We start from the raw sequence: 57,671 nt of genomic DNA, 5'->3' as shown, positions 1-57,671 counted from the left end.
ACCAAGGTTGGTCATCTGACCTACATTGGTAACGCTAAATTAGGCAAGAATATCAACGTTGGCTGTGGTGTGATCTTCTGTAATTACGATGGTGCTCATAAGCACACCAGTACCGTTGGCGATGACTCATTTATCGGTAGTAACAGTGATCTGATTGCACCGGTTCACTTAGCTGACCATACGTTCATCGCTGCCGGGACTAACGTCACCAAGGACGTCAATCAATACGACATGGCAATTGCCCGTTCCCGCCAGACTAATAAGCCAGGCTACTACAAGAAATTGCCTTACCGTGGATAAAAATAACAATCGACATCAGAAAGGAAATTGTATGAAACCATATTCCGATCCAAAATTAAAACTTTTTGCATTAAACTCTAACCGACCTTTAGCAGAAAAGATTGCTAAAAACATCGGTGTTAAATTAGGCAAAGCCAAGGTTGATCAATTCAGCGATGGCGAAATCCAGGTTGAATTAGGTGAAAGTGTCCGTGGTGACAACGTCTACATTATTCAATCCACTTCAGCACCCGTTAACGATAACTTAATGGAAATCCTGATCATGGTCGACGCTCTTCGTCGTGCCAGTGCCGCAACCATTAACGTTGTTATGCCTTACTACGGTTATGCTCGTCAAGACCGTAAGGCTAAGCCACGTGAACCAATCACCGCTAAGTTAGTTGCCAACATGATCGAAGCCGCTGGTGCTGACCGTGTCGTTACCATGGATCTCCATGCTGCTCAGATTCAAGGCTTCTTTGACATTCCGGTTGATCATTTAATGTGTGCTCCGTTATTCGCTGACTATTACATGCGCAAAGGCTTTAACGGTAACAACGGTAAAGACGTTGTCGTATCACCAGATCACGGTGGTGTTAGCCGTGCCCGTAAGTTAGCTGAATTCTTACACGCACCGATCGCCATTATCGATAAACGTCGTCCTCGTCCAAACGTTGCTCAGATCATGAACGTTATCGGTGACGTTAAGGGCAAGCGCTGCTTAATGGTCGATGATATCGTTGATACTGCCGGTACCATTACTTTAGGTGCTCAGGCCTTGAAAGACGAAGGTGCCACCTCCGTTTACGCTTGTGCTACTCATGGTGTTCTTTCTGGTCCAGCAATTGACCGCATTAGTAACTCACCGATCAAGGAAATGTTACTATCTGATACCATTAACATCCCAAAGGCTAAGTTAGATGGTGCTCCAAACATTAAGCAGATTTCGGTTGCTCCGTTGATCGCCGATGCCATTATTCACATTCATGAAAACAAGCCTTTGAGCCCGTTATTCAAGAAGCGTTTCCATAACAAGTAAAAAATAAATCGTTAGAAAATAAAAAATGACGTGATTTGATTAAAAATCACGTCATTTTTTATTTTGGCTAATTAATTTGGCTTATTTATCTAAAACAAATTTCTTGATGGCGTAAGCAACACCGTTTTCGTTATTGTTCTTAGTTATAAAATCAGCATTTCGTTTAACGTCTTCAATGCCGTTGGCCATACCAACGCCTAAGCCAGCGTATTTCATAAGGGAAACATCGTTACCTTGATCACCCATGGCCATTACGTTTTCTGGCTTAAGGCCAATTTGACTGGCTAACTTGATTAGGGTTTGACCCTTGGAAACACCTTTGTGCATAGCTTCCAAGAAGACCGGTTCAGTCTGAACGATATACATCCGGTCCTTTAATGATTGTGGGATGTGCTTCTTTAGATTAGTGATTTTATCAGGTTCACTGATCCACATCGTCTTGGAGATGCTTAGGTCAGGCTTAATTTCTTCTGGAGTCCGATATTTTAATGGTAAGTGGACCAGACGAGCTTCGTAAACGGTGTATTTACTGATGTCACGGTTTAAAGCGTAAATGGCGTTCGGGGTTTCAATTTGGAAATTAACGCCGAACTTACGGCTGATCATTTCGTTCGTTAAGAAATTATCGTAACTTAAACGGTAATCATCGATAATTTCACCGTCAGTACTCTGAGCGATGGCACCGTTGAAGCCGACGACATAATTGTCACGGCCCGTGATTCCAAGCTGGTTTAAGTATTGTTGAGTACCAGCTAACGGTCGGCCGGTACAGATAACGATCTTGACGCCTTTTCGCATGGCGGCTTTGATTACCTTTTCGGTGACGGGAGTTAGTTGCTTTTTATCGTTAACTAAGGTCCCGTCAATGTCGATCCCAATCATTTTAATGTCCATTTCAGTCATCCTTTAAATAAAATGTTTTCATCGATTATTTTACCAGGTATTATAGAGCTTAAAAACTAGAATTATGTTAAACGTAACTAATCTGATATACAATTAAATTAGTTGATAATATAACAGAGGGGAGGTCATGTTAGTGTTTAACGATGATGTTGCAGCAGGCTCTGCTGAACAGCCCGTTGAGATTCATCTAGCCACCACCATTGAGCAGGCTGGTGATGTTTCAAATTACAACTTTGACGTTGACGGCAAACTATTTCAAATCGGAGACACCATTTACCTTCGCTTTATGGAAGACGATAATCATGATGGTCATGGTGTTCCAGTAACCATTCGTATTAACGCTAATGGCCACGTTAAGTTAACCCGAGCGGGCGAAAATAAACTCCAGCTTGACTTTATTCAGGGTAAACGGGTTGAAGCTCGCTACCAGACACCTTATGGTTTATTACCAATCGAAACGGTAACACCAAACTTAGATATTCAATATCAAAATCAGCCTTTGAGTGGTAACGTTATGGTTGATTATAATTTATACGCCCAGGAACAATTATTAGGCCGTTACCAATTGAGATTGCAATTTACCGTCTAAACGATTAAAATTAAAAAGTAAGATTAGAGAATCATATAGTGTGAAAGGACGTGCGTCGTTTGAAGCTAGGCAAGCTTGATACTGAAAACAAAGATGAATTATCGATGGTTGAAGTTGCCCACGCAATTTTACAAAAACGTGGCGATGTTTTATCTTTCGCTGACTTAACTAACGAAATTCAGAAGTACATGGGTGCTTCCAATGCCAACATTCGAAGCCGAATTGTTCAGTTCTACACGGATTTGAACACTGACGGCAGTTTCATCTCATTAGGTGATAACTTATGGGGCTTACGCACCTGGTATCCATATAATTCCATCAACGAAGCTACGGTTAAGCCCGAAGATGAAGATGCTACGGCACCTAAACAGCCTCGTCGTAAAATTGACGCCTTTTTAGATGACGCTAGTGAAAACGATGACGTTATCGACTACAACGAAAGTTCTGACGACGAAAACTTGAATTCCGAAGAACGTGGTTACCGTGAAGACCTTAAGCATTCAGGTAATGATAACCCGTTGACTGAAGAAGAATTTAACAAGACCCAGAATAAGCGTAAAGATAATTAAGATTTTGACAATTTAATTATTTCCAAGTATGATTTTTATTAGGGCGCCCCATGATTTATCGTGAGGTTACATTAGTTCGAAAAATACTTGATAAAAGCTTCCTGTTCAATGAAATAGGAGGCTTTTATGTTTTTATAAGGCCTTCTGAGATTAAGTAATAAGAGGAGAGACAGAGCATTGACTAAATATATTTTTGTTACCGGCGGTGTGTGTTCGTCTTTAGGTAAAGGTATCGTTTCAGCTTCAATCGGTCGTTTACTGAAAAATCGTGGTCTGAACATTACGATCCAGAAGTGTGATCCGTACATTAACGTTGACCCAGGAACCATGAGTCCGTATCAGCATGGTGAAGTCTTCGTTACGGATGACGGTGCCGAAACCGATTTAGATTTAGGTCATTATGAACGTTTTATTGATAATAATTTGAACAAGTATTCTAATTTGACCACTGGTCAGGTTTATTCCGAAGTTATTAGTAAAGAACGTCACGGTGACTATTTAGGTGCCTGTGTTCAGGTAATTCCTCATATTACCGGGATGATCAAGAGTAAGATCGAACAGGATGCCAAGAAGACTAATGCTGACGTCGTCATCACCGAAATCGGCGGGACCGTTGGTGATATGGAATCCTTACCATTCTTAGAAGCCATTCGTGAAATGAAGAATGATGTGGGTGCCAATAACGTCTGCTACGTTCACGTTACGTTAGTTCCTTATCTTCACGCCGCTAAGGAAATGAAGACTAAACCGACTCAACATAGTGTTCAGAAGTTACAGGCCTACGGAATTCACCCGAACTTTATCGTTACCCGTAACGAAAAACCAATGACACCAACCATGATCAAGAAGATTTCCCTGTTCTGTGACGTCCCAACTAACGCTGTTGTTCAGTCCTTGGATGAACCAACGATTTATGCCGTTCCGTTAATATTACAGAAACAAGGCCTTGATGAAGGTATTTTAAAGCACTTAGGTATCAAAGCACCGAAAGCCAACATGACCGAATGGAAGAAATTAACTTACCGTGTTCTTCACTTAAAGAAGACCCTTAACATCGATTTAGTTGGTAAGTACGTTTCCTTAAAGGATGCATACATTTCAGTTGATGCCGCTTTAAAGCACGCTGGATATCCATTAAATTCTAAAGTTAACATTAACTACATCGATGCTGAAAAGATTACTAATGACAAAGTTGCCGCCAAGATCTTAGGTGGCGCTGACGGAATCTTAATTCCAGGTGGTTTTGGTAGCCGTGGAATTGAAGGCATGATCAGAGCTTGCCGTTACGCTCGAGTTCACAACGTTCCGTACTTAGGGATTTGCTTAGGAATGCAGATTGCTAGTATCGAATTTGCTCGTGACGTCTTAGGTGAAAAGGACGCTAACTCAACTGAATTTGATCCTTATACACCACACAAAGTAATTGATTTAATGGCTGATCAATCTGATATCAACGACATGGGTGGTACCCAACGTCTAGGCTCTTACCCATGTAAGTTAAAGCCTGGTACCGTAACCGCTAAGGCATACGGTGGTAAGAAATTGATTCATGAACGTCATCGTCATCGTTACGAATTCAATAATGCTTACCGTAAACCAATGACTAAGCACGGCTTGGTAATCTCAGGAACTTCACCGGATAATCATTTGGTTGAAGTGGTTGAATTACCAAACAAGAAGTTCTTCGTTGGTTCACAATACCATCCAGAATTCTTATCCAGACCAACCCGACCGGAAGGTTTATTCAAGTCGTTTGTGAAGGCTGCTTTTGGTCAGCACTATTCTAGTAAATCAGCTAAGTAATAAGCTTGCGTTAACTCGGTTCAAGATTTATCATTTACAAGGCATTTAAATTGCCACAATCATTTCTAGTTAACGAAAATTAAGTGAGGAAATAAAAAATGAACGAAATGATAATTCATGGTGGCAACCGGTTATCAGGCGAAGTTACGATTGGTGGAGCTAAAAATAGTACCGTGGCTCTGATTCCGGCAGCTATTCTAGCGGATACACCCGTTAAATTTTTAATGGTCCCTGATATCTTGGATGTTCATAATCTAATGGTGATTTTGGAATCGATGAACGTACCTTCTGAATTTGTTCACCGTAACATTACAATTGACCCAACTCATATTAAGGATAATAAGTTGTCGGGCAAAGCGATTGCTAGTTTGAGAGCATCGTATTACTTCATGGGTGCTTTGTTAGGTAAATTTGGTCATGCAACCGTTAATTTACCCGGTGGTGATAGTTTTGGCCCCAGACCGATTGATCAGCATATCAAGGCTTTCCGTAGTTTAGGTGCAACCGTTACCGAAAATAACGGCTGTATTCATTTAACAACCCACGGGAAAGGTTTACATGGTGCTCGGATTCATCTGGCAATGGTTTCAGTTGGCGCTACCATCAATTCACTTCTGGCGGCGGTTAAAGCCCATGGCACTACCGTAATTGAGAATGCAGCTAAAGAACCCGAAATTATTGATGTTGTGAATTTCTTAAAGGAAATGGGCGCTCACATTTCTGGTGAAGGTACTCATACCATTACGATTCACGGTGTTAAATCTTTGAGAACTACTAAGCCGCACCGGATTATTCCTGATCGAATCGAAGCTGGGACCTATTTATCAATGGCAGCAGCCGTTGGTGACGGGATCCTGATTAAGAACGTAATTCCTGATCACTTACAATCGTTCTTGGACAAGCTTCATGAAATGGAGATCAAATTGAAGATCGGTAAGGATCAGATTTATGTTCCGAAGATCACTCATTGTAAGGGTGTCAAGATTACTACCCATCCATTCCCGGGATTTGCGACTGATCTACAGCAGCCCATCACGCCATTATTATTAAAGGCCGATGGCCAGAGTGTGATTCGTGATACCATTTATCCTCATCGAAATAAACACGTTGCTCAGTTGGCTAAAATGGGCGCTAATATTCACGTTAATAAGCAAGGGTTAATCATTATTAACCACACTGATCATTTAACAGGAGCCCATATTGAAGCTGATGAAATTCGAGCGGGCGCTGCCGACGTAATTGCCGGATTGATGGCTCATGGTACGACCGTAATTTCAAAAGCCGGCAATATTTTACGTGGTTATGATAATATCATCGGTAAGTTAACTAACCTTAACGCGAACGTTGAATTAGTAAGAGAATAATTCAGAGAAAATTGATAAACGGCCCAAATGATGTTATTATTGCAAGGTCGACTAATCGATAATCTCTGATTCAAAGAAAATGATTCAGGGCAAAGGAGCGATATAGTATGAAGAAAGGAATCCATCCAGATTACCACCAAGTCGTATTTAAGGATACAAGTACTGGTTATGCATTTAAGACCGGTTCTACTTGTAAGTCCAATCAGACGATCACTTGGAAAGATGGTAAGAAATACCCATTAATCCTAGTTGAAATTTCGTCAAGTTCTCATCCATTCTACACTGGTCAGGAAAGCATGACTAAGACTGCCGGTGCCGTAGATAAGTTCAATAAGCGTTACGGCTTGGACAAAAAGAGCAATAAGTAATTTGAATTAAATCATTAAAAAAGTCGTTAAGTTATTAACTTAACGGCTTTTTATTTTACTTAATTTTTAGAATGCTTTTGAAAATAACGTAGCCAGACGGGCAACACTTTCACTAAGACGTTATAGGTATAACTAAATTTGTGGGTGTACCAGGGATCCGGAATCTCCTGACCATGATGATCAGGCAAGATGTTTAAACAGAGATGGATCTTAGACCGACAGCCTAACGGAGCGTTAATTTTTAAATCAGCAACGTTCTGAGTATCCATCCCGATAATGTAGTCAGCCCATTTATAATCACGCGGTGTGATTTTACGAGCGTGCAGATAACGCCAGTCGTAACCGTGTTGTGATAGGATTTTCCTAACGTGCGGATTGGGATAGTGGCCCTGTTCTTCATCACTAGTTCCGGCGGAATCAATCTGGTATTGATTCTGAACACCAGCTTGTTTAACTAACCTGCGAAAGATGGCGTTAGCCATTGCTGATCGACAAACGTTACCTAGACAAACGAATAATACTTTAGTTATAATTCACATCCTTGATACAAAATGTAAACGCACTGTAACGGAAAATACCTCGAACCATAGTATAATTAATCACGTGATAAGAAAGCGTGATTTTGCAATGCGGAATAATTTTATTTACGTTAGTACCGATATCGTACGGAGAATGGTCGTTGCAAGAGGAATTGACTCGATCGACTTTGTTCGAGGATTAAAGGAAATTCCGCATAATATTATATTACTTAATGATGATCGCCGTCACGCGAACGGTCTAAACGCCCACACTAAGTTCAGTGTGATTCAAGGACAACAGAACGTTAAGGCGTACTTATTGAACGATCAAATTAATAACAAACGAGTTATTGATTATCACAGTAACGAAGATCTGGATGAACTTCTGGATTATGAAATTGCTGAATTGTTATACCTGAGTCACATGGGCTTCCCAATGCATGACGCGTTTTCTTCAAAGTTACATAATCATTATATCTATCTGATGATGCGGTCGCATTTTACAAAAATTTATTATGAACGGTTACTTACGTTTAACCGGGTTTTAAATAACTCCGTTAAACGACATATGTTACTAACGGCCAAGAATTTCCACAGTCATTTGCATTTTATGCCGCTGGGAAAGTTGAACCGCTTTAGTTTTCACGTCGCCGACGTACCATTGGCAATTCTGAAGCAATTAGTTAACATTACTGAGAATGGCATGATCATTGCGTTCGATGAAACCGATAAGGTTAAGCATCACCGCATTTTTAAAATTCCGTTACTGGTTGAAAAGTTCCCAGACGCTCAATCAACCTGGTACTATAAATCGGATATTTATCAAAATACAAAGAAAATTGGTTGGCTGCTATATAATGAACCTGAGAAAAAGTGGCAGTTCCACGTTAAAAATTACAAAATGCATTAAATATGGTGTTGATTGAAAGAAGCGATTCCAATATATGAGGATGACAGTCGAAGAAGTTGCTCGCGCCGTTTCCGCTAAGAATGACGTCAGCAAGTATAGTGATCAGGTCGTTACGAACGCCGCGTTTGATAGTCGTCGGTTAAAACCGGGGGCTTTATTTGTCCCGTTAACGGGAAAGCGTGATGGTCATAAATATCTACCAAGCGCTCGCAAAAACGGTGCTGTAGCTAGTTTTTGGGCCGCAGATCACCCGAATCCACCGAAGGATTTTCCAATTATCGTGGTTGATAATCCGTTAAAGGCTTTACAGACATTAGCTAATTATTATCGTCAAAAAGTTAATCCGAAGGTCGTTGCGATTACGGGAAGTAACGGTAAAACGACCACTAAAGATTTAACCACCGCCATCTTATCCACTAAGTACCGGGTTACTAAGACCCACGCAAGTTTTAATAACGCGATTGGGGTTCCGGTTACCATTTTATCAATGAACCCTGACACACAGGTCTTAGTCGTTGAAATGGGCATGGATAATTATGGCCAGCTAGATAAGTTGAGCAAAATAGCTGAACCTGACGTTGCGTTGATTACAATGATTGGTGAGGCCCATATCGAAAATCTGGGTAGTCGAGCCGGGATTGCCAACGCTAAGATGGAAATCACCCATGGTTTAAAAGCTGACGGGACGTTTTTATTTAACGGTGACGAACCATTATTACAGGCTCGAGCTAAAAAGGTGAGCCAGAAACAATTAACCTTTGGTGACCAGCATTCTAACGATATCTATCCCACCCAGATTAAGGGCTATGACACTAAGACGTCATTTACGGTTAACCGATATCCAGGGAAACAGTTTACGATCCCGATCATCGGCCATTACAATGTCAACAACGCCTGTGCCGCAATGCTAATCGCCTCTTTATTCAGTGTTTCACCAGAGGACATGCAAAAGGGCTTGATGAACGCTTCTCTGACTCAGAATCGAACTGAATGGATGACGGGTAAAAAGGGCGAACCCGTATTAAGTGATGTTTATAACTCGAACCCTAGTGCAGCCCGTGCCGTTTTGAAGACTTTTTCCGCTACTCATACTGACGGCAAACGAATTGCCGTTTTAGGTGATATGCTTGAATTGGGATCTGATTCAAAGGCAATGCACGCGTCGTTAGCTAAGGATTTGGATCCGAAGAAGATTCAGTCGGTATACTTGGTTGGTACTGATATGGCCGCTTTGAAAGCAGCTTTAGCTGATAAGTATCCTACTAATGCGGTCCACTATTATCAAGCTGACCAGTTACCGCAGTTGACTCATGATCTAGAGCAGGAGTTAACGTCACGTGATGAAGTTATGTTAAAAGCTAGTCACGGTATTCATCTAGAAAAAGTTTTAGCAAAGATTACTAAATAAATAATTAATTAACGTTAAGAACTGACTAAGGGAGCCGTGGCATTTGGCTATGGCGCCCTTTCTCGTTAAATAGTGTGTTAAGATTAATGAGTTATTTAAATAGGAGGAAGTGTTGCGAAATGGCAGTTGGGGTTCATCGAAACGCCCAGGTAATTGTCAATCGAGCCGCTTTATATCATAATATTCATTCAGAATACGAACGATTAGATCACGGAACCCGTTTATTTATGGTGGTTAAAGCCAATGGTTATGGCCACGGTGCCGTCGAAGTTGCGAAAGTCGCTAAAAAGGCCGGTGCATCTGGTTTTTGTGTGGCAATTTTAGATGAAGCTTTAGAGCTCAGAAAAGCTGGCCTTCAGGATCCGATCCTGGTGTTAGGCTTAACTGATTTGAATGCCGTTCCGGTTGCGGCTAAGGAACACGTTTCATTGACCGTTTCTTCAGCTAAATGGTTACAGAAAGCCGCCCAGCTTTTACGGAAGCAGAGCATTAAGGATCCGTTAAGGGTTCACATTGGTTTGGATACCGGAATGGGCCGAATTGGTTTTCAGACTCAGACCGGCTTGAAACAGGCTTTAAAGGCGATTAAACAAGATCATAATCAGCTTGATTTTGAAGGGATCTTCACCCATTTTGCAACGGCTGATTCACCTGATGATAAGTATTTTAAGTTACAGGTTAACCGCTTTAATAAGTTAATGGAAGTTGTCAAGCCACGACCAAAGTTCGTTCACGTTTCAAATTCAGCCACCAGTTTATGGCACCAGAAGTGTAACGGCAACATGATTCGTTATGGTGCCGCTGGTTACGGACTTAATCCATCAGCAGGTGCGTTAAAGCCACCGTTTAAGTTAGAACCAGCCATGACGGTGACGACCGAATTGAGCTACGTTAAATTAGTGAAGCCAGGTCGCTCGATTGGTTATGGTGCTACATATACGACTGGCGATGATCAATGGATCGGGACGGTGCCGATTGGTTACGCTGATGGCTTTCATCGTAATTTGAAGGGCTTTCACGTTTTGATCGACGGTCAGTTCTGTCCAGTAATTGGTCAGGTATGCATGGATCAGTTTATGGTTCGGTTACCTCACCAGATGGAACCTGGGACCAAGGTTACGATTATCGGCAAAGATGGCGATAAGGAAATTAGCTTGCAGGATATGGCTGATTACAGTCACACCATTCATTATGAAATTGCCTGTGGCTTTACCGAGCGATTACCGCGAAAATACATTAATTAATCTTTTTAAAGACGGAAGATGATGCAAAATGCCAAAAATCAAAATTAAGCGTGGCGATATTTTTTATGCAGACCTTTCGCCCGTTGTTGGTTCTGAACAAGGCGGCAGTCGTCCCGTTTTGATTATTCAGAATAACGTTGGTAATCACTACAGTCCAACGGTAATCGTAGCTGCAATTACTGCTCAGAATTCAAAGCCCAAAATGCCGACCCACGTTAAGATCAGTTCGGCGCATTCAAAGATTGCTAAAAATTCGGTGATTTTGTTGGAACAGATCCGAACGATCGATAAGCAACGGCTAAGTGATCGAATTGATCATTTGGATGATGACCTGATGAAACAGGTTGACCAAGCGTTGGCAAAAAGTATCGGCTTGGATTCAAGTTACCAAAGTGACTAACGATAATTAAAAATACATAAAGAGGACGGAATATGATGATATTTCGTCCTTTATTTTTACTTGATTAGAGGTTAAACGCTCTTAGATGTTTCGATTATCGTGTATGATATAATAAAACTGATTATAATCGTTGTACTTGAAAGGGACGTTAAATAGTTATGAAATTAATTGTTGGCTTGGGCAACGTTGGGATGCAATATGAAGCCACTCGGCATAACACCGGTTTTATGGTTGTTAATTCCTTTGCTGACCAGCATCATATCGTATTAGGCAAAGTCAAGATGAATGCCCGTTTTGGATCGGGATTAGTTGACGGTGAAAAAGTCATCTGTGCTGAACCGATTACTGACATGAATTTATCGGGTGGTGCTGTTCAACCGTTAATGCACTTTTTTAAGCTTAGTACCAAAGACATGATCGTAGCTTATGATGACATGGACTTACCCGTTGGTAAGATCAGAATTCGTGACCATGGTTCTGCCGGTGGTCATAACGGAATCAAGAGCATTATTCGTTGCATTGGCACCAACCGCTTTAATCGAATCCGGGTTGGTACTGCGCATCCGAAACGAATGGCCGTTGACGATTATGTCTTAAGCCCGTTTACAGCTGCCCAGAAACCGTATTTTGAAAAGGCCAAATCAGAAGCTGTTGATGCCTTGAACGATTGGGTTAACGGGATGGACATTAAGCGATTAATGAATAAATATAACTGATTAGTTGTGCAGCGAGAGGAAGAATACATTGGAGCTCACACGTTATTTAACTCAGTTACCGCAATATAAAGCCATTGTTAAGAAATTAAAGCCGGCGACTCGACAGTTGATTACTGGGATGTCGGGATCCGCTCAGACGTTATTCCTGGACGCCATGTTTCATGATCTTCAGCGGCCGATGCTACTTGTGGTGGATAACTTGCACCACATGCATCAGGTTACGGATGATTTAGCTAACGTGATCCCCCAGGATGAACTTTACGAATTTCCGGTTGAAGAATTAATTGCCGCAGAAGTCGCAACCAGTTCGCCTCATTATCGAGCCCAACGGGTTCGAGCTTTACATGCGTTACAGACTGGTAAACCCGTTGTGGTCGTCACTTCAGTTTCCGGGATTCGCCGGATGTTACCAGCACCCAGTGAATTTAAACAGGCGCAGATTAACGTTAAACGCGGTGACAACTTTAAGTTGGAACACCTCCGTTTAATGCTTCATCAGATGGGTTATTCACGGAAAAACTTTGTGTCTGGCCCCGGTGAGTTCTCAATTCGTGGCTCGATTGTGGATGTTTATCCGTTAAATGCCGATTACCCAGTTCGAATTGATTTCTTTGATACCGAAGTTGACTCGCTTCGGATTTTTAACGTGTCCGATCAAACCAGTATTAATAAGATCGATAGCTTCAAGATTCTTCCCGCAACTGATTTTGTCTTAACCGACGCTCAGCGCCAATCAGCAGCTAAAAAGGTTAACACCCGTTTACATAATGCGTACAAGACGATTAAAAATAATAAGTTAAAGCGCATGCTGACGGCTAACATTAAACCGATTATTCAGGGTCTACAGAAGGGTGCTACTGATAATCAGTGGCTGCTATATGCCAACGATCTCTACGGCAAAGCCTATTCAATCATGGATTACTTACCGAAGCAGACCGTTCTGATCTTTAATGACTATAGCCGGTTGATTCAATCGAATAAGCAGATCGTTCAGGATGAACTACACTGGACCGAAGGTAAATTAGAAGCAGCCCAAATTATTTCCGGAACTAAATTTAGCTTAGATTTCCGGAAACAGTGTCAACGGGGTAACTTTTCACAGTTATTCTTTGCGTTGTTTAAGAAGACTCTGGGTGGCTTGAAGATCGATCAGATCCAGGATATTCAAGCCCGAACGATGCAGCACTTTTGGGGCAAAATCCCGTTACTTAAGACCGAAGCTAAAGTCTGGGCTAAGGATAAGCAGACTGTTGTGATCATGGTTGCGAATAAAAAGCGGATGCAGAAGATCACCAATGATTTAGACACTCTTGACATGAAGGCCACGCCAACTAACTGGGATCATATTATTCCCCAGAAATTTCAGATCATTCCAGAACGGCTAAATAACGGTTTCATTTTTAAAGACGCTAATCTAGTTGTCGTTACTGAATCGGAACTATTTAACCAGGTTCGACATCACCAACACCGTCGACAGACGTTCGCTAATGCTCAACGAATTAAGAGTTATACCGATATAAAGCCGGGCGATTACGTTGTCCATGTAAACCATGGGATTGGTAAATACTTAGGGATGAAAACCATCAAGATTGATGGTAAACATCGTGATTATCTAAGCATTGCCTACCGAAACAACGCGAAATTATTTGTTCCAGTCACCCAGTTAAATTTAATTCAGAAGTACGTTTCCGCTGAAGATCGTCACCCGCGAATTAATAAATTAGGTGGTAAAAGCTGGGCCAGGACTAAGAAACGGGTTGCCAGCCGAGTTGAAGATATTGCTGGTAGCTTAATTACGTTATATGCCAAACGTTCGCACGAAAAGGGCTACGCCTTTCCACCTGACGATGCTCGGCAGAAGCAGTTTGAAGCTAACTTTCAGTATAAATTGACGCCTGACCAAGCCCGGAGTGTTGATGAAATTAAGGCCGATATGGAAAAACCGCACCCGATGGATCGATTGTTGGTCGGTGACGTTGGCTATGGTAAGACTGAAGTTGCCTTACGAGCTGCATTTAAGGCCGTTGAGGGCCACAAACAGGTGGCTTTACTAGTTCCAACGACCGTCTTAGCACACCAGCATTATGAGACCATGAAGCATCGTTTTAAGGGCTTTCATATTAACGTTGGCGTTCTGTCTCGATTTAGAACCCCGAAACAAATCCGTGAAACGATTAAAGGAATGAAAGACGGTTCCGTTGACGTGGTTGTCGGCACGCATCGTCTATTATCTAAAGACGTTGGCTTTAAAGATCTAGGCTTATTGATCATCGATGAAGAGCAAAGATTTGGTGTTAAGCATAAAAACAAAATTAAGCAGATGAAGTCGTCAATCGATGTTCTGACGTTGACAGCAACCCCAATTCCACGAACCTTAAACATGTCGATGATCGGTCTTCGTGATCTGTCGATTATTGAAACGCCACCGACCAATCGTTTGCCAATCCAGACTTACGTTATGGAAGAAAATGACGGAGCCATTCAAGACGGGATTACCCGTGAACTAGAACGTGGCGGTCAAGTCTTCTTCTTACATAATCGAGTTGGTGATATTGAACGAACCGTTAAAAAACTTCATAAACTAGTTCCAAAAGCTCGGATTGCTTACATTGATGGTCAAATGGACGAAAACGTTATGGAAGACACGTTATTCAAATTCATCCACAAGAAGTTTAACGTTTTGGTCACCACCACCATCATCGGAAATGGTGTGGATATTCCAAATGCCAACACGTTATTCGTGGAAAACGCAGATCACATGGGCTTATCACAGTTATATCAGATCAGAGGACGTGTCGGTCGTAGTAACCGTGTTGCCTATGCCTATCTGATGTATAAACCAAATAAAGTTCTGTCACCGTTAAGTGAAAAGCGTTTAGAAGCCATTCGTGACTTCACTGAATTAGGTTCTGGATTTAAGATTGCAATGCGTGATTTGTCACTCCGTGGAGCTGGTAATCTATTGGGTAAACAGCAGCACGGTTTCATTAATTCCGTTGGATATGACATGTATACCCAGATGCTGAACGATGCCGTTGCTAAGAAACAGGGCAGTACACCGAATAGCAAGGCCAATAGTACCGTCATGATGAACGTTGAAGCTTATCTGCCAACGTCGTACATTGGTGATTCTCAACAGAAGATTGAAATGTACAAGCGTTTACGTGAGATGTCGAGCGACGCTCAGTTTAATCGAATCAAGCGTGATATGGTCGATCGTTTCGGTAAGTACCCAGCACCAGTTCGTCGTCTGTTAGCCATCAGTCATATCAAAATGGCTGCGGATCACGCCTTGGTTGATAATGTTCACCGGCTCAAGAATAAGATTACGGTCATTATGTCCACAGTTGGCACCAACCTATATTCATCAGCTGACTTCTTGAGAGCAATCGCCAGAACGCAATTCAAAGCTTCGATTGACGAGAAACACGGTAAGATGCAGATGATTTTGACTATCCAACCGTTTATGGTCAAGAAAGAAACTTGGCTTGATGATATCTACAAGTTAATTGAATCGCTGTCTAAACGGCGGGATGAATTGGGCAAGTCCAAGTCTAAATCAGCTAAAACTAAGAAACGAAATAAAAAACGAAAATCAAAGCGAGCGGTAAAAGCCACTAAGTAATGTCAATCGAAAGGAGATTAATAAATTATGATGATGCGATTAGATAAATTCTTAAAAGTGTCCCGAATTATTAAACGACGCCCGGTAGCGAAGAAAATTGCTAACCAGGGTCGAATTACAGTTCAGGGCCGAGTTGCGAAATCGTCAACCAAGGTTGAACCCGATGATAAAATCGTCATTAAGTTTGGTAATAAGACCTTAACGATCCGGGTTGACCAGATTTTGGCAACTACGAAGAAAGCTGACGCTAGCCAGATGTATACGGTATTAGGTACGAAATACAACCGAAATTATAAAAAAGAAGCCGAAGCTTTACGAAAAAACAATCTGTAAAGACTATAATTAGACTTATTAATTTTGATGGAGGTACGAAATAATGTGGGATCCAGATGCTTTTGAACGTGATCAGCAGCACGTTAAACACGTGCGACAGATTCTACGGCATCGCCATCATTTACGAGAAATTATTATTATTGTGATCATGATTACAGTGATCTTGGTGTTAGGGCTTCAGTTATTTCATGCTAATCAGCAAAAATCTCAACTGCACCAACAGATTGTTAATGATCGGGTCGAACTTTCACGGGAAAAATCACAGCACCGTAAATTGAAGATGAACGTTAAACAGCTTCATAATAAAGGTTATTTGGAGCAGTTGATTCGACAACGTTATTTTTATCATAAACCTGGCGAGACGGTCTATAGTTTACCCGGCGATGTGGCCCGTGACGTCACACATAAATAATGAATCCACCATTTTGATTAGTGCTTATTCTGAATGGTTTTGTGATATAATTAAAGCACCTTAGCTTTTTAGGAGGATCTTATTTTTTATGGAAATTAAAGTTGGAGCAAAGGTTTCCGGCAAAGTAACTGGGATTACTAGTTTCGGCGCTTTTGTTACGTTAGCTGACGGTAAAACCGGACTAGTTCATATCAGTGAAATTTCTGATAAATTTATTAAAGATATTCATGGTGTCTTAAAAATTGGTGATACGGTTACCGTTAAAGTTCTAAAGATTGGTGACGATGGTAAGATCAGTTTATCAATGAAACGAGCTTTACCAGAAAGTGAACGTAAGGAATACTTTAAGAAGCGTCGTGAACATAATCATGAACGTCATGAACACGGCGAACATGGTGAACATGGTCATGGCCATTTCCATCATGGTCACAATGAACATGGCTATAATTATGGTCACGGCCGTTATCATGGTCACAACAATTATCACCGGAAGCGCAGCTTTAACGACCTTATGTCTAAGTTTCTTAAACAGAGTCAAAGCCGTTTATCCGTAATTCGTAAAAATACTGAAGGTAAACGTGGTGGCCGTGGAGGTCGTCGCAGTTAATTAAGAGGCCTTAAGTTGAATTTAGTTAAGCGGTTAGCTAGTGAAGTCAAACGCAATCGTTGGTGGACCCGAAAGACGCGTGTCGTTATTGGGGTCTCCACCGGAGTTGATTCAATGGTGCTTCTGTATTTACTGGAGCATTTAAAGTACTATCGACCCCAGATTATTGTGGCTCACGTTAATCATGAACTACGAAAAGCTAGTGTGACTGAAGAAAAATACATTCGTAAGTATTGTCATCAACATCATCTGACGTTGGTGGTTGCGCATTGGCGGAAGCAGGATCACCCGAAGACAGGGACTGAAAATGCAGCTCGCGAATTTCGTTACCGATTTTTTAAGCATGTCATGAGAAAACATCACGCTTCAGTGATGTTGACGGCGCATCATTTGAATGATCAAGATGAGACCGTTTTGATGCGTTTAATTCGTGGTGGTGACATTCGTGAGCTAACCGGAATTCATCGATGCCGTAAATTTGCGAACGGTTATCTAATTCGACCACTTTTACAAACGCCGAAACATGATTTACGAAAGTTTGCTGTTCAGCATCACATCAAATGGTACGAAGATCGAACGAACTATTCGTTAAAAATTACTCGAAATCGAATGCGGCATCGTTTATTACCCTGGATGACTCAAGAAGATCCACGGGCAGTATTCCATATCGGGAGTTATGTTCATCAGCTAACGTTATTGGTTCAAGATAACATGCTGTTAAACGCTCGGTTGATTAAACCTTTGAAGACGGATCGAGATAATTGGTGGAAACTTGATCCACTGATGAAATCTTCACGGGTGATTCAATTAGGGATGTTACACGAATTATTTCGTCAATTTGATTCCCAATTAATGATTACGCCACCAATGATGCATGAAGTCATTATTTTACTGAACGATAACGATCGACCACAAGGTCGGATCGCCGTTGGTAATCAGCGACATCTTCAAAAGGATTATCATCAATTTGGTATTGTTAAGGATCAGTCTTTGAGTGGACCTAACGTTAAATCATCGTTTTCAGTTAAACTCAATCAATGGTATCGTTTATTAAATGGTGACGAATTCGGTGTCTTTGGCAAGCCGTTAAGCCAGTTCCATAAACAGTTTAAATTCAACTTATCGAAATTTGATTTTCCACTCAAGGTTCGACAAGGTCAGTCTTCTGATGTTCTTCGGTTGAAGAACGGTGGTCATCAAAAAGTCCGTCGAATTTGGATTGATAAGAAATTGTCGAACCATGATCGTAATTCATCACAGATATTAAAGACTAAAAATGGTTTCAGCTTAGCGTTATTAGGAGTTAAAGCTTCGTTTACAGAAGCTTCTGATAACGCTAAGCCGTATTGGTTAATTGTTAAAAGGGCTCAAAAAAGAGGTTAGGCATCTTATGAATAATGATATTTTAAAAACGCTTTACAGCCAGCAGCAAATTCAAAAACGGTGTCAGCAATTAGGCCACACACTTGATAAAGTGTATCGTGGAAAACGACCGTTGGTGATTGGTGTCTTAAAGGGTGCCGTCATTTTCATGACTGATATTATCCGTAACATGGACACGTACATGCAGATGGACTTTATCGATGTTTCTAGTTACAACGGTGGTACTAAATCATCTGGACACGTTAAGTTGCAAAAAGATATTGATACCAGCGTTAAAGGTCGGAACGTCTTATTCATTGAAGACATTATTGATACCGGTCGGACTCTTGATTTCTTACAGAAGCTCTTAAGAGGCCGTGGTGCTAAATCAATTCGGATTTGTACGTTATTTGATAAGCCCGCTGGTCGTCTAGTCGATGTCAAACCTAATTGGGTCGGTTTTAAAGTTCCAAACGAATTCGTCGTTGGTTACGGTATGGATTATGAAGGTTATTACCGTAATTTACCTTACGTTGGGATTTTGAAGCCTAAGATTTACGAAAATAAATAACGAGTTTTGCTCGCTAAATTTAATAGTGATAATATTATAGCTAGGTCTTGAGACGGATTTTATCAAGTAAAGTCTGTTTGAAGCCTCTAATAGCATAAATTGTGAGGAGGCACGTGATGAAAAATAGGAAAAATGGATTGTTTAGGAGCAGTCTATTTTACATTGTTATCTTCTTAGTCATCATGGGCGCTATCTACTTTATTAGTGATAGTGGAGGTAACAATCAAACCAGAGAAATCCAGTCCAGTCAATTTATGCGTGATTTGCACAAGAACAAAGTTAAGAACTTTTCTGTTCAACCTTCCGGTGGGGTATACAAGATTTCCGGTAAATACCGTAAATCTCAGCTCAACCACAGTGCTAATAACGCTTATTCATTTGCCGGGTTAGGTTCTTCTAAAGGTAATCGTGTAAGTCATTTTAGTACCAGTGTTCTAAAGAATAATGGTACCGTGGCTGAAATCTCGAAAGCTGCTAGAAAAGATAACGTTAAATTAAACGCTAAGCCTGAACAATCAAACGGCTTCTGGCTTAACTTAATTGTCTACATCTTACCGTTAGTAATCTTCATCTTATTCTTCTACATGATGATGAACCAAGCTGGCCGTGGTGGCGGCGGAATTATGAAATTCAGCAAGAGCCACGTCAAGCCAACTGACAGTAAGAAGAACAAAGTTCGTTTCTCAGACGTTGCCGGTGAAGATGCTGAAAAGCAAGAATTAGTTGAAGTAGTTGAATTCTTAAAGAACCCAAAGAAATATACACGTTTGGGTGCCAGGATTCCACATGGTGTCTTGCTTGAAGGTCCCCCTGGTACTGGTAAAACCTTACTAGCCAGAGCGGTTGCCGGTGAAGCGAACGTTCCTTTCTACGCTATTTCGGGTTCTGATTTCGTTCAGATGTTCGTTGGTGTTGGTGCTAGTCGTGTCCGTGATTTATTCAGACAGGCTAAACGTCATGCACCATCCATTATCTTCATTGATGAAATTGATGCCGTTGGTCGTAAACGTGGATCAGGAATCGGCGGTGGCCATGATGAACGTGAACAGACGTTAAACCAGTTACTGGTTGAAATGGATGGTTTCAGTGGTAACGAAGGTGTTATCGTCATTGCCGCTACTAACCGTGCTGATGTCTTGGATCCAGCCTTGACTCGACCAGGTCGTTTTGACCGGAAAGTCTTAGTTGGCCGTCCAGACGTTCGTGGCCGTTACGCAATTCTAAAGGTTCATGCCAAGAACAAGCCATTTTCACCAGATGTTGATTTAAAGGAAATTGCTCGACAGACACCAGGCTTTGTTGGTGCCGATTTAGCTAACTTACTTAATGAAGCGGCATTGTTAGCTGCGCAACGAAATGAGACTCGAATTGAACCTGACGATGTTGATGAAGCCGAAGATCGAGTAATTGCTGGTCCAGCTAAGAAGAACGCGGTTGAGAGTCCACATGAATTGGATGTCGTCGCTGCGCATGAAGCTGGGCATACCATCGTTGGTTTAGTACTAAACGATGCTCGAGTCGTCCATAAGGTTACGATCGTTCCTCGTGGCCGTGCTGGTGGTTATGCAATTATGCTGCCAAAAGAAGACGAAAAGTTATTGTCTAAGCACAACGCCATGGAACAATTAGCTGGACTACTTGGTGGTCGTACTGCTGAAGAAATCATTTTCCACTCTGAATCATCAGGAGCTTCAAATGATTTCCAGCAAGCCACTAATTTAGCTCGAGCTATGGTTACTCAATATGGTATGAGTGATAAATTGGGTGATGTTCAATACATCTCACCAACTGAAAGTCCATATGATCGCCCGCGTTACTCTGAAAAGACTGCTTATGAAATTGATCAAGAAGTTAAACACTTTATTGATCATGCTCATCAGGTCGCTTACAAGATTATTCAGAGTCACCGTAAGCAGCATCGAATTATTGCTCAAGCTCTACTGAAGTACGAAACTTTAGATGCTAAGCAGATTAAGTGCTTATACGATACTGGTCATATGCCAGAAGATCAGCCGAAAGATGAATTTCCAAGTGAAGACAAAGATGAGAACGGTGCATCATTTGAAGAAGCTAAAAAGGCTTTGGAAAAACATGATGAAGAAAAGAAACAAGCTGCTCGTCATAAGAATGACTCCACTAGTGATTCTGATAATCAGCCAAAAGATCCGTCTGACAATAGTCAGAAATAATTATAATTATTATTAATTTTAAAAGACGTGGGCAGTTTAGCCTACGCCTTTTTTGTAATAGATCGTAAGGAGAATAAAACATGAAGGATTATTTATTAAAAGCCATTACTAAGGACGGTTTATTTAGAGCGTACGCAATTAACGCTACAAATACCGTTGCTGAAGCTCAAAAACGGCACCAGACGACCAATGCTTCATCGTCTGCCTTAGGCCGGACCATCGTCGCTAGTTTGATGTTATCCGCTTCAATTTTAGAAGCGGGTCAGTCAATGACGATTAGAATTTATGGTAAAGGTCCCGTTGGCTTGATCTTAGTTGACGCTAACGCTAACGGTGACGTTAAGGGCTTCGTTCAAAATCCTCAGGTTGAATTACCAACCAATGATGCGAATGAAGTTGACGTTGGTAAGGCCGTTGGTAAAGATGGCTTTATGCAGGTCATTAAGAACTTGAGTAGTGATCGTCAGCCATACACCAGTAACGTTCATTTAGCTTCTGGTCAAATTGGTGATGATTTTACGTATTACCTAAAGCAGTCTGAGCAAATCCCATCAGCTTTGGATGTATCCGTTTTAGTTAACGCTAACGACACGATTGGTGCCGCTGGTGGCTACTTAATCCAGAAGATGCCTGGTGCCACTGATAAACAGGTTGCCAAGGTTGAACAGCGAATTAAGAAGGCTCCTAAGATCACCCAATTATTATCCGAAGATGATCAGCCTGAGAAGGTGATCGATTACGTTTTCGGTCGTGAGAACCTAAATTATCTTCAGAAAATGCCGGTTCAGTTTAAATGCAGCTGCTCAAAGAAGAACTTTGGTCGCGACATCGCTGGCTTAAATCCTAAACAGATTAAGACGATGATCGATCAAGATCATGGTGCTAGCGTTGTTTGCTCGTTCTGTGGTAATCGTTACAAGTATAGTGAAGATGATTTGAAGGATTTATTGGTTCTTTCAGAAAATCGAATTAAGAAAAATAATCGATAATGAGGAGTAATGAACATGAAGAGTCAAGCATGGAAGATCGGTAACGTTACGATCCCGAATCGAGTGGTCGTCGCACCGATGGCCGGAGTGACTAACGTTGCCTTTCGAACCATCTGTAAGAAATTTGGTGCTGGATTAGTAACGTGTGAAATGATTTCTGACCGTGGATTAATCCATCACAACCAAAAGACGTTAGGCATGTTAAGTGTTAACCCAAATGAACACCCGATGAGTATTCAGCTTTTTGGGAACAGTAAAGAAACGTTAGTTCCTGCCGCTCAATATTTAGCTGCTCACACCCCGGTCGACATCATTAACATTAATATGGGTTGCCCGGTTCGGAAGGTCGTTAAGACAGGTGCCGGATCCCACTGGTTACTTTATCCAGATAAAATTTATGATCTAGTGTCTGCACTGGTTAAAAACGTTGATAAGCCAATTACCGTTAAGATGCGGACCGGTTGGGATGAAGATCATATTTATGCCATTCAGAATGCGTTATCTGCCCAGGATGCTGGAGCTAGTGCCATTGCGATGCATGGTCGAACCCGTAAACAGTTTTATCGTGGTCACGCTAATTGGGATATTTTACGTGATGTGGCCAGTCATCTATCGATCCCGTTCATTGGTAACGGTGACGTTAGAACGCCACAGGACGCCAAACGAATGCTCGATTATACGGGATGTACTGCCGTGATGATCGCCCGTGGTGTTTTAGGTAACCCGTGGATGTTGAAGCGGACCGTTCATTACCTTGCCACCGGTGAATTATTACCTGAACCAACCGTTGCTCAGAAGATTGCCATTGCGAAGGATCATTTGCATCGTTTGGTCGGTCTTCGTGGTGCTAAGATGGGTCCACGAATCTTTAGAGGCCAGGCCGCTTATTATTTGAAGGGCATGCCGCATGCTGCTAGAACGAAAGTTGCGATTTTTGGAGCTGATACTGAAGATCAAATGGATAAGATCTTAGATCGATTCGTTGAAAAGGCTCAGCGCCGTCAAGCAATTCTTAAAGCTCGTGGCCAGCGAGGCTATTAATAGCGTAGAGATATAATTCTTAGAATATGATATAATAACAGTGCTTAATAGGTACTAATATATCTAATTCGAAACGTTAAATATTAATGATTAAAGATTTAATCAAAGATGGAGGTTTTTAGAGTGCCCATGAAAATGAATGACCAAATGCGTGCTCGATTACAAAAGATGCACAATTTGGAAAGAACGGGTGTTTACCCGTTCGGTCATCGTTTTAAGCGAACTCATTTAGCTAAGCCACTACATGATGAATACGACGGCTTAAGTAAAGACCAGGTTATTAAACTGGATAAGCACGTTGTAATTGGTGGCCGTATGGTTGCTAAAAGAGGTAGCGGTAAAGTTGGCTTTGCTGATATCCAAGATCGAACTGGTAGAATTCAAGTTTATATCCGTCGTGATGTCGTTGGCCGAAACAATTTTGCTTTTTATAAGCACGCCGATTTAGGTGATGATTTCGGTTTTGACGGTGTAATGATGAAGACCGATACCGGTGAATTAACGGTTCGTGTCACTAAGATTCATTTCTTAGATAAAGCATTACGTCCTTTACCTGATAAATACCATGGTTTAAAGAACAAGGCTCAGCGTTACCGTCAACGTTACTTAGACTTGATTTCTAACCGTGATAGCTTTGACCGTTTTGAAAAACGAACCAAGATTATCAAAGCGGTTAAGAGTTACTTAGATAACAAGCTTAATATGACTGAAGTTGAAACACCAATCTTGAATACTGCTCCAAGTGGTGCTAACGCTCGTCCATTCGTTACCCATCATAATGCCATGGACCTGGATATGTACCTACGAATTGCCTTGGAATTACCATTAAAGCGTTTAATCGTTGGTGGTATGGAACGAGTATATGAAATGGGCCGTGTCTTCCGTAACGAAGGGATGGATCCTGACCATAACCCTGAATTTACTGAATTAGAAACTTATGTTCAGTACTATGACATGTACGATGACATGGATGAAATCGAAGGAATCTTTAAAGCCGCTGCGAACGCCGTTACCGATAACGGAATCGTTAATTACCAGGGCCACAAGATTGATATGAACAAACCATTCCGTCGTTTACACATGGTTGATGCTATTAAAGATGTTACCGGTGTTGATTTCTGGCCTAAGATGTCATTAGATCACGCTAAAGCATTAGCTAAGGAACACGGTGTCGAAGTCAAACCATTCTTCGGTGTTGGTAATATCATTAACCAGTTCTTTGAAGATAAGGTTAAGGCTCATATCAAGCAACCAACCTTTATCTATGGACATCCATCCGCCATTTCTCCATTGGCTAAGCGTAATTTAAAGGATCCACGCTTTACCCAGCGTTTCGAATTCTATATCTTAGGTACTGAATACGGTAATGCTTATTCTGAATTGAATAATCCGTTTACCCAGTTAGCAGCCTTTGAAAAGCAGGCCAAAGAAAAAGAAGAGGGTAATGCCGGTGCCGAAAGTATCGATTACGATTATGTAAAGGCATTACAATATGGCTTGCCGCCTACTGGTGGTATTGGTATTGGTATGGATCGTTTAGTAATGTTACTTACCAATGCTAAATCAATCCGAGACGTACTATTATTCCCAACCATGCGTCCAGATGAATAAGTAAATATAATTTACTCGAAAATGATTCAAAAGTGCTGATGATTAAAAATCAGCACTTTTTTGTTATCTTTTTACGAAGAGTCCTTGACAATTTATCCACTAAGGAGTAAATTAATAATTGCTCCGTGAAATGGGCGGCAGATAGTTATCTTAATTAATAAAAGATTTAATTACTGCTTGACAATATTTCACGTGAGTGATATATTAATAATTGTCACGTGAGCGAGAGCTCATGTGGCTAGTAATTGTAGGTCTTTGAAAACTGAACAAGATTTTGACATCACAAGTGCAAGTGGTCTCGTTATTTTATAATGAGATTTTTAACTTTACGTGCGTTTTTAATAAATTCGTTCGTACAACTAAACTAGTAATTTAATCTTAAGAGCTTGTAATTAAGTTCTTATGTTATTTTTAACATGAGAGTTTGATCCTGGCTCAGGATGAACGCTGGCGGTGTGCCTAATACATGCAAGTCGCGCGCACTCCCGTAGATGATTTTGATGCTCTGCATCAAATGATTCTACATTCGAGTGAGCGGCGGATGGGTGAGTAACACGTGGGTAACCTGCCCTTGAGTCTGGGATAGCATCTGGAAACGGATGATAATACCGGATAACAACTGAAACCACATGGTTTCAGTTTGAAAGGCGCGTTTGCGTCGCTCTTGGAGGGACCCGCGGTCCATTAGTTAGTTGGTAAGATAAAGGCCTACCAAGACGATGATGGATAGCCGAACTGAGAGGTTAATCGGCCACATTGGAACTGAGACACGGTCCAGACTCCTACGGGAGGCAGCAGTAGGGAATCTTTCACAATGGGCGAAAGCCTGATGAAGCAACACCGCGTGAATGAAGAAGGGTTTCGGCTCGTAAAATTCTGTTGCTAGAGAAGAACGTACCAAGTAGGAAATGGCTTGGTAGTGACGGTATCTGGTTAGAAAGTCACGGCTAACTACGTGCCAGCAGCCGCGGTAATACGTAGGTGGCAAGCGTTATCCGGATTTATTGGGCGTAAAGCGAGCGCAGGCGGTTGTTTAAGTCCGATGTGAAAGCCTTCGGCTTAACCGAAGAAGTGCATTGGAAACTGAGCGACTTGAGTACAGAAGAGGACAGTAGAACACCATGTGTAGCGGTGAAATGCGTAGATATATGGTAGAATACCAGTGGCGAAAGCGGCTGTCTGGTCTGTCACTGACGCTGAGGCTCGAAAGCATGGGTAGCAAACAGGATTAGATACCCTGGTAGTCCATGCTGTAAACGTTGAGTGCTAGGTGTTAGAGGATTTCCGTCCTTTAGTGCCGAAGTTAACACATTAAGCACTCCGCCTGGGGAGTACGACCGCAAGGTTGAAACTCAAAGGAATTGACGGGGACCCGCACAAGTGGTGGAGCATGTGGTTTAATTCGATGCTACGCGAAGAACCTTACCAGGCCTTGACATACTTCTGTTAGGCTAAGAGATTAGCTGTTCCCTTCGGGGACAGATCTACAGGTGGTGCATGGTCGTCGTCAGCTCGTGTCGTGAGATGTTGGGTCAAGTCCCGCAACGAGCACAACCCTTGTGACTAGTTGCCAGCATTCAGTTGGGCACTCTAGTCAGACTGCCGGTGATAAACCGGAGGAAGGTGAGGATGACGTCTGATCATCATGCCCCTTATGGCCTGGGCTACACACGTGCTACAATGGACAGTACAATGGGTTGCGAAACCGCGAGGTCAAGCTAATCCCATAAAGCTGTTCTCAGTTCGGACTGCAGTCTGCAACTCGACTGCACGAAGCTGGAATCACTAGTAATCGTGGATCAGCATGCCACGGTGAATACGTTCCCGGGTCTTGTACATACCGCCCGTCACACCATGAGAGTCCGTAACACCCAAAGATAGTGCGGCAACCTCTTTTGAGGAGCCAGCTATCTAAGGTGGGACGAATGATTAGGGTGAAGTCGTAACAAGGTAGCCGTAGGAGAACCTGCGGCTGGATCACCTCCTTTCTAAGGATTTACATTCAATCGGAAACTTGTACAGATATCGAAATCTTGTTTAGTTTTGAGAGGCCTACAGGCCTTGCCCGTATGGGTCTGTAGCTCAGTTGGTTAGAGCGCACCCCTGATAAGGGTGAGGTCGACAGTTCGAGTCTGTCCAGACCCATTGCTGTTATGGGGTATTAGCTCAGCAGGGAGAGCACCTGCTTTGCAAGCAGGAGGTCAGCGGTTCGATTCCGCTATACTCCATTGAGCCCGTGAGGGCTCATACATTAGAACTTGGTTCTTTGAAAACTGGATAATATTTATATTTCCTATTGAAATTATTATTTATTTTAAATTTTAATTTCAACCGAGAACACCGCGTTATTTTTGAATTCTAAAATTATTCAAAATGACCAAAACCGTTGTCACGCAAGTGACAAACATTTAGGTTAAGTTATTATGAGCGTATGGTGGATGCCTTGGCACTAGGAGCCGAAGAAGGACGGAACAAACACCGATATGCCTCGGGGAGCTGTAAGTAAGCTTTGATCCGGGGATTTCCGAATGGGGAAACCCAATCACCTCAGTCGGTGATTACTCGCCAGTGAATTGATTAGCTGGCGAGGGGAAGACGCTGTGAACTGAAACATCTAAGTAGCAGCAGGAACAGAAAGAAATTTCGATTCCCTAAGTAGCGGCGAGCGAACGGGGAAGAGCCCAAACCATGGAGCTTGCTTCATGGGGTTGTAGGACTGAACATTTGAGTTACCAAAAGCATTAATAGTCAAAAGATTTGGAAAGATCTGCCAGAGAGGGCGAACGCCCCGTAGGCGAAATTGATGCTTCTCAGTTCAGGATCCTGAGTACGACGGAACACGTGTAACTCCGTCGGAAGCCGGGAGAACCATCTCCCAAGGCTAAATACCACCTAGTGACCGATAGTGAACCAGTACCGTGAGGGAAAGGTGAAAAGCACCCCGGAAGGGGAGTGAAACAGTTCTTGAAACCATATGCTTACAAGCAGTTAGAGCCCGTTAACGGGTGATAGCGTGCCTCTTGCAGAATGAACCGGCGAGTTACAGTTGCATGCGAGGTTAAGGCGAAAAGCCGGAGCCGCAGCGAAAGCGAGTCTCAATCAGGCGTTGAGTATGTTGCCGTAGACCCGAAACCAAGTGAGCTATCCATGTCCAGGATGAAAGTTCGGTAATACGGACCGGAGGTCCGAACCAGTGTAAGTTGAAAATTGCTTGGACGAGATGTGGATAGCGGTGAAATTCCAAACAAACTTGGAGATAGCTGGTTCTCTCCGAAATAACCTTAGGGCTAGCCTCGGATGAAGAATCATGGAGGTAGAGCGACTGTTAGAATGAAGGACTCGTCTTGAGCTACTGATTTCTGATAAACTCCAAATGCCATTGATTTAAATATCCGGGAGTCAGACTGTGAGTAATAAGATCCATGGTCGAAAGGGAAACAGCCCAGACCACCGATTAAGGTCCCTAAATATGTGCTGAGTGGAAAAGGAAGTGAAATTGCATAGACAGCTAGGATGTTGGCTCAGAAGCAGCCATCATTTAAAGAGTGCGTAATAGCTCACTAGCCGAGTGGTTTTGCGCCGAAAATTTACCGGGGCTAAGCACATTACCGAAATCGTGGACACGCACCGTCAGGTGCGCGTGATAGGAGAGCGTTCTAAGGGCACTGAAGCAGGACCGTGAGGACCTGTGGAGCGCTTAGAAGTGAGAATGCCGGTATGAGTAACGAGAAACTAGTGAGAATCTAGTTCACCGGATGACTAAGGTTTCCTGGGGAAGGTTCGTCCGCCCAGGGTTAGTCGGGACCTAAGCCGAGGCCGAAAGGCATAGGCGATGGATAACAGGTTGAGATTCCTGTACCGGTTAATTGCGTTTTAAGCGAAGGAAAGACACAGAAGGCTAAGTAATGCATGCCGCTGGTTGTGCATGTTCAAGCTGCGAGCCAGGGAATGAGTCAAATGCTTGTTCCCGTTCACGTGAGCAGTGACGAGGACTGAAGTTTAGTAAGGAAGTTACTGACGTCACGCTGTCAAGAAAAGTTTCTAGCTAGTGATTAACCGCCCGTACCGCAAACCGACACAGGTAGTCAGGATGAGAATTCTAAAGTGAGCGAGTGAACCTTCGTTAAGGAATTCGGCAAAATTGCCCCGTAACTTCGGAAGAAGGGGCGCTGCACGTCAGTGCAGCCGCAGTGACAAAGCTCAGGCGACTGTTTACTAAAAACACAGGTTTATGCGAAATCGTAAGATGAAGTATATGGGCTGACGCCTGCCCGGTGCTGGAAGGTTAAATGGATGAGTCAGCTTCGGCGAAGCTCTGAAATGAAGCCCCAGTAAACGGCGGCCGTAACTATAACGGTCCTAAGGTAGCGAAATTCCTTGTCGGGTAAATTCCGACCCGCACGAAAGGCGTAACGATCTGAGCACTGTCTCAACGAAGGACTCGGTGAAATTGAAGTACCTGTGAAGAAGCAGGTTTCCCGCGACAGGACGGAAAGACCCCGTGGAGCTTTACTGTAGCTTGACATTGGGTGTTCATATGACTTGTACAGAATAGGTAGGAGCCGTGGAAACCGGAACGCTAGTTTCGGTGGAGGCGTCTTTGGGATACTACCCCTGTTGTACGAACACTCTAACCCATGCCACTGATCGTGGCAGGAGACAGTGTCAGGTTGGCAGTTTGACTGGGGCGGTCGCCTCCTAAAGAGTAGCGGAGGCGCTCAAAGGTTCCCTCAGAATGGTTGGAAATCATTCATCGAGTGTAAAGGCACAAGGGAGCTTGACTGTGAGACCAACGGGTCGAGCAGGGACGAAAGTCGGACTTAGTGATCCGGTGGTTCCGAATGGAAGGGCCATCGCTCAACGGATAAAAGCTACCCCGGGGATAACAGGCTTATCTTCCCCAAGAGTTCATATCGACGGGAAGGTTTGGCACCTCGATGTCGGCTCATCGCATCCTGGAGCTGTAGTTGGTTCCAAGGGTTGGGCTGTTCGCCCATCAAAGCGGTACGCGAGCTGGGTTTAGAACGTCGTGAGACAGTTCGGTCCCTATCCGTCGCGGGCGTAGGAAATCTGAGAGGAGCCGTCTTTAGTACGAGAGGACCGAGATGGACATACCGCTGGTGTATCAGTTGTCCCGCCAGGGGCACTGCTGAGTAGCTATGTATGGATGAGAGAAACGCTGAAAGCATCTAAGTGTGAAACCCACCTCAAGATGAGATTTCCCATTCCCTTCGGGGAAGTAAGACCACTCATAGATGATGAGTTCGATAGGCTGGACGTGGAAGCGCCGCGAGGCGTGAAGCCGACCAGTACTAATCGGTCGAGGACTTAACCCAAAAAGGTATCCTCGGAGAAGTATGGATATTAGCCAGTTTTGAGAGAACGAAGTTCTCTTGAAAATATAGTGTGGTGGCGATAGCCGGAAGGATACACCTGTTCCCATGCCGAACACAGAAGTTAAGCTTCCGCGCGCCGAAAGTAGTTGAGGGATCGCCCTCTGCGAGGATAGGCCGTTGCCACGCGAACAAACATGAGAGAAAAGGTCTTCGATTGATTTCGAAGGCTTTTTTATTTATCCTAATTATATATACCGCCGTCTTAGCTCAATAGGTAGAGCGTTTCCGTGGTAAGGAAAAGATCCTGGGTTCAAACCCCGGAAACGGCTTTAATAAAGAAATAAGGCGCTATTTAATTAAAAATAGCGCCTTATTATTTTAGATTCAGATATAAATATTTCTCATAAAGCAAATTTATTTATTTTTGATTCTGATGATATTTATCCCAAAGTTGGTTGATAATTAACGTATATTGACCAACTTTTTTCATATCACCATCTACGGCAGCTTTGTTTAAATCCAGCTGATACTGCTCCATTTTAGGCTGCCATTTAGGATATTGTTGTTTCTTTTTACGTTCTTCATTAGTCATTGCATATCACCTTCGCTATTAGTAAATGGATATTAATAACACAATATATAATTATAGGGAGATTTAAAAAGCTACGCAATAATGTGAAATATGACCACTTTTTAGTTATTTTATAAAAATAGTATAATAAAAGCGTTAATTGATGGCTAATAAAATTAGTAAATTTAAGATCTAAAAGAAGTTGAGTAAGCACATGAAATGGCATAAATTAAGGTTTAATCAGATGTTTAAGGTTGCCACCGCATTAATTCTGTTATTAAGTGTTGGTTCAATTAGTACCGTTGGTGAAGCTCGACATGTTCAACATGCTCACGTTCGAATTAATCGACAAATTCACCGAAATCCGCAAAAGAAACCTTATAATTCGATTCGATTCCGAAAACGTCATGTGAATAATCGACATGCTCGTAAAGCACAGCAGCCAACGTGGCGACAAATTAATCGTAATCGTCGTGAATTATATTGGAGAACTTTTTATGATACAAATTTAGATCGTATCATTTATCGGCGTCGTCCATTACGAATTAACAGACGCTTAAATATGATTGGACAAATTAGAAGTCGTCAGTTGTCTAGCTATTTCTCACACAATATGCCTTATCGTAACGATGAAGCTCGTTACCTTTTAGGGAAACGTCACATTAAGTATCAATATTATGGTGAAAATATCGCTAGCATTCCATTAGGTACGATTCAAGTTATTGCGGTCGGTTCTTATAATAATCCAACTGATGCTCAACAAAGTACACTAACTTATCATTCAAGAAATGGTTATCAGTTGGCTAATAATATTAATAACGCATCAATGTATCATGACGCCGGAGATGATTGGGGTCATCGAACTAACATCTTGTCCCGTCGTTATAAGCAAATGGGGATTGGTACTTATTACAGTCCCAAAGATCAAACGTATTACATGGCTATAGAATTTATTAATTAAAAACTAGCGCAAAAAATAACCTGATTGAACACAAATTATTCAATCAGGTTATTTTTATTTTAGTTTAATTTATTTAACTATTATCATCTGACAAATCTGAATCAGAATAATTATCGATGTAATTATTACTAATGGTGTCGCTAGTTGAACTTAAGCCTAAACTCTTTCGAATCTTTTTCGATACTTTAATTAATTCAGACTTAGTTGGAACTTCATAGTCAATTCCGTTGATCGTGGCGTTATTTTCCTGTAGACCCTCTGATCTTAGATGATGGGTTGCTACACCGTAACGAGCTCGAATCGACACCATATCGTCAAATTTAATGTCTGTCTTTAAATTATGCTGAAGTGACGACAGAATCTGTTTATATCGAGGTAATGATGTGATCTTCATACCTTTCATCAATAACTTTTCTAAGACCTGACGTTGTCGTTCTTGACGACCGTAATCGCCTAAAGGATCTTGATGTCTCATTCGTGCATAGGCTAAAGCTTCTTTGCCATTCAAATGAATTTTATGGCCTTTAGTCACATTGGCTTGCTCATAGTGGAATGATAACGGCGGATCAACCGTGGCACCGTCAACGGCGTTAACCATTTTTTCTAGGCCACCCATGTTTACGATGGCGTAGAAATCAATCGGCACGTTCAATAGACGCTGAACCGTTGTAACGGCCTTAGCAGGTCCACCTAAAGTGTATGCCGCATTAATCTTTTCGTATGGCTGTGAATCGCCAGGTACGGTAACTTTGGTATCTCTAGGGATACTCGTTAAGAAAATACTCTTCTTTTGTGGATTAATGGTTGCCAAAATGATGGTATCGGTTCGTCCGGTATCATGTCGACCAAGCGCACCCGTATCAGTACCTAATAATAGAACTGAGAACGGTTTATCTTGATTTATAATACTGGAAACATTTCGTTTATCAAAATTACCTTGTTGGTAAGTTTTTTGAAATGTATTTTGAGCATTATTATATGCTGAATGTAACCATACTAATCCAATTCCTAAGATAATTAATATTACGATAATGATTGGCCATACCCAAGGATGTTTACGCTTTCTAAAGTGTAATTCACCAGTCCGAGTAGGGTAGACGGTTTGTCTAGATTTGTTTTGGGATGAATCATTGAAATGATTCGATTGATTATTAAAGTCTTCCATTATTTTTATGCCCCATTTAAAGATTCAAGTAAATTATAGTATAAAGATACTTATAATGACAACGAAGATACCAGATCTTAATTGTTAATATGACTATAAATAAAATTGCGTTACAATAAAAAATGAAACTTTCTACCAATCCGTTAAGAGATGATATATAAGGATGGCCATTTTAGTATTGATTCGACATGGTGAAAGCCAAGCCAATCATGATCATATTTTTACTGGCTGGACTGATTCACCATTGACTCACTTAGGTGTCAAGCAGGCTCATCAAGCTGGTAAGAAATTAGAAAAAACTCACATTAAATTTAGTGATGTCCATACTTCATACCTAATTAGAGCTATTGATACAGCTAATATTGTATTGGATGAAATTGATCAGGCTTACATTCCTGAGCATAAAACGTGGCGATTGAATGAACGTCATTATGGTGCTTTACGTGGTAAAAATAAAATCGTTGTTAAAAAACAAGTTGGTGAAAAGCGATTTAATTCCTGGCATCGAGGATTTAAAGCTGTTCCACCATTATTAAAGACACCCGAAAGCGAGTACAAGTATCTCCGCGTGGGTGTCCATGAGCCGTTGGGTGAGAGCCTTGAAATGACTTATAAACGAATGCTGCCATATTGGATTGACTCCATTGTGCCTCGGTTAATCGATGGTCATAATCAATTAATCGTTGCCCATGGCAGTACATTAAGGGCATTGATTAAATATCTTGACCACATTTCCGATAAAGATGTTGAAAAGCTAGAAGTCCCAAACGGGGTACCAATTGAGTATCAATTTGATTCCCATTTGCGGATCTTATCTAAAAAAATAATAAAATAAGTAAAATGTAACGTAATATGATAGGGAATATTTGGGATTAGAAATTCTAAATGTTCCCTTTTTTAATGTAACAGAACTGTAAAATTATGGTATACTCAATACATAACTCATTGGGAGATGTTTTTAATGAAGAAACAATTGTTAAAGAAACTTGCTAAAGATGCTTCTGTTGCTTTATTAGCCGGTGTTATGGTTTGCGGTGCTAGTTTGAGTGCTAGCGCTAATGCTGCTCCTCAGACTAATAAATCTGCTGCTTATGAAGAAAAGGGCATCAAGAAAGGCCAATACAATAGTCATAAATTAGGTGCTACTGCTCCAAAAGCAACTAAACATGCTAAGGCAACTAAGAAGAACGCTAAGAAAGTTGCCAAAGGTGTTAAGAAGAGTGCTGCTAAAAATGCTAAGAAAGCAGCATCAAAGAAGTCAGCAAAAAAGGCTGCCAACAAAAAAGCCGCTAAAAAGGGTGGTAATAAATTAGCTAAAAAAGCTGCCAAGAAGTCTAACAAGAAGGCTGCTAAGAAAACACCTAAGAAGTTAAACAAAAAGGCCAATAAGAAAGGCAGCAAGAAGTTAGCTAAGAAGTCTAACAAAAAGGCTAGTAATAAGCATGCTAAAAAGGTTTCCGCTAAGAAAGCAGCTGCTGAAAAGGCTGCTATGAGCAAGACTAAGAAGCATATTGAAAAGCCTAATACCAAAAAGACTTACCGTCATTATGTAGCTAAGCATGCTAACTACCGCAAGAGTGCTTACTATCACAAAGTTTGGTCTAACGCCGAAAAGATTAACAAAAAGGCCGAAGCTTTCGATTTAAAGGCTGCTAAATATGACCAGAAAAAAGGTTATAAGAAAGCTGCCAAAAACGCTATGTACTATGCTAAGAAAGCTAACTGGTGGGTTAACCATGACCAGCACATGTTAAACTTAGCTAAGTGATTTATCGTTTAACTTAATTTAAGTTAATAAAAAAGCAGCTGATTAATTTCAGCTGCTTTTTTATATATCTAATTTTAAATATTAAGGTTATGCTAAAGTACCCATTGGGTCCCAAGGCTTTAATAGACTTGGCTTCTGGGCCTGATCCTTTTGCATAGCTTCTGGCATGTATTTCTTGTTAATGACTAACTGGTAAGCGAAACGACGGAACCAAGATTCACTCATTACGAAGTAACCCTTGTTACCAGGTTTCTTGCCCCAGCTGTTTTCAACTTTCCATTTAGTTGGCTTACCGTTGACGATGTCAACACCGGTTAAGACCATGGCATGATCCATGGCACTTTCGCCATAGTTCAAGGCGTCTTCCTTACTCATGGATACTTTGGTGTCGAATAATGAATCTTTATGGTAAAGATCGTCATCCATGACACCTTTCTTACTGTCGGAGTACTGGACAACGTCACTGCCGAACCAAACACTTTCACCGTGCTTTAACTGGGTAACAGCTAACTTTTCGAAGTCGTCCATAGTTAAGTTTAAGTGCTTAACCTGACGGCCACCGACGACGTTACCTAACATGTCAACGGTATAAGTCTTGTTATAAGGCTTGTCTTTAGTTGGTGAATTGATGACGGATACGTAGTTTTCTAAGTTTAAGCCAACGTACTTGTCATAGAATTTCTTAGGGGTTAAGTCCTTATCGATGTGGTAGTTGTTCTTCTTGTCATAGTATTCGAAGTTGAACTTCTTAACCGGTGCACCAAAAGCGTAAACTAAGATGCGGTAAATGTCGTTTAACATGTTACCCTTGGTCTTGTCTAAATCTGACTTAGAAGCACCTTTAGCAACGGCTTTACGAAGAGTAACCGCATCAATGCGTAACTTAGCGTTTAGGGTGCTGTTTAATTCATCAGAATTAACCGTGTTATGGGTACTGCCCATGGCCTGTTTCGGAACGACACCGTACTTTTCGATTAACGCACAGAGCATGTCCCATTGACCACCATCAGATTCTGGTGCACGGTTGATCCACCAAACGTAACGGTTGCTTAACGGTAACTTAGCGGTACGCAAAACGTTAACCAAGTAGAAGTTAGACTTTTCTAACTTATCCCAGAAGTTGATGTAGTTTTCTGAAAGTTCAAAATTATTCTTTAAATTGAGCTTGTTGATCATCCGGTCACGTAGAGTGTTTAATGCCGCAAATAACCAGCAGAAACCGGCTCGTTTCTGGTCAGTTACATCAACTTGATGTAGTTCAACTGAGAAGAACGGACGATCTTTATCATAAGCGTGAAAATCAGTGCTGGCAGCTAAAATACCGTTGTGCTGAACGGCACGAGCGATAACTTTAGCGTCCTTGCGCTGATCAACGTTGTTTTGATATTTCTGAATATCAGTTAATTTGATATCCTTACTCATCAAAATCACTCTTTCTATTAAGGTTAGTTAGATAATTATCTAGCGTTGATAATTTCTGGGCCATCGGGATGACCAACGATCACGGTATTGACGATATCTAAGAATAGGCCATGTTCAACGATTCCCGTCATTTCATCTAATTGTTTAGATAAATGATGCGGATGGTCAATCTGACCTAGGTTTAAATCGATGATGTAATTTCTGGAATGAGTCAGGATATGGCGACCGTGAGACATTCGGAAAGTTGGGTGATAGCCCATCTTCTTAAGTCGCACGAATAGTTGACTACTACCATATGGAATGACTTCCAATGGCAACGGGAATGAACCAAGGTGATTAGTAAGCTTAGTTTCATCCACGATCCAGATGTTCTTTGTCGAATTAATGGCTACAATCTTTTCCCACAGGTGAGCGATTCCGCCACCTTTGATACCTTGATAATTCTTATCAACCTGATCTGCACCATCAATCGTTAGATCAATGTGGTCAATATCATCAATATTTTTAATTGGGATTCCGGCTCGACGGGCTCGTCGTGCCGTTCGATTGGAAGTTGGGATACCAACGATGTGGAGGTTCTTTTCCCTTAATCGCTTTCCAAGGGCCTGGATCATGTACTTAACGGTTGATCCCGTACCTAAGCCAACTACCATATCGTCTTTAACAAATTTAACCGCTTCACGGGCAGCAATTTGTTTAAGTGCATCTTGGTTCATTTCTGCGTACTCCTCTAAAATTAACGAAGAAACTTCTGATATTCCTGATGCTTTTTAACGTAAGCCTTGGCAAATGGGTCCAAAATTCGAACACATTTGGGTGCCTTTGGGACTCGATCAAAAAATTGTTTGATCAGAATTCCTTGGTACCGCTTCATGTTTGATTGAGAACTAGCAAAAAGCTGTTCTAGCAGCCAGCATTTGCTGGATAATAGAAAGTAGGTCAGTTCAGCTACAATTTGATGTCGCTGATTTTTAATCATAATTGCGTTGGGTTTAAAAATAATCACAATTAGGCCCACTCTCTATACTTTCAATTTTATATTTAAAGGCTTTAATTGTCTAATTAAAGTTTTGCGGTTAAATATAAATCTTCTAAAATACGTAATGTATATTAGGTTGGAAATAAATTAATGGAAATTAATGGGATGTGAATAATTTGAAACGTGGATTTCAGATCGTATCAAAATATAAAAATCAAGGAATTAAATTACCAAAACGGGCAACCCAGAATTCAGCAGGTTACGACTTTGCCAGTGCCGTTGACATGACGTTGCCGTCAATTTGGAAGCTAAACTTTCTTAAAGTGTTGTGGGCCATTCATCATCAGGATCAGTTAACTGATGATCAGATTACCGCAGCTAAAAAGGTCTTAAAGCCGTACTTGATTCCAACGGGGATCAAAGCCTATATGCAGCCCAACGAAGTTTTGATTATCGCTAACCGTTCCAGTAACCCACTAAAACGGGGGATGATTTTACCTAACGGGATCGGTGTAATTGACAGTGATTATTACAACAATCCTTCTAACGAAGGTGAAATTTTCGTTCAGATGGTTAATTTTGGCATTCGTGACCGCAAAATTCATAAGGGTGACCGAATTGGCCAGGGCATTTTCATGCCGTATCTAATTGCTGATCATGAAATCAAGCCCAAGGCTAAACGTCAGAGCGGTTTTGGCTCAACAGGTAAGTAAACGATAAGTAAGGAGGGCTTTAGCAATGGCTAAACCCAGAACTCATTTCGTCTGTAAGAATTGTGGATATATATCACCGCGTTATCTAGGTCGGTGCCCTAACTGTGGCAAATGGAACACGTTTCGAGAAGAAGCTGTTGAAAAGCCGACCCATAGCCTCTTTGGTAATAATACCGGTGGAACAACGCAACGGGTAAACTTTAGCAGTTTGCGTTCTAAGCCAACTTTGATTGGTCACGTTAAGTCCCACGGAGCACCACGCTTTAAGACGAAGTCAGAAGAATTTAATCGGGTTTTAGGCGGTGGCATCGTCCCAGGATCTTTAATCTTACTTGGTGGTGATCCCGGGATTGGTAAATCAACGTTATTGATGCAGATTTCTGGACAACTGAGTGATAGTGGCAAAAAGGTTCTTTACGTGTCTGGTGAAGAAAGTGCTAATCAGCTTAAAATCCGTGCTAACCGACTAAGCATCAGTGATAGTCCTAACCTATACATTTATCCAGAAACTGATATGGACGCCATTCGGAGTGCCATTAATGAAATGCAGCCGGATGTTGTAATTATTGATTCCGTTCAGACCGTCCAGGAACCGTCAATTCAATCGGCGATTGGCTCTGTATCACAAGTTCGCGGTGTCACTTCCGATTTAATGGGGACGGCTAAAACTAACGGGATCACCATTTTTCTGGTGGGCCACGTTACCAAAGGTGGATCTATTGCTGGCCCGAAGACCTTGGAACACATGGTTGATACGGTGCTCTTTTTCGAAGGTGATTTGCATCATTCCTACCGAATTCTGCGCTCCGTTAAGAATCGATTTGGATCCACCAATGAATTAGGTGTCTTTGAGATGCGTTATCAGGGTCTTAAAGAAGTTAAGAACCCGTCTAAAATCTTTCTTGAAGAACGATTACGCAACGCAACTGGATCAGCCATCGTAGTTGCGATGGAAGGAACTCGACCGATTTTGGTTGAGATCCAAGCATTAGTTACACCATCGATCTTTGGCTATGCCCAGCGAACCGCGTCGGGATTAAGCCGGAACCGAGTATCAATTTTGATGGCTGTCTTGGAAAAACGGTGTGGCTTGATGCTGCAGAACCAGGATGCCTATCTTAAGGCCGCTGGTGGCATTACCTTGAATGAACCTGCGATTGATTTAGCAATGGCCGTCAGTATCGCCTCGAGTTATCGGAATATCAGTACTAACCCGGAGGAATGCTACATTGGTGAAATCGGCTTAACCGGTGAAATTCGTCGGGTGACCAGAATTGAACAACGAGTGACTGAAGCCCAGAAGTTAGGCTTTAAACGAGTTTTGATTCCGAAGCATAACCTTGAAGGCTGGCAGCCACCAGAAGGAATCGACGTGATTGGTGTAACGACTTTAAATCAGGCGTTGAAGATTGCGTTAGGAAGATAATTGATTCGGAAGTTCTTTATTTTTTAAGCCATTCATTGTAAAATTAATAATAAACGGGTATTCGATAAATTACCCAGTTAGTTTATTTAAAGCGTAAATAATAATCATAAAAAAGGGGAATTAGCTTTGGCTAAGCAAGAAGTCCGCGTTCGTTACGCACCAAGTCCAACAGGACATCTGCACATTGGTAACGCACGTACCGCGATTTTTAATTATCTATTTGCTAGACATAATCATGGTAAGTTCATCATTCGAATCGAAGATACCGACCAGAAACGTGATGTTAAAGGTGGTACCAAGAGTCAATTAGATAACCTGAAATGGTTAGGCTTAGATTGGGATGAAGGTCCCGATATTGGTGGACCTTACGGACCATATCGTCAGACTACCCGTTACAAGGAAAACGTCTACACTCCTTTAATCCAGAAATTGATTAAAGAAGGCCATGCTTACTATTCTTACCGAACCGAAAAGCAGTTAAAAGAAGATCGTGCTGAACAAAAAGCTATCGGTGTTCCACCGCATTACACTAACGAATACGAAGGTATGACTCCTGACCAGAAGAAGAAGTACGTTGCGGACTGTAAAGCTAAAGGTTTAAAGCCCGTTGTTCGTTTCAAAGTTCCGAAAGGTAAGACCTATAGTTGGGACGATATCGTTAAGGGTCACTTAAGTTTTGACTCTGATGATATCGGTGGTGACTTTGTCATTGCTAAACGTAGTGGCATGCCTACCTATAACTTTGCCGTGGTTGTCGATGATCACAAGATGCACATTACCCATGTATTCCGTGGTGATGATCATGTATCCAACACACCTAAGCAACTAATGATCTATGAAGCATTAGGCTGGAAAGCACCAAAGTTTGGTCACATGAGCTTAATCACCAGTGCTAAGACTGGTAAGAAGTTAAGTAAACGTGATGAATCCGTACTACAGTTCATCGAACAGTACCGTGAATTAGGTTACTTACCAGAAGCTATGTTCAACTTCATCGTTCTCTTAGGCTGGTCACCAAAGGGGACTCGTGAATTATACACGAAGAAGCAGTTCATCAAGCTTTACGATGCTTCTCGTTTAAGTAAGTCACCAGCTAAATTCGATAAGAAGAAGTTAGCTTGGATCAATAACCAGTACGTCAAGAAGAGCGACGAAAACGAAGTTATGGACGCCGCACTTTACGAATTAATCAAGGCTGGTAACATTCCAAAAGATCCTGATCCAAAGACTCTTGAATGGGCTCGTCAGTTGATTCGTCTGTACAAGCCACAGATGAGTTACATGGCTCAGATCAATAAAGAAGCATCCGTCTTCTTCACTGAACCAAAGAAGGTTGAAGGTGCTGCTTTAAAGGAAATCAGTAACGATACCGCTCCAAAGGTATTAACTGAATTCTATAAGCGTGCCAAAGCCTTACCGATCTTTGATCAGTACCAGATTTTACACGTTATCAAGTCAATTCAGAAAGATACTGGAATTCGTGGCCGTAAGTTATGGATGCCAATTCGAATTGCCGTTACTCATGAAATGAGTGGTCCTGAATTACCAGAATCGATTGAATTAATCGGTCGTAAGCGTGCTTTAAATCACGTTAGCGAAACTCTGAAGCAGATTACTAAATAAAGAATTTTAATTTTAATTGAGATTAAGTCTGGTGATAAGCCAGGCTTTTTTATTTGGTAACTTAAAACCAAGATTGATTTCGCTAGGTTATGCTATGATAAAACTAGGAATAATTTAAAAAACATGAAAACGAGATCCGGGGTAAGTTCATTGTTAAAAATCTATAATACTCTAACACAGAAAAAAGAACCGTTTAAACCGATCCATCCCGGCGTTGTTGACATGTACGTTTGTGGACCGACCGTTTACAATTACATTCACGTTGGTAACGCCCGAAGTATTATCGCGTTTGATACAGTTCGTCGTTATTTTGAATACTTAGGTTATCACGTTAATTACGTGTCTAACTTTACCGACGTTGACGATAAAATGATTCGTGAAGCTCACCAGGAACACACAACCGTTCCTAAACTAGCTGATAAGTACATCAAGGTCTTTTATCAGGATATTGATGCGTTAAATGTTCAGCGAGCCACCAAGAATCCACGAGCAACCCACAATATTCCAGACATTATTAACTTTATTAAAGTTTTGGTTAAAAAGGGCTTTGCCTATGAATCTAACGGCAGTGTCTACTATCGAGTCAAAAAGTTCCCCACGTACGGAGCTTTGGCTCACGAAAGTTTAGATAGCTTAGAATCCGGTGCTAGTCAACACGTCACGTCAAAAGAATTAGCCCAGAAGGAAAATCCGTTGGACTTTGCTTTATGGAAGAAAGCTAAGCCCGGTGAAATTCACTGGCAGTCACCTTGGGGCCCAGGTCGTCCCGGCTGGCATATCGAATGCTCAGTCATGGCCACTAAGTACCTAGGCGACACGATCGATATTCACGGTGGTGGTGAAGACTTAGCCTTTCCACATCATGAAAACGAACGAGCTCAGAGTGAAGCCAAAACGGGTAAACCGTTCGTTCACTATTGGATGCACAACGGTTTCGTTACCATTGGTAAAGATAACGAAAAGATGAGTAAATCATTACATAACTTTGTGATGGTTCACGATCTAGTTAAGCACGTTGATCCCCAGGTGATTCGGTTCCTGATGTCAACTACTCAGTACCGGCGTCCAATTCAATATTCTGACGACAGTTTAAAGGAAGCTTCCAGTAACTTGAATAAATTACGGGCCGCCTACAATAATCTGAACTATCGTTTGAAAGGTGCTGAACCGGGCTTGGATTCTGACGTTCAACAAAAAGTCGAACAGATTAAGGATCATTTTAAGTCTGCGATGAATGATGACTTTAACGTTCAAAACGGGATTGCCGAAGTTTATAAGTTAGCTAAATTAGGCAACGTCTACGTAAGCCAATCTAAGGTTACTAAAGACACCGTTGAACTGCTCTTACATGAATTAGTAACCTTATCATCAATCTTTGGGATTAAGTATCAAGCGCCAAAGTTAAATGATGATAAGATCAAAGCATTGATCCAGAAGCGTGCTGACGCTAGAAAGCACCGTAACTTTAAACTTAGTGATCAAATTCGGGATGATTTGAAAGCTAAAGGAATCATCCTTGAAGATACTCCACAAGGCACGAGATTTAGAAGGGAATAATAAAGTATATGGATGAAGATGTAGATTATAACCAGATTAACGGAATTGCCCTGGCCTATTTGGGCGATGCCGTTTATGAAACACCGATTCGTCGGCATTTATTAGCTCTTGGCATTACCAAGCCATGGCGTTTACAGAAAAAGGCTACGGATTATGTATCAGCTAAGGCTCAAGCGGGATTAATTGCTTTGATGAAGAAAGATAACTTCTTAAAGCCTGATGAAATTTCCGTTTTCAAGCGGGGTCGAAATGCCAAAAGTCATACGCATGCTAAGCATACTAGTGTTCTTACCTACCGGATCTCGACCGGCTTTGAAGCGGTCTTAGGTTACTTAGAATTAAGCAATCAGCATCAGCGAGTAACGAACTTCTGTGATTGGTGCATTAAACAAGTTGATGTGGGGCGAGTTAAATATGAAAAATAACCAGAGTGATATGATTATCGGCCGGCATCCAGTCGTTGCCGCGTTACAAAATAAAAAGCAGAGTATTAACAAAGTCTTCTTACAAGATAACGTTAAGTACGATGACACCATCAACGAAATCGTTAAATTATCGAAGGAACGGCATCTGGTGATTTCAAAGGTCCCGCGTCAAAAACTGGATTACTTGTCGGATCATCAGAATCACCAGGGTGTTATTTTAGCCATTGCGGCTTATAAATACTTTACGATCGATGACACGTTACATCATGCTCATGAAATGGGAACCGATCCGTTCTTCTTGGTGTTAGACCGGATTGAAGATCCGCATAATTTAGGCTCGATGCTTAGAACGGCTGATGCCACCGGCGTTACCGGAGTCATTATTCCGAAGCGCAGAGCCGTTGGTTTAACGTCAACGGTTGCTAAGGCTTCAGCTGGAGCAATTGAACGAGTTCCAGTTGTCCGGGTCACGAACTTAGTTAAAACCGTTAAGAAATTAAAGAAAATGGGTACCTGGATCTTCGGAACCGATATTCACGGTGTTGATTATCGACGCTGGAACGCTAAGGGCCCGGTTGCCTTGGTGATTGGTAACGAGGGTAAAGGTATTTCACCACTATTAAAGAAACAGATGGATGAAATGCTGACGATCCCGATGTTAGGTAAGATCCAGAGTCTAAACGCCAGTGTTGCGGCTGGATTAGTTATGTACCAAGGCTTTAATTCACGTCATTCATTGTGATTAAATTTTTGATAATTAAATATTAATAAATTAATTTTTAGGAGGTGATTTAAATGAAGAAAACTATTTTAGTAATCGATGCGTATAACGTCATTGGTCAATGGCCTCATTTAAATCGCCTTAAGTTAGCTAATCGATTGGGTGACGCTCGTGATGAATTGCTTCGTGAGCTGTCTGATTACAAAAAATATCGGAATATTCCGATGATCGTCGTCTTTGATGCCATGTACGTTCCAGGATTATCGCAAAAGGATAAACGTTATAATTTGGACGTCGTTTGGACCAGAAAAGATGAAACCGCTGATAGTTATATTGAAGCGTTGGTTCGTAAAAAGCAGTCTCGTTTTGTTCAGATCGTGGTTGTTACCAGTGATGACGCTGAACAGTGGACTGTCTTTTCAGCGGGTGCCTTGCGAATGCCCGATAGTGAATTATGGGACCGTATTAAACAGACTCGATACGAAGTTAATCGCCAGGTTCATAATTACCAAAATCAGGACATGGTCCGTAAGGTTCCGTGGAACAAGAAACAATTGTCGGAATTGTCTAAATTACGGGATCGATTGTCCAGATATTCACATCCACATCATTAAATAATTAATCTTTAATGATTAATTAATTGATAATTCCCCGTTGGCTCAAGTCTTATGGCTTGTTAGAATATTCACTTTCTGATAAATTAATTATTAAATTAATAAGGTATTAACACTTTATTAATTTAATTCATTTAGAAATTGGAGTGCCATGTATATGACAGCCCAGGGCCGACAGGATGACCAAGAATTAATTAATAAGATGACGGATAGCCAAGGTAATATCGTTGATGAAGATTTATTTTCTAAATTATCTGATCGATATTTACCGATAGTTAAATCTTTTAATGGTGAAATTTATCTTCCTTGGATGGAATTCGATGATTGGAAGCAAGAAGCCGACATCGTAATGACTGACGTTATTAGGACTTATGATATTGAGAGACAAGTTAATTTTGGAGCTTATTATAAAAGTTGCGTGAGAAATCGTTTTTATGATGTTGTTCGGAAAGCAAACGCCCAAAAACGAATTCCGAATAACTGTTTAACATCATATAGTGCTAATCAAAGTTATTATGATGATATGATTAGTGATACTAAAGCAACTCATCCTGAACAATTTGTGATAAATAATGAAGATTTAATAAAATTAATGACCCATTGTTCAAAATTTGAGCAGAGAGTACTTATTGATATCGGTATAAAACATAAATCAGAGTCTGATGTTGCTAAAGATAATAATTGTTCAATCAACAAGGTCAAAAATGCTTATGCTCGTTGTAAATTTAAGTATAAAAGAATGCTTGATAACGGGCTAGATTGACTGTTTACCCGTGAAATGATACTATTATTTTGAATTATGGAGGTAATTTAATGGCCAGTAATAAAAGACAAGCTGCTCTAGCTTGTACCGTATGTGGAGCTAGAAATTATACGATTACCGTCAATCCTAATAATCCGAAACGATTAGAATTAAGAAAATTCTGTAAACATTGTGGTAAGTACACATTGCATAAAGAAACTCGTTAATGATTAATGGGAGGATAAAATGAGGTTAATTAAATTCTTAAAATCCGTTTGCAAAGAAATGAAAAAGGTTGTTTGGCCTAATGTACATCAGACTAAACGTGATACGTGCACTGTAATCGGAACGTCAATTTTCTTTGCAATCTTTTTTGCAATTATCGATGGGATTTTACAGTCCCTATTGGGTTTACTGTAAAAATTGTTAAGGATCGATATGATATAATTAATAGCGTTTAATTAGAGTAAAAGGAGCAAAGTTTTGATGGAATCTGCTGAAAAACCTGAAAAACGATGGTATGTCGTTCATACGTACTCTGGGTATGAAAACAGAGTTAAAGCTAACCTTGAATCCAGAGAAAAATCAATGGGAATGACTAACTACATCTTCAGAGTAGTAGTTCCCGCCACACCTGAACGTGTCACTGATAAAAAGGGTAAAAAGACACTAAAGATGGATAAGACGTTCCCAGGATACGTAATCGTTGAAATGATTATGACTGATCAATCCTGGTATATTGTCCGAAACACACCAGGTGTTACTGGGTTCTTAGGATCACACGGTCAAGGCAGTAAGCCAGTACCGTTATTAAACAGTGAAGTTAAGTTAATCTTAGATCGACTTCACGAAAAGAAACCTGAAAACGAAACCAAGTTAAATGCTAAAGTTGGTGATACCGTTACGATCACCGCTGGTGCATTTTCAGGCTTATCTGGCAAGATCACCAACATTAATGCTGATCAAGCTAAATTAAACGTTAATATCAACATGTTTGGTCGAGAAACCAATACTCAATTGAAATTCGGTGAAGTTAAACCCGTTGAATAAATATAGCCATTGTTTTTATGGTTAAATAATGTTATATTTTTCAATGTGTGTTAACTCACTTATGTGGGAGGAGAAATATTAATCTCCTTTATGACCACACACGGACTTAAGGAGGAATGTCTCGTGGCAAAAGAAGTAGCTAACGTAATTAAGTTACAAATTCCAGCAGGTAAAGCAACACCTGCTCCTCCAGTTGGACCTGCATTAGGTCAAGCTGGTATCAACATTATGGGCTTTACTAAACAATTCAATGCCAAAACTGCTAACCAGAAAGGCACTGTTGTCCCCGTTGTTATTAGTGTATATGGAGATCACACATTTTCATTCGTTGTTAAGACTCCACCAGCATCTGACTTATTAAAGAAAGCCGCCGGTGTTAAGTCTGGTTCTGGTACACCTAACACCAAGAAAGTTGGTAGTGTTACCAAGGCTGACGTTAAGAAGATCGCTCAGACTAAGCTGAAGGATCTTAACGCTAGTAGTATTGATTCAGCAATGAAGATGGTTGAAGGTACTGCTCGTAGTATGGGTATTACCGTCAAATAATATAAGCCTGATCTCTGTGCATTACTAATGCATTAGTGGAAGGTTATATTTCCGTTACAACCACAGCAAGGAGGAATTTTCGATGGCTCGTAGAAGAGGTAAAAAGTATCAAGAAGCATTGAAGCAGGTTGACTCAAGTAAAGCATATCCTGTTACCGATGCCATTAATTTAGTTAAAAAGATCGATTACGCTAAGTTTGATGCTACCGTTGAAGTTGCATTCAAATTAAACGTTGATACTAAGCAAGCTGATCAGCAGTTACGTGGTGCTTTAGTATTACCAAACGGTACTGGTAAGAAACAGACCGTTATCGTATTCGCTAAAGGTGATAACGCTAAGGCTGCTAAAGCAGCTGGTGCTGACTACGTTGGTTCTGACGACTTAGCTAAAAAGATCCAAGGCGGCTGGTTAGACTTTGATGTTGCCATTGCAACACCTGATATGATGCCAGTTGTTGGTCGTTTAGGTCGTATCTTAGGGCCTAAAGGTTTAATGCCTAACCCAAAGACTGGAACTGTTACCATGAACGTTGCTAAAGCGGTTAAGGATTCTAAGTCTGGTAAGGTTACTTACCGAACTGACCGTGATGGTAACGTTGCTGCAATCATTGGTAAAGTTTCATTTGATACTAAGAAGTTAGTCCAAAACTTTACTGCACTTGAAAACGTTATCGTTAAAAGTCGTCCAGACTCTGTCAAGGGTGATTACATCCAGAACATTTCTGTATCATCTACCTTTGGCCCTGGCGTTAAAGTTGATTTAAATTCTTTTAACAAGTAATTTTTAACAACGTTTAAAAAATCCTCATTTGAATATCTGATTAGATTATGATATATTTAATCATGTAATTAATTCTACCCAAGACTCAGGCGATCGTTGATCTCAATAATACCTGCCGAGGAATTGAATTCGAATAATCATCGATTTCTCTCTATGTCTGGGTAGGCATGGGGATTTTTTATTACCCGAATAAATTTTAAGATTAATTAATCTTTGAATTAGGAGGTGAACCTGATGAAGAAAGATGTATTAGAAGCTAAAAAGCAAGAAGTTAAAAAGTTTGCTGACTTACTTAAGAACTCTAAGTCAGCTATCGTTGTTAACTATCGTGGATTAAAAGTTGGTCAAATGACTAAGTTACGTAAGGCCTTATACAAAGCTAGCTCTAGTTTCCACGTTGTTAAGAACAATATCTTAGTTCGTGCTGCTAACGAAGTTGGTTACAAAGGCTTTGAAAAGTTCTCTAAAGGACCGACTGCCGTTGCTTTTGCTACCAAGGATCCAATCGAACCATCCAAGATTTTACTCAAGATGAGTAAGGCTACTAAGGGTGTTGTTGAATTCAAAGGTGGCGTAATTGATGGCAAAATGGTTCCTGTTAAGACCATTGAAACTTATGCTTCCTTACCAAGTCGCAAAGAATTACTGTCTACTCTTGCAAACGTATTACAAGATCCAATCAGAAAAGTTGCACTTATTGTTAAGGCTATGGCTGAAAAGAAGTCAAAGGCTGGCAATGATGCCGCTTAATTTAAAAATATCGATTTATTAATAATAGGAGGAAATTAACATGGCTTTTGATAAAGATAATATCATTTCTCAATTAAAAGAAGCTAAAATTACTGATTTAAACGATTTAGTTAAATCAATCGAAAAAGAATTCGGCGTTAAGGCTGCTGTTGCAGCTGCTCCTGCTGCCGGTGGTAACGGTAACGGTGCTGCTGCTAAGAGCGCATTTGACGTTGAATTAACTCAGCCAGGTGCAGCTAAGATCAAAGCTATCAAGGCTGTTCATGATATCACTGGCAAGGGCTTAAAGGATTCTAAAGACCTTGTTGATGGTGCTCCATCCATCTTAAAGAAGGGTGTCAAGAAGGCTGATGCTGCTAAGATGAAGAAGACCTTAGAAGCTGCCGGTTGTACCGTAACCCTTAAGTAAATCATTAACTTTTAAGATTTACACAAAAGACGTGCCGCATTCTTTAGAATGTTGCACGTCTTTTTTGTTATAAGGTATAATGTGATGTGTTCATATCTTATAACTAATTCGTTTGATCGATAGTTACGGAGGATTCCTTTGAGAACGTTATACTATAAGACCGTTAATTTTATTAATAAGCATTTTACGGCAATTAAACTTTTGTTTGCCTTATTTGTTTTAGGCGTTGTCATTTACGTTGGTTCAGGAATTATTTCTGATGTTAGTGGTCCCCAGATGCTTAAAGCATTTAGAACCCAGACACCGACCTCATTATCAATCTTATTAGTCTTAGGCTTCATATCGGTATTACCGATGTTGACCTATGACTTTTCAATGGTTGATCTGCTGCCAAGTAAGTTTAAAACGGGTTACATCGTTAAAAGTGGCTGGATCGTTAATACTTTAACTAATATTGCCGGATTTGGTGGTTTCCTTGGCGCTAGCTTACGAGCTCATTTTTACAGTAAAGGATCTTCCAAGAAGCAGATTATCTATGCGTTATCGAAAGTTGCTTTGTTCCTACTTGCTGGACTATCAACGTACTGTTTAGTTGCCTTAGTAATGATCTTTGGCTTTCACGTTGATCCGCGATTGGAACGTTACTGGTACATTCTACTAGCTGGAGGAATTTACTTCCCTGCTATCTTTATATTTACCAGGGTCAAGAACTTTAGTTTCTTTAAAGATTTAACACTTAATCGTGAACTTAAATTGATATTGGGATCCTGCTGTGAATGGGGTGGCTGTGCCGCTTTATTCATAATTATTGGTGCGTTTATGCACGTTCATGTTGATTTAGTCAGCATTTTTCCGCTGTTTATCATTGCGAACGTTGCCGGAGTTGTCTCAATGATGCCTGGGGGCCTTGGTGGCTTTGATGTTGTCATGGTCGGTGAATTAAAAGCGATGGGCCTTTCAACAAGTGCCGCATTAGTTTGGGATCTTTTGTACCGTGCTTTTTACTATATTGCACCAGTTACCGTAGGTATTATTCTATTGATTCATGATACAGGTCGTCGAATTAATAATTCGTTAGACGGCATTCCAGCGACCATTATTCAACGAACCGCTCAGATCGTGTTAACGATCTTTATGTACTTCTCAGCAATTATGATGCTGTTATTGGCAACTGTTCCTAATTTTGCTTTAGTTAATAAAGTTTATCTATCGTTGGAACCGTATACGTTTTACTTCCTTGATCAACTGACCAACATGATCTTTGCGTTTATCTTCATTGGCTTGGCCCGAGGAATTGGTTCTCGAATTAAGAAAGCGTTCTGGCCGACCGTAATTGTGATGGTAATCGCAATGGCTAATTCACTCTGGAAACAGGAATTTCCAATTAGTATGTGTGTAACCTTTGCCATCATTTTGATTTGCCTATGGTTATCCAAAGGTTGCCTATATCGTGAAAAGTTGACGTATTCATGGGGTCAGAAGATCATGGATACCATCATCTTCACGGTAACCTTTATTATTTATTCCTTTGTCGGAATTTATACACGTTATCGTTACGCATTCCTGCATTTCTCAAATACGTACCTATTTCCGTCGTACCAAGTATGGTTCGCTGGTTTCCTAGGATTATTGGTTGCCATTTTAATCGTCATCATTATTTATCGATTCTTATCTCATAAGAACGTTGCCTGGTTAAACCAGCCGTTTGACGTTAAGACGGCTAAACGAGTTCGGAACGTTATTAATAAATACGGTGGTAACGAAATTAGTCATCTGGCCTTTATGCGTGATAAACAGATTTACTTCTATCGTGAAAATCATCAGGATCAGTTGTTCTTCATGTTCAAACAGAAGGCTAATAAGTTAGTTATCATGGGTGAACCCGTCGGTAACCGAGCCAAAATGGATCCAGCCGTTGACCAATTTATGAACGATGCTGATAAATTAGGCATGTCACTAGTCTTTTATGAAGTTGGTGAACGGTTTACGATGCTGCTTCATGAAAAGGGCTTTGACTTTACGAAGTTCGGTGAAGAAGGCTTTGTTGATCTACAAAACTTTAGTTTAGCTGGTAGTAAACATCGTGGTGACCGAGCTCTAATGCATAAATTTGAGCGAAAGCATTATCAGTTCGAGATTGTTAAACCACCGTTTAAGCCTGAATTTTTGAAGACTTTGCGTCACATTTCTGATGACTGGTTAGACGGTAATCAAGAAAAGGGCTTCTCGTTAGGTTACTTTGATGATTATTACTTAAGTCAGGCCCCAATTGCGATCATGAAGGATCCGAAAGGTAAGATCATTTCATTTGCTAATCTGATGCCCAACGGCAATCATAATGTAACTTCAATTGATTTGATGAGATCACTGAAGAGTGCGCCATCCGGGATAATGGATGGCATCTTCATCACGTTGTTCAAGAAGGCACGTGATGATGGGTACCAAATTTTTAACTTAGGGATGGCTCCGCTATCTAACGTTGGTGAATCCAAGTTTAGTTTCGTTGATGAACGGTTAGCTCATTTGATCTTCAAGTATGGTTATAAATTCTACAGTTTCAAGGGATTACGGGACTATAAGAACAAGTTCGTATCCGATTGGAAACCTAGATATATCGTATATCGAAAGCGCAGCTCGCTGATTTTTACCATGCTTCAGCTCTTATTATTAGTTAACCAGCACGTCAACAAGAAGGATAAACATCCGTCATTGATCCAGATCTTTTCTAATAATAATGAATAATTAAATTAGAAAATTGTAAAATAAAAAGTTCTGAAAATTAATATTTTCAGAACTTTTTTGTTACTTTAAATTATTTAAAATTTAGTTATTTTTATGGTTCTTTTTAGCTTGTTCCTTAGCTCGCTTAGCTTCACGAGTCTTCTGTGGATCCTTGAATAAGTCTTTCTTAGAAACTTTAAGGTCGTTTCCAGTATTCTTATCGTTAGGATAGAAGAACTTACCTAAGTCTTTCTTCGGACGACCAATATCGTAATCACTGTTGTTCATGGCTTCAACTTGGCCTAAACGGTAACCATTACCAACCTGTGAGAAGAAGTCATGGTTAGCGGTAGTCGTTGAAATTCCGTTCATAACGATTGGATCGACATCTTTAGCGGTATCGGGGAATAACGGGTCCTGGCCTAAGTTCATCAAAGCCTTGTTGGCGTTGTAACGAATAAAGGTTAAGACTTTGCCAGTCCAGCCGACTTGATCATAAAGTAAGTGGGTGTACTTAACTTCGTTTTCGTAAAGTGCGTATAAGAAGTCATACATCCAGTCTTTGATACGCTGCTGTTCAGGCTTGTCTAACTGGTTAAAACCAATCTGGAATTTGTAACCAATGTAGGTACCATGGACAGATTCATCACGAAGAATTAACTTGATGATTTCGGCAACGTTAGGTAACTTATTATGACCTAAGTACCAGAGTGGGGTGAAGAAACCAGAGTAGAATAGGAAGGTTTCTAAGAATACACTTGAAATTTTCTTCTTTAACGGGTCTTCATCGTCATGGTAAAGTTCATAAATGCGTTTAGCTTTGTTCTGTAAGAATTCTTCAGTATCACTCCAGTTAAAGATTTCTGCGATTTCATCGGGAGTGTTTAACGTGGAGAAAATGGAAGAATAACTTTTGGCATGGACTGATTCCATAAACTGAATATTGTTAAGAACGGCGGTTTCTTGTTGCGTACGAACGTCTTTACGTAATGCGGCCATCCCATCTTGAGACTGAAGGGTATCCAATAACGTTAATCCACCAAAGACATGGCTGACGACCCAACGGTGGTCATCGTCTAATGAACGCCAGTCTTTTAAATCATTGGATAACGGAATACGGGTATCTAACCAGAATTGTTCAGTTAGCTTTTCCCAAGTGGCTTTATCGATTTCGTCACTGATGTCATTCCAGTTGATCGCTTTGTAGTTATTCATTGAAAATCTCCTTAATTACTAATTATTGTGAAGTAATTGATTAATATACATCTATTATACCTTTTTCGATAGTATCTAGTATATCAAAAAAGTCGTTGTTAATCGACCGTTATCCTTAATGTTAAACGGATTGGACTAACAACGACTTGATTTAAATTTGGTTTGAATTAAATTTCACAACTCTTACATTGATTAGCACCAATTTCTTGCTTATCATCCGTAAAGGTTCGAACATAGTAGATCGACTTAATACCCTTATAGAAAGCGTAGTTTCTGATGATATTAAGATCACGCGTTGTCATCTTCTGCGTCTTATCGTGCTTCTTCCAAGGGTAAAGACCTTTTGGAATGGTGGAACGCATGAACATCGTCATACTCATACTTTGATCAACGTGTTGTTGAGCGGCGGCATAAGTATCGATGACCTTACACATGTTGATGTCATAAGCAGACTGATAGTACGGTAACGTATCGTTTGATAAGTACGGTGCTGGGTAATAAATCTTACCGGTCTTGGATTCATAACGTTCTTCAATCCGGTCAATGATTGGATGGATACTAGCGGTCGTATCGTTAATGTATGAAATAGAACCATTTGGTGCGATGGCCATGCGGTTCTGGTTATATAAACCATACTTCATGACTTCATCACGTAACTGTTTCCAGTCATCCTGATTTGGAATGAAGATGCCCTTAAATAGTTCTTTGGTGCGCTTTAATTGTGGTCCCCAGTACTTAGTTACGTACTTGTCAAAGTAGCTGCCATCGGCATATTTACTCTTCTTAAAGTTATAAAAGGTCTGATGACGTTCCTTAGCGATCTGGCACGATGTCTTTAAGGTCCAGTAGTTCAATAACATGAAGTAAACGCTGGTAAATTCAACGGCAACTTTGGAACCGTAGTAAATGTGGTTCTTAGCTAAGTAACCATGAAGGCCCATGCCACCTAAACCGATGGAATGAGATTTACGGTTACCGTTTTGAACTGGCGGAACCACGCTGATGTTGGAATGATCAGTGACGAACGTTAACGCACGGGTCATAGCTTCAACGGATTTACCAAAGTTAGGTGATGCCATCAAGTTAACGATGTTAGTGGATCCTAAGTTACAGGAAACATCGGTCCCTAACTTAGCAAAGTGCTGTTCGTCATCAACAACAGATGGCTTCATAACCTGCATGATTTCGGAACAAAGGTTACTCATGACAATCTTACCGTCGATCGGATTATCACGGTTAGCGGTATCAATGTTCATGATGTATGGGTAACCGGATTCCTGCTGAAGCATACTGATGTCATCTTCTAATTCTCGAGCTGGCATGTGCTTTTTGTGGATCTTTGGGTTAGCTACCATCTTGTCGTATTCCTTGGTGATGTCAACGTATGAGAACGGAACTCCGTAAACCCGTTGAACGTCGTAAGGACTGAACATGTACATTTCTTTATCTTCACGGCAAAGCTGGTAGAATTTATCAGGAACCGTAATTCCTAATGACAAGGTGTTAACACGAATCTTTTCATCGGCGTTTTCTTTCTTGGCACCTAAGAAAGCTTTGATGTCAGGATGGAAGACGCTTAGGTAAACGACTCCGGCACCTTGACGCTGACCTAATTGGTTGGAGTATGAAAAACTATCTTCTAATAGTTTCATAACCGGGACAACACCACTTGCGGCCCCGCGAATCTTTTTGATCGGGTCACCGGCGGCACGTAAATTGGATAAGTTGATTCCAACACCACCACCGATTTTGGATAACTGTAAGGCCGAGTTAATGGTTCGACCGATCGTGTTCATGTTATCAGTGGTTTGGATTAAGAAGCACGATACGAATTCACCACGACGCTTACGACCAGCATTCAAGAAACTTGGCGTAGCGGGTTGGTAACGTTGATGGATCATTTCCGAAGCGATTTCCATACATAATTTCTGGTTACCGTCAGCGAATAATAATGCGTTGGCAGCAACTCGGTCGATGTAATTTTCTAAATAGTATTCATTGTCGTTGGTCTTAAGCGTATATTGAACGTAGTATTTGTAAGCGGCCATGAATGATTTGAAATGAAAATGCTGAGATTTAAGATAACGGTATAATTTCTTGATGAATGAGAACGGGTATTTTTTAATGAATCCCGATTCGATATAATCATGGGAAATTAAGTAGTCAATTCGATCCTTAAGAGATTTGAAACGAATGGTATTGGGTTCAACGTTTTCTTTTAAGAATGCGTGTAGAGCTTCCTGATCCTTATCTAATTGGATTTTACCGTGTGACGGGATGTTAATTTCGTTATTGAGTTCGAAGTAGGACACGTTGTGTAACTTACTTAATGCCATTAGATAGTCCCCTTTAAGTGAAAAATTGGCAAAATAGGTGGAATCATCTAATGATTCCACCATTTATACGACGATTGAGTTATGATCCGCAAGTTAAAAATGCAGATTTTTAATTTAATTTTGAAACTCGTTTACAATTAAAAGTGTACATCAGATGAATAAAAATTCAATTTGAGCTAATGCCATATTTAGTGTGAAAATGGTATGAAAGCACTAAATATAGTGCAAAAACTCGAATTAAAAATAAATTTGAAAGTTGGCAAACGATGGCTGAATATTATTATTCTAAGAATCCACACGTCCATCATCAGATTCGAAAATGGACCTTTAAATTATTAGGAAATGACCTTCAATTTGAAAGTGATAACGGTGTGTTTTCTAAGTACACCGTGGACTACGGATCACGGGTGATTATTAAATATACCGATGTCAATAAGATGCCACAGGGCGACATTCTTGATCTAGGCTGTGGCTACGGTCCAATTGGGATCGCTTTAGCTAAAGCTAATCCAGATCGAAAATTCTTGTTGACTGACGTAAATAATTTGGCTCTGGATCTGGCCCGTAAAAACGTAAAACTGAATCATTTAAATAACGTTAAAGTCGCTAGTTCCGATATTTATCAGAATATCGACCAAAAGTTTGCGGGGATCGTGACGAACCCACCGATTAGAGCTGGCAAAAAGGTCGTTATGACGATCTTAACGAAGGCTAAAGATCATCTGTTACCAAACGGAACTTTAACTGCTGTCGTTCGCCGTAAGCAGGGTGAACCATCCGCAAAACGAGCCATGACGAAGACTTATGGCAACTGCCAAATCGTTAAACGTGATAAAGGTTATTATATCTTAGAAAGTATTTTTCGAGGGTGAATTCAATGGATCAGAACGTTAAAAAATTTATGAAGCTGGCGTTGCAGCAAGCTGACTATTCGGCATTGATCAACGAAGTGCCGATTGGCGCCGTTGTCGTCCACGATGGTAAAGTAATCGGTACGGGTCATAACTTGCGTGAAATGTCTCAGGATGCCTTAGGTCATGCCGAAATTTATGCCATTCATGAAGCCTGTGATACGTTGCATAGCTGGCGGTTAGACGATTGTGACATCTACGTCACGATTGAACCGTGCATCATGTGTGCTGGGGCAATTGTTAACGCTCGAATGCGTCATCTATATTATGGTGCTCCAGACCCGAAATTTGGTGGTGTTGACAGTTTGTATCATATTCCAACGGACAAACGGTTAAACCATCAGGTGGCCGTTACAAGTGGTATCTATCGTGAACAAGCTGTTAATAAGATGCGAAACTTCTTCCGTCAGCGTCGATAATTGTGACTGGACAAATTTTACAAAATACGCTATTATTAATAATGCCGAAAGGCCCTGAAGCAAAGGTGTCCTTATGAACTGTGTCAGGCCCGAGAGGGAGCAGCACTAAGTAAGACTCACCCTGTGCTTCTCGTTGATTTGAAATTAATTTTTTAATAAAGAGGAAGGCTCTTAGCTATTAAATTAGTTAAGAGCCTTTTGTCATCTCAACTTGAAATTTAGATCTCGATGTAGATTTAAAGCGGCTGAAATAATATAATTTAGAAGTAGTAGGAATTTGGGTTTTATGAAAGGAAATCACCATGAGTTACCGAGCTTTATACCGAGTTTGGCGTCCTCAGCGGTTTGATGAACTGATTGGTCAGCAGGTAATTACGCAGACGCTTAAAAACGCGATTACCACGGGTCAAATCAGTCATGCTTATCTGTTTGCTGGTCCCCGAGGGACCGGTAAGACTTCGGCAGCCAAGATTTTTGCCAAGGCCGTTAACTGTCCTAACCAAAAGGATGGCGAACCTTGCAATCACTGCCCGATCTGTAAAGCAATTACCGCTGGTAAACTGAACGATGTGATTGAAATCGATGCCGCATCCAATAATGGTGTCGATGAAATCCGAAACGTCCGTGATAAAGCTAAATATGCGCCAACCCAGGCTAAATATAAGGTGTACATCATTGATGAAGTCCACATGTTGTCAACCGGAGCCTTTAACGCCTTATTAAAGACCTTAGAAGAACCGCCGGCTCACGTGATTTTTATCATGGCAACGACGGAGCCCCAAAAGATTCCTGCCACTATTATTTCAAGAACGCAGCGGTTTAATTTCCAGCGAATTCAGCCCGCCGATATCCTTTCCAGAATGCAGTACATTCTAAAGCATGAAAAGGTTACCTATGATGACAAGGCCCTTAAGGTAATTGCCCGATCCGCTGAAGGTGGGATGCGTGACGCCTTAAGTATCCTGGACGAAGTAATGTCTTACGGTAAGGATCACGTCAGTTATCATAATGCGTTGGAAGTTACCGGAAGTGTCACTAAAGACTTACTTTATCGATATTTAAAGGAAGTCGCTGATCACGACGTTAAAGATGCCTTAGCAGATGTTCAACAGATTTTAGATTCTGGTAAAGATGCTAATCAATTCGTTGAAGAGTTGATTAACTACTGTCAGGACATCTTACTGTATCAACAGTCGCCGCAAATGGTCCTTAAAAAAGAACTCGGAATTGTTGATGATAATTTTAAAAATTTAGCTAAAAAGATTAACCCCGATTTGATCTATAAGATTATCGGTCGAGTGGATTCCGTTGAAGAGCGAATGCGGTTTACGGTTCATCCGGACGTTTATCTAGAAGTCCTTACGGTTCGAATCGCTACGATTCATAATCAATCTTCGCAGAGTTCACAGGTGAATAGTAAGACGGATGAAGCGATCACTGATTTAGCCCATCAGGTTAATGATTTGAAGACTAAGGTCGAATGGCTGCAAAGTCATCGTACGGCTCCAGCATCTTCAAATTCAGCTCAAGCTAGTCATCAGCAATCTTCAAGTCAGACGACTTCTGAAAGTCCATCATCCAGGTCAGTTAACGTTGACTTGGCTAAGGTATACCCAATCCTGAATAAGGCGACGCGTCCAGATCTTAATCGGATGAAATC

53 protein-coding genes, 3 tRNA genes, 3 rRNA genes, 1 other RNA gene and 1 other annotated feature (2 of these 61 only partly in view) are annotated in these 57,671 nt (G+C 40.9%); of the genes, 51 read left to right on the top strand and 9 right to left on the bottom strand.

Going from position 1 to position 57,671, the window contains the following annotated elements; translation table 11 throughout:
- Positions 1–300, top strand: the 3' portion of a protein-coding gene (gene glmU / locus ELX58_RS07240; protein WP_133442440.1) for a bifunctional UDP-N-acetylglucosamine diphosphorylase/glucosamine-1-phosphate N-acetyltransferase GlmU. It extends 1,080 nt beyond the left edge of the window; 300 of the gene's 1,380 nt are visible here — the last part of the coding sequence; its start codon lies off the left edge, out of view; its stop codon occupies positions 298–300.
- Between the two features lie 31 nt (positions 301–331).
- Positions 332–1,318, top strand: a complete 987-nt coding sequence (locus ELX58_RS07235) for a ribose-phosphate diphosphokinase (RefSeq protein ID WP_133442439.1) — start codon at positions 332–334, stop codon at positions 1,316–1,318.
- Between the two features lie 81 nt (positions 1,319–1,399).
- Here ELX58_RS07235 and yidA read toward each other — a convergent pair whose 3' ends face one another.
- Positions 1,400–2,212 (bottom strand): sugar-phosphatase, encoded by an 813-nt coding sequence (gene yidA, locus ELX58_RS07230; protein ID WP_133442438.1) that lies wholly within the window; start codon positions 2,210–2,212, stop codon positions 1,400–1,402.
- A 142-nt stretch (positions 2,213–2,354) separates the two neighbouring features.
- Here yidA and ELX58_RS07225 point away from each other — a divergent pair, with 142 nt between their 5' ends.
- From ELX58_RS07225 to ELX58_RS07205, 5 genes are all read left to right on the top strand, one after another.
- Positions 2,355–2,810, top strand: a complete 456-nt coding sequence (locus tag ELX58_RS07225) for a YwiB family protein (protein ID WP_236747674.1) — start codon at positions 2,355–2,357, stop codon at positions 2,808–2,810.
- Positions 2,811–2,869: 59 nt separating this feature from the next.
- The gene (rpoE, locus tag ELX58_RS07220) at positions 2,870–3,379 is read left to right on the top strand and encodes a DNA-directed RNA polymerase subunit delta (protein WP_418620897.1); all 510 of its coding nucleotides are present in this window, start codon (positions 2,870–2,872) and stop codon (positions 3,377–3,379) included.
- Between the two features lie 177 nt (positions 3,380–3,556).
- Positions 3,557–5,182 (top strand): CTP synthase, encoded by a 1,626-nt coding sequence (locus tag ELX58_RS07215; protein WP_133442436.1) that lies wholly within the window; start codon positions 3,557–3,559, stop codon positions 5,180–5,182.
- Positions 5,183–5,280: 98 nt separating this feature from the next.
- Positions 5,281–6,546, top strand: a complete 1,266-nt coding sequence (locus tag ELX58_RS07210) for a UDP-N-acetylglucosamine 1-carboxyvinyltransferase (RefSeq protein ID WP_133442435.1) — start codon at positions 5,281–5,283, stop codon at positions 6,544–6,546.
- 107 nt (positions 6,547–6,653) lie between these two features.
- Entirely contained in the window at positions 6,654–6,914 is a 261-nt protein-coding gene (locus ELX58_RS07205; protein ID WP_133442434.1) for a type B 50S ribosomal protein L31, read from the top strand.
- Between the two features lie 59 nt (positions 6,915–6,973).
- Here ELX58_RS07205 and ELX58_RS07200 read toward each other — a convergent pair whose 3' ends face one another.
- Entirely contained in the window at positions 6,974–7,396 is a 423-nt protein-coding gene (locus tag ELX58_RS07200; protein WP_236747673.1) for a low molecular weight protein-tyrosine-phosphatase, read from the bottom strand.
- Between the two features lie 145 nt (positions 7,397–7,541).
- Between ELX58_RS07200 and ELX58_RS07195 the strand changes: the two genes are divergently transcribed.
- The 21 genes from ELX58_RS07195 (at position 7,542) to ELX58_RS07095 (ending at position 30,515) form a co-directional block, all read left to right on the top strand.
- On the top strand, positions 7,542–8,342 hold the full coding sequence (locus ELX58_RS07195) for a hypothetical protein (RefSeq protein WP_133442432.1): 801 nt from the start codon (positions 7,542–7,544) through the stop codon (positions 8,340–8,342).
- Positions 8,343–8,376: 34 nt separating this feature from the next.
- Positions 8,377–9,750, top strand: a complete 1,374-nt coding sequence (locus ELX58_RS07190; protein ID WP_133442431.1) for a UDP-N-acetylmuramoyl-tripeptide--D-alanyl-D-alanine ligase — start codon at positions 8,377–8,379, stop codon at positions 9,748–9,750.
- Between the two features lie 119 nt (positions 9,751–9,869).
- Positions 9,870–10,994, top strand: coding sequence for an alanine racemase (gene alr / locus ELX58_RS07185; RefSeq protein ID WP_133442430.1), 1,125 nt, complete (start codon positions 9,870–9,872; stop codon positions 10,992–10,994).
- 28 nt (positions 10,995–11,022) lie between these two features.
- A complete protein-coding gene (locus ELX58_RS07180) occupies positions 11,023–11,394 on the top strand; it encodes a type II toxin-antitoxin system PemK/MazF family toxin (RefSeq protein ID WP_133442429.1) in 372 nt (123 codons plus the stop codon).
- Between the two features lie 158 nt (positions 11,395–11,552).
- Complete coding sequence (pth, locus tag ELX58_RS07175) at positions 11,553–12,110, top strand: aminoacyl-tRNA hydrolase (RefSeq protein WP_133442428.1); 558 nt, start codon at positions 11,553–11,555, stop codon at positions 12,108–12,110.
- 28 nt (positions 12,111–12,138) lie between these two features.
- Complete coding sequence (gene mfd, locus ELX58_RS07170; protein WP_236747672.1) at positions 12,139–15,735, top strand: transcription-repair coupling factor; 3,597 nt, start codon at positions 12,139–12,141, stop codon at positions 15,733–15,735.
- 33 nt (positions 15,736–15,768) lie between these two features.
- A complete protein-coding gene (locus tag ELX58_RS07165) occupies positions 15,769–16,068 on the top strand; it encodes an RNA-binding S4 domain-containing protein (protein ID WP_133442597.1) in 300 nt (99 codons plus the stop codon).
- Positions 16,069–16,111: 43 nt separating this feature from the next.
- Positions 16,112–16,480 carry an FtsB family cell division protein gene (locus ELX58_RS07160; RefSeq protein ID WP_133442427.1) on the top strand — a complete coding sequence of 123 codons (369 nt, stop codon included), beginning with the start codon at positions 16,112–16,114 and terminating at the stop codon, positions 16,478–16,480.
- 88 nt (positions 16,481–16,568) lie between these two features.
- Positions 16,569–17,087 (top strand): S1 domain-containing RNA-binding protein, encoded by a 519-nt coding sequence (locus tag ELX58_RS07155; RefSeq protein WP_133442426.1) that lies wholly within the window; start codon positions 16,569–16,571, stop codon positions 17,085–17,087.
- A 15-nt stretch (positions 17,088–17,102) separates the two neighbouring features.
- Positions 17,103–18,470, top strand: coding sequence for a tRNA lysidine(34) synthetase TilS (tilS, locus tag ELX58_RS07150; RefSeq protein ID WP_133442425.1), 1,368 nt, complete (start codon positions 17,103–17,105; stop codon positions 18,468–18,470).
- A gap of 7 nt (positions 18,471–18,477) precedes the next feature.
- Positions 18,478–19,020: a hypoxanthine phosphoribosyltransferase gene (gene hpt, locus ELX58_RS07145; RefSeq protein ID WP_133442424.1), complete on the top strand. Its 543-nt coding sequence runs from the start codon at positions 18,478–18,480 to the stop codon at positions 19,018–19,020.
- Positions 19,021–19,136: 116 nt separating this feature from the next.
- Complete coding sequence (gene ftsH, locus ELX58_RS07140) at positions 19,137–21,209, top strand: ATP-dependent zinc metalloprotease FtsH (RefSeq protein WP_133442423.1); 2,073 nt, start codon at positions 19,137–19,139, stop codon at positions 21,207–21,209.
- 80 nt (positions 21,210–21,289) lie between these two features.
- Entirely contained in the window at positions 21,290–22,198 is a 909-nt protein-coding gene (gene hslO / locus ELX58_RS07135; protein WP_133442422.1) for an Hsp33 family molecular chaperone HslO, read from the top strand.
- 15 nt (positions 22,199–22,213) lie between these two features.
- A complete protein-coding gene (gene dusB, locus ELX58_RS07130) occupies positions 22,214–23,239 on the top strand; it encodes a tRNA dihydrouridine synthase DusB (protein WP_133442421.1) in 1,026 nt (341 codons plus the stop codon).
- A 129-nt stretch (positions 23,240–23,368) separates the two neighbouring features.
- The gene (lysS, locus tag ELX58_RS07125; RefSeq protein ID WP_133442596.1) at positions 23,369–24,850 is read left to right on the top strand and encodes a lysine--tRNA ligase; all 1,482 of its coding nucleotides are present in this window, start codon (positions 23,369–23,371) and stop codon (positions 24,848–24,850) included.
- Positions 24,851–25,262: 412 nt separating this feature from the next.
- Positions 25,263–26,838, top strand: a 16S ribosomal RNA gene (locus ELX58_RS07120).
- A gap of 83 nt (positions 26,839–26,921) precedes the next feature.
- Positions 26,922–26,995 (top strand) — tRNA-Ile (locus ELX58_RS07115).
- Between the two features lie 10 nt (positions 26,996–27,005).
- Positions 27,006–27,078: transfer RNA gene (locus ELX58_RS07110), tRNA-Ala, on the top strand.
- Between the two features lie 183 nt (positions 27,079–27,261).
- Positions 27,262–30,186: ribosomal RNA gene (locus tag ELX58_RS07105) — 23S ribosomal RNA — on the top strand.
- Between the two features lie 69 nt (positions 30,187–30,255).
- Positions 30,256–30,372, top strand: a 5S ribosomal RNA gene (gene rrf / locus ELX58_RS07100).
- The 16S, 23S and 5S rRNA genes sit together here with 3 tRNA genes alongside, the layout of an rRNA operon.
- A 70-nt stretch (positions 30,373–30,442) precedes the next feature.
- Positions 30,443–30,515 (top strand) — tRNA-Thr (locus tag ELX58_RS07095).
- A gap of 89 nt (positions 30,516–30,604) precedes the next feature.
- On the opposite strand, the gene ELX58_RS07975 is transcribed toward ELX58_RS07095, so the two are convergent.
- On the bottom strand, positions 30,605–30,778 hold the full coding sequence (locus ELX58_RS07975) for a hypothetical protein (protein ID WP_162614676.1): 174 nt from the start codon (positions 30,776–30,778) through the stop codon (positions 30,605–30,607).
- A 193-nt stretch (positions 30,779–30,971) separates the two neighbouring features.
- Here ELX58_RS07975 and ELX58_RS07090 point away from each other — a divergent pair, with 193 nt between their 5' ends.
- Complete coding sequence (locus ELX58_RS07090; protein WP_133442420.1) at positions 30,972–31,718, top strand: CAP domain-containing protein; 747 nt, start codon at positions 30,972–30,974, stop codon at positions 31,716–31,718.
- Positions 31,719–31,791: 73 nt separating this feature from the next.
- Here the strand turns inward: ELX58_RS07090 and ELX58_RS07085 are convergent, their stop codons facing one another.
- The gene (locus tag ELX58_RS07085) at positions 31,792–32,883 is read right to left on the bottom strand and encodes an LCP family protein (protein ID WP_133442419.1); all 1,092 of its coding nucleotides are present in this window, start codon (positions 32,881–32,883) and stop codon (positions 31,792–31,794) included.
- 163 nt (positions 32,884–33,046) lie between these two features.
- Here ELX58_RS07085 and ELX58_RS07080 point away from each other — a divergent pair, with 163 nt between their 5' ends.
- Together ELX58_RS07080 and ELX58_RS07970 are read left to right on the top strand one after the other, a co-directional pair.
- Entirely contained in the window at positions 33,047–33,718 is a 672-nt protein-coding gene (locus tag ELX58_RS07080; protein ID WP_133442418.1) for a 2,3-bisphosphoglycerate-dependent phosphoglycerate mutase, read from the top strand.
- 126 nt (positions 33,719–33,844) lie between these two features.
- The gene (locus ELX58_RS07970; protein WP_162614675.1) at positions 33,845–34,651 is read left to right on the top strand and encodes a hypothetical protein; all 807 of its coding nucleotides are present in this window, start codon (positions 33,845–33,847) and stop codon (positions 34,649–34,651) included.
- An 87-nt stretch (positions 34,652–34,738) separates the two neighbouring features.
- Here ELX58_RS07970 and ELX58_RS07070 read toward each other — a convergent pair whose 3' ends face one another.
- Genes ELX58_RS07070 through ELX58_RS07060 form a run of 3 tightly spaced genes read right to left on the bottom strand, consistent with a single transcriptional unit; the run spans position 34,739 to position 37,079 of the window.
- Positions 34,739–36,073 (bottom strand): C1 family peptidase, encoded by a 1,335-nt coding sequence (locus ELX58_RS07070; RefSeq protein ID WP_133442417.1) that lies wholly within the window; start codon positions 36,071–36,073, stop codon positions 34,739–34,741.
- Positions 36,074–36,108: 35 nt separating this feature from the next.
- Positions 36,109–36,789: a ribose-5-phosphate isomerase RpiA gene (gene rpiA / locus ELX58_RS07065; protein ID WP_133442416.1), complete on the bottom strand. Its 681-nt coding sequence runs from the start codon at positions 36,787–36,789 to the stop codon at positions 36,109–36,111.
- A gap of 20 nt (positions 36,790–36,809) precedes the next feature.
- On the bottom strand, positions 36,810–37,079 hold the full coding sequence (locus ELX58_RS07060; RefSeq protein ID WP_133442415.1) for a GNAT family protein: 270 nt from the start codon (positions 37,077–37,079) through the stop codon (positions 36,810–36,812).
- A gap of 149 nt (positions 37,080–37,228) precedes the next feature.
- Between ELX58_RS07060 and ELX58_RS07055 the strand changes: the two genes are divergently transcribed.
- The 16 genes from ELX58_RS07055 to mprF all read left to right on the top strand — a co-directional run bounded on the left by ELX58_RS07055 (position 37,229) and on the right by mprF (position 51,151).
- Positions 37,229–37,765: a dCTP deaminase/dUTPase family protein gene (locus ELX58_RS07055; protein WP_133442414.1), complete on the top strand. Its 537-nt coding sequence runs from the start codon at positions 37,229–37,231 to the stop codon at positions 37,763–37,765.
- 25 nt (positions 37,766–37,790) lie between these two features.
- Positions 37,791–39,191 (top strand): DNA repair protein RadA, encoded by a 1,401-nt coding sequence (gene radA, locus ELX58_RS07050; protein ID WP_133442413.1) that lies wholly within the window; start codon positions 37,791–37,793, stop codon positions 39,189–39,191.
- Between the two features lie 126 nt (positions 39,192–39,317).
- Positions 39,318–40,814, top strand: a complete 1,497-nt coding sequence (gltX, locus tag ELX58_RS07045) for a glutamate--tRNA ligase (protein WP_133442412.1) — start codon at positions 39,318–39,320, stop codon at positions 40,812–40,814.
- Between the two features lie 150 nt (positions 40,815–40,964).
- Complete coding sequence (gene cysS, locus ELX58_RS07040) at positions 40,965–42,371, top strand: cysteine--tRNA ligase (protein ID WP_133442411.1); 1,407 nt, start codon at positions 40,965–40,967, stop codon at positions 42,369–42,371.
- A gap of 8 nt (positions 42,372–42,379) precedes the next feature.
- Positions 42,380–42,796 (top strand): Mini-ribonuclease 3, encoded by a 417-nt coding sequence (locus tag ELX58_RS07035; RefSeq protein WP_133442410.1) that lies wholly within the window; start codon positions 42,380–42,382, stop codon positions 42,794–42,796.
- Positions 42,786–43,538 (top strand): 23S rRNA (guanosine(2251)-2'-O)-methyltransferase RlmB, encoded by a 753-nt coding sequence (gene rlmB, locus ELX58_RS07030; protein ID WP_133442409.1) that lies wholly within the window; start codon positions 42,786–42,788, stop codon positions 43,536–43,538. Before ELX58_RS07035 ends, rlmB begins: the two co-directional genes overlap by 11 nt.
- Positions 43,539–43,591: 53 nt before the next feature.
- Complete coding sequence (locus ELX58_RS07025; RefSeq protein WP_133442408.1) at positions 43,592–44,131, top strand: NYN domain-containing protein; 540 nt, start codon at positions 43,592–43,594, stop codon at positions 44,129–44,131.
- A gap of 157 nt (positions 44,132–44,288) precedes the next feature.
- The gene (locus ELX58_RS07020) at positions 44,289–44,894 is read left to right on the top strand and encodes a sigma factor (protein WP_162614674.1); all 606 of its coding nucleotides are present in this window, start codon (positions 44,289–44,291) and stop codon (positions 44,892–44,894) included.
- Between the two features lie 50 nt (positions 44,895–44,944).
- Positions 44,945–45,100, top strand: a complete 156-nt coding sequence (gene rpmG, locus ELX58_RS07015) for a 50S ribosomal protein L33 (RefSeq protein ID WP_133442406.1) — start codon at positions 44,945–44,947, stop codon at positions 45,098–45,100.
- Between the two features lie 19 nt (positions 45,101–45,119).
- Positions 45,120–45,293 (top strand): preprotein translocase subunit SecE, encoded by a 174-nt coding sequence (gene secE, locus ELX58_RS07010; RefSeq protein ID WP_133442405.1) that lies wholly within the window; start codon positions 45,120–45,122, stop codon positions 45,291–45,293.
- 66 nt (positions 45,294–45,359) lie between these two features.
- On the top strand, positions 45,360–45,923 hold the full coding sequence (gene nusG, locus ELX58_RS07005; protein ID WP_133442404.1) for a transcription termination/antitermination protein NusG: 564 nt from the start codon (positions 45,360–45,362) through the stop codon (positions 45,921–45,923).
- A gap of 123 nt (positions 45,924–46,046) precedes the next feature.
- The gene (rplK, locus tag ELX58_RS07000) at positions 46,047–46,469 is read left to right on the top strand and encodes a 50S ribosomal protein L11 (RefSeq protein WP_133442403.1); all 423 of its coding nucleotides are present in this window, start codon (positions 46,047–46,049) and stop codon (positions 46,467–46,469) included.
- A gap of 82 nt (positions 46,470–46,551) precedes the next feature.
- Positions 46,552–47,250 carry a 50S ribosomal protein L1 gene (gene rplA / locus ELX58_RS06995; RefSeq protein WP_133442402.1) on the top strand — a complete coding sequence of 233 codons (699 nt, stop codon included), beginning with the start codon at positions 46,552–46,554 and terminating at the stop codon, positions 47,248–47,250.
- 59 nt (positions 47,251–47,309) lie between these two features.
- Positions 47,310–47,439 (top strand) — a sequence feature (ribosomal protein L10 leader region).
- 45 nt (positions 47,440–47,484) lie between these two features.
- Positions 47,485–48,000 (top strand): 50S ribosomal protein L10, encoded by a 516-nt coding sequence (gene rplJ / locus ELX58_RS06990; RefSeq protein ID WP_133442401.1) that lies wholly within the window; start codon positions 47,485–47,487, stop codon positions 47,998–48,000.
- Positions 48,001–48,040: 40 nt separating this feature from the next.
- On the top strand, positions 48,041–48,409 hold the full coding sequence (gene rplL, locus ELX58_RS06985; RefSeq protein WP_133442400.1) for a 50S ribosomal protein L7/L12: 369 nt from the start codon (positions 48,041–48,043) through the stop codon (positions 48,407–48,409).
- Between the two features lie 138 nt (positions 48,410–48,547).
- Positions 48,548–51,151: a bifunctional lysylphosphatidylglycerol flippase/synthetase MprF gene (gene mprF / locus ELX58_RS06980; RefSeq protein WP_133442399.1), complete on the top strand. Its 2,604-nt coding sequence runs from the start codon at positions 48,548–48,550 to the stop codon at positions 51,149–51,151.
- A gap of 81 nt (positions 51,152–51,232) precedes the next feature.
- Here the strand turns inward: mprF and nrdF are convergent, their stop codons facing one another.
- Together nrdF and nrdE are read right to left on the bottom strand one after the other, a co-directional pair.
- Positions 51,233–52,345: a class 1b ribonucleoside-diphosphate reductase subunit beta gene (gene nrdF, locus ELX58_RS06975; RefSeq protein WP_133442398.1), complete on the bottom strand. Its 1,113-nt coding sequence runs from the start codon at positions 52,343–52,345 to the stop codon at positions 51,233–51,235.
- 167 nt (positions 52,346–52,512) lie between these two features.
- Entirely contained in the window at positions 52,513–54,681 is a 2,169-nt protein-coding gene (gene nrdE, locus ELX58_RS06970) for a class 1b ribonucleoside-diphosphate reductase subunit alpha (protein ID WP_133442397.1), read from the bottom strand.
- A 266-nt stretch (positions 54,682–54,947) separates the two neighbouring features.
- On the opposite strand from nrdE, the gene ELX58_RS06965 reads away from it, so the two are divergent.
- From ELX58_RS06965 to dnaX, 4 genes are all read left to right on the top strand, one after another.
- Positions 54,948–55,553, top strand: coding sequence for a class I SAM-dependent methyltransferase (locus ELX58_RS06965; RefSeq protein ID WP_133442396.1), 606 nt, complete (start codon positions 54,948–54,950; stop codon positions 55,551–55,553).
- Positions 55,554–55,558: 5 nt separating this feature from the next.
- Positions 55,559–56,011 (top strand): nucleoside deaminase, encoded by a 453-nt coding sequence (locus ELX58_RS06960; RefSeq protein ID WP_133442395.1) that lies wholly within the window; start codon positions 55,559–55,561, stop codon positions 56,009–56,011.
- Between the two features lie 46 nt (positions 56,012–56,057).
- Positions 56,058–56,157, top strand: an RNA gene (ffs, locus tag ELX58_RS06955) — signal recognition particle sRNA small type.
- A gap of 156 nt (positions 56,158–56,313) precedes the next feature.
- Positions 56,314–57,671, top strand: the 5' portion of a protein-coding gene (gene dnaX / locus ELX58_RS06950) for a DNA polymerase III subunit gamma/tau (protein ID WP_133442394.1). The gene runs 520 nt beyond the window's last position; 1,358 of the gene's 1,878 nt are visible here — the first part of the coding sequence; the start codon lies at positions 56,314–56,316; its stop codon lies off the right edge, out of view.

This window comes from Acetilactobacillus jinshanensis (assembly GCF_004359375.1).
In the GTDB taxonomy this organism is placed as follows: domain Bacteria; phylum Bacillota; class Bacilli; order Lactobacillales; family Lactobacillaceae; genus Acetilactobacillus; species Acetilactobacillus jinshanensis.
This window is presented reverse-complemented; position numbering and strand designations above follow the sequence as displayed.

Coding starts and splice junctions, on each gene's coding strand:
- ELX58_RS07235 (WP_133442439.1), top strand. CDS start 332: ATGAAACCATATTCCGATCCAAAATTAAAACTTTTTGCATTAAACTCT.
- yidA (WP_133442438.1), bottom strand. CDS start 2,212: ATGGACATTAAAATGATTGGGATCGACATTGACGGGACCTTAGTTAAC.
- ELX58_RS07210 (WP_133442435.1), top strand. CDS start 5,281: ATGAACGAAATGATAATTCATGGTGGCAACCGGTTATCAGGCGAAGTT.
- ELX58_RS07205 (WP_133442434.1), top strand. CDS start 6,654: ATGAAGAAAGGAATCCATCCAGATTACCACCAAGTCGTATTTAAGGAT.
- ELX58_RS07200 (WP_236747673.1), bottom strand. CDS start 7,396: ATGGCTAACGCCATCTTTCGCAGGTTAGTTAAACAAGCTGGTGTTCAG.
- ELX58_RS07195 (WP_133442432.1), top strand. CDS start 7,542: ATGCGGAATAATTTTATTTACGTTAGTACCGATATCGTACGGAGAATG.
- ELX58_RS07190 (WP_133442431.1), top strand. CDS start 8,377: ATGAGGATGACAGTCGAAGAAGTTGCTCGCGCCGTTTCCGCTAAGAAT.
- alr (WP_133442430.1), top strand. CDS start 9,870: ATGGCAGTTGGGGTTCATCGAAACGCCCAGGTAATTGTCAATCGAGCC.
- ELX58_RS07180 (WP_133442429.1), top strand. CDS start 11,023: ATGCCAAAAATCAAAATTAAGCGTGGCGATATTTTTTATGCAGACCTT.
- pth (WP_133442428.1), top strand. CDS start 11,553: ATGAAATTAATTGTTGGCTTGGGCAACGTTGGGATGCAATATGAAGCC.
- ELX58_RS07165 (WP_133442597.1), top strand. CDS start 15,769: ATGCGATTAGATAAATTCTTAAAAGTGTCCCGAATTATTAAACGACGC.
- ELX58_RS07160 (WP_133442427.1), top strand. CDS start 16,112: ATGTGGGATCCAGATGCTTTTGAACGTGATCAGCAGCACGTTAAACAC.
- ELX58_RS07155 (WP_133442426.1), top strand. CDS start 16,569: ATGGAAATTAAAGTTGGAGCAAAGGTTTCCGGCAAAGTAACTGGGATT.
- hpt (WP_133442424.1), top strand. CDS start 18,478: ATGAATAATGATATTTTAAAAACGCTTTACAGCCAGCAGCAAATTCAA.
- ftsH (WP_133442423.1), top strand. CDS start 19,137: ATGAAAAATAGGAAAAATGGATTGTTTAGGAGCAGTCTATTTTACATT.
- hslO (WP_133442422.1), top strand. CDS start 21,290: ATGAAGGATTATTTATTAAAAGCCATTACTAAGGACGGTTTATTTAGA.
- dusB (WP_133442421.1), top strand. CDS start 22,214: ATGAAGAGTCAAGCATGGAAGATCGGTAACGTTACGATCCCGAATCGA.
- lysS (WP_133442596.1), top strand. CDS start 23,369: ATGAAAATGAATGACCAAATGCGTGCTCGATTACAAAAGATGCACAAT.
- ELX58_RS07975 (WP_162614676.1), bottom strand. CDS start 30,778: ATGACTAATGAAGAACGTAAAAAGAAACAACAATATCCTAAATGGCAG.
- ELX58_RS07090 (WP_133442420.1), top strand. CDS start 30,972: ATGAAATGGCATAAATTAAGGTTTAATCAGATGTTTAAGGTTGCCACC.
- ELX58_RS07085 (WP_133442419.1), bottom strand. CDS start 32,883: ATGGAAGACTTTAATAATCAATCGAATCATTTCAATGATTCATCCCAA.
- ELX58_RS07080 (WP_133442418.1), top strand. CDS start 33,047: ATGGCCATTTTAGTATTGATTCGACATGGTGAAAGCCAAGCCAATCAT.
- ELX58_RS07970 (WP_162614675.1), top strand. CDS start 33,845: ATGAAGAAACAATTGTTAAAGAAACTTGCTAAAGATGCTTCTGTTGCT.
- ELX58_RS07070 (WP_133442417.1), bottom strand. CDS start 36,073: ATGAGTAAGGATATCAAATTAACTGATATTCAGAAATATCAAAACAAC.
- rpiA (WP_133442416.1), bottom strand. CDS start 36,789: ATGAACCAAGATGCACTTAAACAAATTGCTGCCCGTGAAGCGGTTAAA.
- radA (WP_133442413.1), top strand. CDS start 37,791: ATGGCTAAACCCAGAACTCATTTCGTCTGTAAGAATTGTGGATATATA.
- ELX58_RS07035 (WP_133442410.1), top strand. CDS start 42,380: ATGGATGAAGATGTAGATTATAACCAGATTAACGGAATTGCCCTGGCC.
- rlmB (WP_133442409.1), top strand. CDS start 42,786: ATGAAAAATAACCAGAGTGATATGATTATCGGCCGGCATCCAGTCGTT.
- ELX58_RS07025 (WP_133442408.1), top strand. CDS start 43,592: ATGAAGAAAACTATTTTAGTAATCGATGCGTATAACGTCATTGGTCAA.
- ELX58_RS07020 (WP_162614674.1), top strand. CDS start 44,289: ATGACAGCCCAGGGCCGACAGGATGACCAAGAATTAATTAATAAGATG.
- rpmG (WP_133442406.1), top strand. CDS start 44,945: ATGGCCAGTAATAAAAGACAAGCTGCTCTAGCTTGTACCGTATGTGGA.
- secE (WP_133442405.1), top strand. CDS start 45,120: ATGAGGTTAATTAAATTCTTAAAATCCGTTTGCAAAGAAATGAAAAAG.
- nusG (WP_133442404.1), top strand. CDS start 45,360: ATGGAATCTGCTGAAAAACCTGAAAAACGATGGTATGTCGTTCATACG.
- rplA (WP_133442402.1), top strand. CDS start 46,552: ATGGCTCGTAGAAGAGGTAAAAAGTATCAAGAAGCATTGAAGCAGGTT.
- rplJ (WP_133442401.1), top strand. CDS start 47,485: ATGAAGAAAGATGTATTAGAAGCTAAAAAGCAAGAAGTTAAAAAGTTT.
- rplL (WP_133442400.1), top strand. CDS start 48,041: ATGGCTTTTGATAAAGATAATATCATTTCTCAATTAAAAGAAGCTAAA.
- nrdF (WP_133442398.1), bottom strand. CDS start 52,345: ATGAATAACTACAAAGCGATCAACTGGAATGACATCAGTGACGAAATC.
- nrdE (WP_133442397.1), bottom strand. CDS start 54,681: ATGGCATTAAGTAAGTTACACAACGTGTCCTACTTCGAACTCAATAAC.
- ELX58_RS06965 (WP_133442396.1), top strand. CDS start 54,948: ATGGCTGAATATTATTATTCTAAGAATCCACACGTCCATCATCAGATT.
- ELX58_RS06960 (WP_133442395.1), top strand. CDS start 55,559: ATGGATCAGAACGTTAAAAAATTTATGAAGCTGGCGTTGCAGCAAGCT.